Source organism: Halobellus captivus, from assembly GCF_003697845.1.
Lineage (GTDB): Archaea > Halobacteriota > Halobacteria > Halobacteriales > Haloferacaceae > Halorubrum > Halorubrum glutamatedens.
In genome coordinates this window covers 111939-167890 of the sequence record NZ_RDQE01000010.1, presented here as the reverse complement: position 1 = coordinate 167890, position 55952 = coordinate 111939, and the positions used below count along the sequence as shown (strand labels likewise).

The 55952-nt window shown below is 67.1% G+C and carries 51 protein-coding genes (2 of these 51 cut by a window edge); 22 read left to right on the top strand and 29 right to left on the bottom strand.

From position 1 onward, the window contains the following. On the bottom strand, positions 1-1156 hold the 5' portion of the coding sequence (locus EAO78_RS12895; RefSeq protein WP_122106240.1) for a pyridoxal-phosphate dependent enzyme. The gene continues 44 nt to the left of window position 1, outside the view; 1156 of the gene's 1200 nt are visible here — the first part of the coding sequence; it begins with the start codon at positions 1154-1156; the stop codon falls past the left edge of the window. A 529-nt stretch (positions 1157-1685) separates the two neighbouring features. Between EAO78_RS12895 and EAO78_RS12890 the strand changes: the two genes are divergently transcribed. Continuing rightward, positions 1686-3002, top strand: coding sequence for an NAD(P)/FAD-dependent oxidoreductase (locus tag EAO78_RS12890; protein WP_122106239.1), 1317 nt, complete (start codon positions 1686-1688; stop codon positions 3000-3002). Here the strand turns inward: EAO78_RS12890 and EAO78_RS12885 are convergent. The 6 genes from EAO78_RS12885 to EAO78_RS12860 form a co-directional block, all read right to left on the bottom strand. Beyond that, complete coding sequence (locus EAO78_RS12885) at positions 2999-4213, bottom strand: helix-turn-helix transcriptional regulator (RefSeq protein WP_122106238.1); 1215 nt, start codon at positions 4211-4213, stop codon at positions 2999-3001. The genes EAO78_RS12890 and EAO78_RS12885 overlap by 4 nt on opposite strands. Before the next feature lie 144 nt (positions 4214-4357). Beyond that, positions 4358-5557: a hypothetical protein gene (locus EAO78_RS12880; RefSeq protein ID WP_122106237.1), complete on the bottom strand. Its 1200-nt coding sequence runs from the start codon at positions 5555-5557 to the stop codon at positions 4358-4360. Positions 5558-5704: 147 nt separating this feature from the next. Next, on the bottom strand, positions 5705-7189 hold the full coding sequence (gene proS / locus EAO78_RS12875; RefSeq protein WP_122106236.1) for a proline--tRNA ligase: 1485 nt from the start codon (positions 7187-7189) through the stop codon (positions 5705-5707). Positions 7190-7304: 115 nt separating this feature from the next. After that, the gene (locus tag EAO78_RS12870; protein WP_162498075.1) at positions 7305-8009 is read right to left on the bottom strand and encodes an ABC transporter ATP-binding protein; all 705 of its coding nucleotides are present in this window, start codon (positions 8007-8009) and stop codon (positions 7305-7307) included. Positions 8010-8011: 2 nt separating this feature from the next. Beyond that, positions 8012-9085, bottom strand: a complete 1074-nt coding sequence (locus EAO78_RS12865; RefSeq protein WP_122106234.1) for an ABC transporter permease — start codon at positions 9083-9085, stop codon at positions 8012-8014. A gap of 26 nt (positions 9086-9111) precedes the next feature. Continuing rightward, a complete protein-coding gene (locus EAO78_RS12860; RefSeq protein ID WP_122106233.1) occupies positions 9112-10092 on the bottom strand; it encodes a hypothetical protein in 981 nt (326 codons plus the stop codon). 152 nt (positions 10093-10244) lie between these two features. Here EAO78_RS12860 and EAO78_RS12855 point away from each other — a divergent pair, with 152 nt between their 5' ends. From EAO78_RS12855 to EAO78_RS12840, 4 genes are all read left to right on the top strand, one after another. Further along, on the top strand, positions 10245-10844 hold the full coding sequence (locus tag EAO78_RS12855; RefSeq protein ID WP_122106232.1) for an NUDIX hydrolase: 600 nt from the start codon (positions 10245-10247) through the stop codon (positions 10842-10844). Between the two features lie 84 nt (positions 10845-10928). Continuing rightward, the gene (gene gatD / locus EAO78_RS12850) at positions 10929-12224 is read left to right on the top strand and encodes a Glu-tRNA(Gln) amidotransferase subunit GatD (protein ID WP_122106231.1); all 1296 of its coding nucleotides are present in this window, start codon (positions 10929-10931) and stop codon (positions 12222-12224) included. A 93-nt stretch (positions 12225-12317) separates the two neighbouring features. Then, entirely contained in the window at positions 12318-12551 is a 234-nt protein-coding gene (locus tag EAO78_RS12845) for a hypothetical protein (protein WP_238987694.1), read from the top strand. 81 nt (positions 12552-12632) lie between these two features. Beyond that, positions 12633-13658 (top strand): A24 family peptidase, encoded by a 1026-nt coding sequence (locus EAO78_RS12840; protein ID WP_122106230.1) that lies wholly within the window; start codon positions 12633-12635, stop codon positions 13656-13658. 49 nt (positions 13659-13707) lie between these two features. On the opposite strand, the gene dnaG is transcribed toward EAO78_RS12840, so the two are convergent. Then, positions 13708-15282: a DNA primase DnaG gene (gene dnaG / locus EAO78_RS12835; protein ID WP_122106259.1), complete on the bottom strand. Its 1575-nt coding sequence runs from the start codon at positions 15280-15282 to the stop codon at positions 13708-13710. A 220-nt stretch (positions 15283-15502) separates the two neighbouring features. On the opposite strand from dnaG, the gene EAO78_RS12830 reads away from it, so the two are divergent. After that, positions 15503-15808, top strand: a complete 306-nt coding sequence (locus EAO78_RS12830; protein WP_122106229.1) for a DUF3311 domain-containing protein — start codon at positions 15503-15505, stop codon at positions 15806-15808. Beyond that, a complete protein-coding gene (locus tag EAO78_RS12825; RefSeq protein WP_122106228.1) occupies positions 15805-17301 on the top strand; it encodes a sodium:solute symporter family protein in 1497 nt (498 codons plus the stop codon). The genes EAO78_RS12830 and EAO78_RS12825 overlap by 4 nt, the downstream gene beginning before the upstream one ends. A 6-nt stretch (positions 17302-17307) precedes the next feature. Here the strand turns inward: EAO78_RS12825 and EAO78_RS12820 are convergent, their stop codons facing one another. After that, a complete protein-coding gene (locus tag EAO78_RS12820; RefSeq protein ID WP_122106227.1) occupies positions 17308-17874 on the bottom strand; it encodes a sugar O-acetyltransferase in 567 nt (188 codons plus the stop codon). A gap of 499 nt (positions 17875-18373) precedes the next feature. Here EAO78_RS12820 and EAO78_RS17725 point away from each other — a divergent pair, with 499 nt between their 5' ends. After that, positions 18374-18592, top strand: a complete 219-nt coding sequence (locus EAO78_RS17725; RefSeq protein ID WP_136516508.1) for a hypothetical protein — start codon at positions 18374-18376, stop codon at positions 18590-18592. Positions 18593-19201: 609 nt separating this feature from the next. On the opposite strand, the gene EAO78_RS12815 is transcribed toward EAO78_RS17725, so the two are convergent. Then, positions 19202-19609: a VOC family protein gene (locus tag EAO78_RS12815; protein WP_122106226.1), complete on the bottom strand. Its 408-nt coding sequence runs from the start codon at positions 19607-19609 to the stop codon at positions 19202-19204. Between the two features lie 121 nt (positions 19610-19730). Here EAO78_RS12815 and EAO78_RS12810 point away from each other — a divergent pair, with 121 nt between their 5' ends. Further along, complete coding sequence (locus EAO78_RS12810) at positions 19731-20669, top strand: dihydrodipicolinate synthase family protein (protein WP_122106225.1); 939 nt, start codon at positions 19731-19733, stop codon at positions 20667-20669. A 344-nt stretch (positions 20670-21013) separates the two neighbouring features. On the opposite strand, the gene EAO78_RS12805 is transcribed toward EAO78_RS12810, so the two are convergent. The 3 genes from EAO78_RS12805 to EAO78_RS12795 form a co-directional block, all read right to left on the bottom strand. Further along, on the bottom strand, positions 21014-21784 hold the full coding sequence (locus EAO78_RS12805) for an IclR family transcriptional regulator (RefSeq protein WP_122106224.1): 771 nt from the start codon (positions 21782-21784) through the stop codon (positions 21014-21016). 185 nt (positions 21785-21969) lie between these two features. Continuing rightward, positions 21970-23139, bottom strand: coding sequence for a mandelate racemase family protein (locus tag EAO78_RS12800; RefSeq protein ID WP_122106258.1), 1170 nt, complete (start codon positions 23137-23139; stop codon positions 21970-21972). Positions 23140-23226: 87 nt separating this feature from the next. Beyond that, positions 23227-24867, bottom strand: coding sequence for a thiamine pyrophosphate-binding protein (locus EAO78_RS12795; RefSeq protein WP_122106223.1), 1641 nt, complete (start codon positions 24865-24867; stop codon positions 23227-23229). A gap of 138 nt (positions 24868-25005) precedes the next feature. Between EAO78_RS12795 and EAO78_RS12790 the strand changes: the two genes are divergently transcribed. Beyond that, complete coding sequence (locus tag EAO78_RS12790) at positions 25006-25941, top strand: 3-hydroxyacyl-CoA dehydrogenase family protein (protein ID WP_122106222.1); 936 nt, start codon at positions 25006-25008, stop codon at positions 25939-25941. A 57-nt stretch (positions 25942-25998) separates the two neighbouring features. Here EAO78_RS12790 and EAO78_RS12785 read toward each other — a convergent pair whose 3' ends face one another. Continuing rightward, the gene (locus EAO78_RS12785) at positions 25999-26997 is read right to left on the bottom strand and encodes a cyclase family protein (RefSeq protein WP_122106221.1); all 999 of its coding nucleotides are present in this window, start codon (positions 26995-26997) and stop codon (positions 25999-26001) included. Between the two features lie 128 nt (positions 26998-27125). Further along, a complete protein-coding gene (locus tag EAO78_RS12780; RefSeq protein ID WP_122106220.1) occupies positions 27126-27773 on the bottom strand; it encodes an RraA family protein in 648 nt (215 codons plus the stop codon). Positions 27774-27872: 99 nt separating this feature from the next. Between EAO78_RS12780 and EAO78_RS12775 the strand changes: the two genes are divergently transcribed. The 3 genes from EAO78_RS12775 to EAO78_RS12765 all read left to right on the top strand — a co-directional run bounded on the left by EAO78_RS12775 (position 27873) and on the right by EAO78_RS12765 (position 31046). Continuing rightward, positions 27873-29039: an enolase C-terminal domain-like protein gene (locus EAO78_RS12775; protein WP_122106219.1), complete on the top strand. Its 1167-nt coding sequence runs from the start codon at positions 27873-27875 to the stop codon at positions 29037-29039. Then, the gene (locus EAO78_RS12770) at positions 29036-29818 is read left to right on the top strand and encodes an enoyl-CoA hydratase/isomerase family protein (protein WP_122106218.1); all 783 of its coding nucleotides are present in this window, start codon (positions 29036-29038) and stop codon (positions 29816-29818) included. Before EAO78_RS12775 ends, EAO78_RS12770 begins: the two co-directional genes overlap by 4 nt. Positions 29819-29912: 94 nt before the next feature. Further along, a complete protein-coding gene (locus EAO78_RS12765) occupies positions 29913-31046 on the top strand; it encodes an acyl-CoA dehydrogenase family protein (protein ID WP_122106217.1) in 1134 nt (377 codons plus the stop codon). 62 nt (positions 31047-31108) lie between these two features. On the opposite strand, the gene EAO78_RS12760 is transcribed toward EAO78_RS12765, so the two are convergent. Then, positions 31109-32341, bottom strand: coding sequence for a mandelate racemase/muconate lactonizing enzyme family protein (locus EAO78_RS12760; protein ID WP_122106216.1), 1233 nt, complete (start codon positions 32339-32341; stop codon positions 31109-31111). A gap of 206 nt (positions 32342-32547) precedes the next feature. Between EAO78_RS12760 and EAO78_RS12755 the strand changes: the two genes are divergently transcribed. Both EAO78_RS12755 and EAO78_RS12750 read left to right on the top strand, forming a co-directional pair. Beyond that, positions 32548-33618, top strand: coding sequence for a mannonate dehydratase (locus EAO78_RS12755; protein WP_122106215.1), 1071 nt, complete (start codon positions 32548-32550; stop codon positions 33616-33618). Positions 33619-33675: 57 nt separating this feature from the next. Continuing rightward, positions 33676-33879: a hypothetical protein gene (locus EAO78_RS12750; RefSeq protein WP_122106214.1), complete on the top strand. Its 204-nt coding sequence runs from the start codon at positions 33676-33678 to the stop codon at positions 33877-33879. A 42-nt stretch (positions 33880-33921) separates the two neighbouring features. Here the strand turns inward: EAO78_RS12750 and EAO78_RS12745 are convergent, their stop codons facing one another. Further along, entirely contained in the window at positions 33922-35160 is a 1239-nt protein-coding gene (locus tag EAO78_RS12745) for a mandelate racemase/muconate lactonizing enzyme family protein (protein ID WP_122106213.1), read from the bottom strand. A gap of 148 nt (positions 35161-35308) precedes the next feature. On the opposite strand from EAO78_RS12745, the gene EAO78_RS12740 reads away from it, so the two are divergent. After that, positions 35309-36670, top strand: a complete 1362-nt coding sequence (locus EAO78_RS12740; protein ID WP_122106212.1) for a nickel pincer cofactor-dependent isomerase, group 22 — start codon at positions 35309-35311, stop codon at positions 36668-36670. An 18-nt stretch (positions 36671-36688) separates the two neighbouring features. On the opposite strand, the gene EAO78_RS12735 is transcribed toward EAO78_RS12740, so the two are convergent. Continuing rightward, entirely contained in the window at positions 36689-37636 is a 948-nt protein-coding gene (locus EAO78_RS12735) for a D-2-hydroxyacid dehydrogenase (protein ID WP_122106211.1), read from the bottom strand. 136 nt (positions 37637-37772) lie between these two features. On the opposite strand from EAO78_RS12735, the gene EAO78_RS12730 reads away from it, so the two are divergent. Then, the gene (locus EAO78_RS12730) at positions 37773-38552 is read left to right on the top strand and encodes an SDR family NAD(P)-dependent oxidoreductase (RefSeq protein ID WP_122106210.1); all 780 of its coding nucleotides are present in this window, start codon (positions 37773-37775) and stop codon (positions 38550-38552) included. Here EAO78_RS12730 and EAO78_RS12725 read toward each other — a convergent pair. Further along, positions 38549-39640, bottom strand: coding sequence for a 3-hydroxyacyl-CoA dehydrogenase family protein (locus EAO78_RS12725; protein ID WP_122106209.1), 1092 nt, complete (start codon positions 39638-39640; stop codon positions 38549-38551). The two genes, EAO78_RS12730 and EAO78_RS12725, sit on opposite strands and share 4 nt — an antisense overlap. 203 nt (positions 39641-39843) lie before the next feature. On the opposite strand from EAO78_RS12725, the gene EAO78_RS12720 reads away from it, so the two are divergent. After that, positions 39844-41841 (top strand): TRAP transporter permease, encoded by a 1998-nt coding sequence (locus tag EAO78_RS12720; protein WP_238987693.1) that lies wholly within the window; start codon positions 39844-39846, stop codon positions 41839-41841. A gap of 369 nt (positions 41842-42210) precedes the next feature. On the opposite strand, the gene EAO78_RS12715 is transcribed toward EAO78_RS12720, so the two are convergent. The 3 genes from EAO78_RS12715 to EAO78_RS12705 all read right to left on the bottom strand — a co-directional run bounded on the left by EAO78_RS12715 (position 42211) and on the right by EAO78_RS12705 (position 44635). Then, positions 42211-42831: an arsinothricin resistance N-acetyltransferase ArsN1 family B gene (locus tag EAO78_RS12715; protein WP_238987692.1), complete on the bottom strand. Its 621-nt coding sequence runs from the start codon at positions 42829-42831 to the stop codon at positions 42211-42213. A gap of 292 nt (positions 42832-43123) precedes the next feature. Then, positions 43124-44209 carry a TAXI family TRAP transporter solute-binding subunit gene (locus tag EAO78_RS12710; protein ID WP_122106207.1) on the bottom strand — a complete coding sequence of 362 codons (1086 nt, stop codon included), beginning with the start codon at positions 44207-44209 and terminating at the stop codon, positions 43124-43126. Positions 44210-44395: 186 nt separating this feature from the next. Continuing rightward, positions 44396-44635: a hypothetical protein gene (locus EAO78_RS12705; RefSeq protein ID WP_122106206.1), complete on the bottom strand. Its 240-nt coding sequence runs from the start codon at positions 44633-44635 to the stop codon at positions 44396-44398. A 308-nt stretch (positions 44636-44943) separates the two neighbouring features. Between EAO78_RS12705 and EAO78_RS12700 the strand changes: the two genes are divergently transcribed. Continuing rightward, complete coding sequence (locus tag EAO78_RS12700) at positions 44944-45732, top strand: HpcH/HpaI aldolase family protein (protein WP_122106205.1); 789 nt, start codon at positions 44944-44946, stop codon at positions 45730-45732. A 71-nt stretch (positions 45733-45803) separates the two neighbouring features. On the opposite strand, the gene EAO78_RS18740 is transcribed toward EAO78_RS12700, so the two are convergent. Further along, positions 45804-46634 carry a redoxin domain-containing protein gene (locus EAO78_RS18740; RefSeq protein WP_379748310.1) on the bottom strand — a complete coding sequence of 277 codons (831 nt, stop codon included), beginning with the start codon at positions 46632-46634 and terminating at the stop codon, positions 45804-45806. A gap of 130 nt (positions 46635-46764) precedes the next feature. Here EAO78_RS18740 and EAO78_RS12690 point away from each other — a divergent pair, with 130 nt between their 5' ends. Further along, the gene (locus EAO78_RS12690; protein ID WP_122106204.1) at positions 46765-47196 is read left to right on the top strand and encodes a universal stress protein; all 432 of its coding nucleotides are present in this window, start codon (positions 46765-46767) and stop codon (positions 47194-47196) included. Positions 47197-47292: 96 nt separating this feature from the next. Continuing rightward, a complete protein-coding gene (locus tag EAO78_RS12685; RefSeq protein ID WP_122106203.1) occupies positions 47293-48465 on the top strand; it encodes an MFS transporter in 1173 nt (390 codons plus the stop codon). Positions 48466-48513: 48 nt separating this feature from the next. Here the strand turns inward: EAO78_RS12685 and EAO78_RS12680 are convergent, their stop codons facing one another. From EAO78_RS12680 to EAO78_RS12670, 3 genes are all read right to left on the bottom strand, one after another. Continuing rightward, entirely contained in the window at positions 48514-49470 is a 957-nt protein-coding gene (locus EAO78_RS12680) for a malate dehydrogenase (protein ID WP_122106202.1), read from the bottom strand. Positions 49471-50147: 677 nt separating this feature from the next. Further along, positions 50148-51233: a mannonate dehydratase gene (locus tag EAO78_RS12675; protein ID WP_122106201.1), complete on the bottom strand. Its 1086-nt coding sequence runs from the start codon at positions 51231-51233 to the stop codon at positions 50148-50150. Positions 51234-51289: 56 nt separating this feature from the next. Continuing rightward, positions 51290-52147, bottom strand: a complete 858-nt coding sequence (locus EAO78_RS12670) for an MBL fold metallo-hydrolase (RefSeq protein ID WP_122106200.1) — start codon at positions 52145-52147, stop codon at positions 51290-51292. A 140-nt stretch (positions 52148-52287) separates the two neighbouring features. Here EAO78_RS12670 and EAO78_RS12665 point away from each other — a divergent pair, with 140 nt between their 5' ends. Further along, entirely contained in the window at positions 52288-53433 is a 1146-nt protein-coding gene (locus EAO78_RS12665; RefSeq protein WP_122106199.1) for a mandelate racemase/muconate lactonizing enzyme family protein, read from the top strand. A 42-nt stretch (positions 53434-53475) separates the two neighbouring features. Here EAO78_RS12665 and EAO78_RS12660 read toward each other — a convergent pair whose 3' ends face one another. The 3 genes in view from EAO78_RS12660 to EAO78_RS12650 are tightly spaced (at most 9 nt apart) and all read right to left on the bottom strand, a layout consistent with a single transcriptional unit that may run on beyond the window. Continuing rightward, positions 53476-54618, bottom strand: coding sequence for an ABC transporter ATP-binding protein (locus EAO78_RS12660; RefSeq protein WP_122106198.1), 1143 nt, complete (start codon positions 54616-54618; stop codon positions 53476-53478). 9 nt (positions 54619-54627) lie between these two features. Continuing rightward, the gene (locus EAO78_RS12655; RefSeq protein ID WP_122106197.1) at positions 54628-55572 is read right to left on the bottom strand and encodes a carbohydrate ABC transporter permease; all 945 of its coding nucleotides are present in this window, start codon (positions 55570-55572) and stop codon (positions 54628-54630) included. Further along, positions 55572-55952, bottom strand: the end of a protein-coding gene (locus tag EAO78_RS12650) for a carbohydrate ABC transporter permease (protein WP_122106196.1). 588 nt of this gene lie beyond the right edge of the window; only the last 381 of its 969 coding nucleotides appear in the window; the start codon falls outside the window, past its right edge; it ends in the stop codon at positions 55572-55574. The genes EAO78_RS12655 and EAO78_RS12650 overlap by 1 nt, the downstream gene beginning before the upstream one ends.

Below are 55952 nucleotides of genomic sequence, written 5' to 3'. Positions count from 1 at the left end.
TCTTGAGTCCGGCGTCGGCGTTGAGCAGGACGACCGTCTCGTCGCCCTCGAAGTAGTCCTCCTCGGCGAGTTCCCACGCACCCGCGGGTGCGGCCCCGCCGGCCACGCCCATCTCGATCACCTCGTTCCGGGCGACGGCGACCGCACTTTCGAGGACGTCCCCGTCGTCGGCCGTCACGGCGGTCCCGCCGCTCCGCTCGACCGCCTCGACCGCGGCTCGGCCGCCGGCCGGGTCGGGGATCTCCAACTCGCCGCAGATGGTGTCGGGCGTCGACCACGGCTCCGGCTCGTCGAGCCCGCGCTCGACCGCCGCCGCGATCGGGGCACAGCCGCTCGGCTGGGCCGCGACGAGCCGGGGAACCGAACCGATCGCGTCGATCCGCGCCAGCTCGGAGAACCCCTTGTACACGCCCGCGAGCACCTCGCCGGAACCCGTCGGGACGACGACGACGTCGGGAGCGCCGCCGAGGTCGGCGACCAGCTCGAACGCGACCGTCTTGACTCCCTCGTGGCGGTAGGGGGTCGCGAACTCGTCCAGGTCCGTGTACGCCGTCTCCAGCTGCTCGTCGACGGCGGCGGCCGCGTCGGGGAACCGCCCGCCGACCACGCGCATGTCGCCGCCGTGGACGTTGGTCATCGCCTTGTTCGAGAAGGCACACCGCGAGGGGACGAACGCGTACGACCGCAGGTCCGCGCGGCCCGCGTACGCCGCCATCGACTGCCCCGCGTTGCCGGGGCTCGCGCACGCGAGCGGCTCGACGTCGGCCCCGGCGGCGGCCCGCATCGCGACCGCGGTCAGCGCGACCGAGAGCCCGCGGTCGAGGACGGTGCCCGTCGGGTTTCGTCCCTCGTCCTTGACGTACACCGCGTCGACGCCGAGCTCGTCGGCGAGCCGCTCGGTCGGCACGAGCGGCGTCGATCCCTCGCTTGCCGAGATCCCAGCGGACGCGGGGAACGGGAGGAGCGCGTCGAAGCGCCAGTGGCCCGCCGGGATGCCGGTCGAAGCCGAGAACAGGTCGTCCGGATCGACCGCGTCGTACTCGTAGGTCGGCTCGACGCGCCCCGCCTCCTCGGGGAGTTCCGCCGGGTCCGCCGTCTCGTACACCCGCCCGGACGCGCGACTCTCCAGCCCGCGGAACGTCTCGGTCGTCTCCATACGCGACCTTGCGTCGGCCGGGACTAATCGCTTCCCACTCCGGTCGGCGCGACACGCGAGGCGAGCCCGAGTCGACGATCCATCGATTGAGCGGTGGCGCGCCCGGGAGCGGGCCGGAGGCCCGCGACCGGAACGCGAGGGAGTCGGTCGCCGTAGGCGGCCGACGAGGCTGGGGAGGTGTGAGGTGCGGGGCGGTCCCGCGAGTGAAACGAGCGGGCGTACGGAAGTCGCAGCCCGCGCAGCGAAGCGAGCAGGAACGTCCTCCGGTAGTGCGGTGTGGGCGGGACTCAAAGGGGCCGCCTCGTGGCTGGGGCTTTGACGGTGTTCTCCGCGGTCTAGTCACCGAATACGTACAGTCGAGCGACCGGGGCGTTGACGGTGTTCACTGGTGTCTCGTTGACGACACGGTAGTACCGGGCAGCTGAGACGTTAGAGACGGTCTCCACGGTCAGGACTCCTCCGTTCCACTGCCGACGGATCCCGTTCCGTCCCGCCGCCGCTTATAACCGACCAGTCCGAACCTCCACGCATGGACGCAGACGCCATCGTCGTCGGCGGCGGACTCTCCGGGTTGGTCTCGGCGGCCCGCCTCGCGGAGGCGGGCACGGACGTGACGCTGCTCGAACGACGGCCGACCGTCGGCGGTCGAGTCCGTTCCCGCGAGGTCGACGGCTTCACGCTGGACCGCGGGTTTCAGGTGCTGTTCACGAGCTACCCGGCCGTGGCTCGCGAACTCGACGTCGACGCGCTCGACCTCCGCGCGTTCTCGCCCGGCGCGACGATCTGTCGGCCCGGATCGCGAGCCGTCCTCTCCGACCCGCTCCGCGAGCCGACCGCCGTCGTCGAGTCCGCGCTGAACCACGAGATCCCCTTCTCCGATAAGCTCCGGACGCTCGCGCTCCGGTACGACCTCTCGAAACGCGCGGAGGACGAGTTCTTCGCGGGCTCCGGCTCCGACGCCTCGATCCGTGACTACCTCACGGATTGGGGCTTCTCGAGCGACTACGTCGCGAACTTCGTCGAACCCTTCTACGGCGGGATCACCCTCGATCGGTCGCTTTCGACCTCCAAGGCGGTCTTCGAGTACACCTTCCGCGCGATGAGCCGCGGGTCGATCGCGGTGCCCGCCGCGGGGATGGCGGCGATCCCCGAGCAGCTCGCCGAGCGCGCCGCAGATGCCGGCGTCGAGGTCCGCACTGGCGAGGACGTCGAGCGGATCGACGTCGGCTCGGGCGGCCGGTTCCGGCTCGGCTCCGGCGGCCCGGCGGACGGCGCGCGCGTCGAACTCGCGGACGGCGGGACCCTCGACGCGGAGGCCGTCGTCGTCGCGACCACGCCGCCGGAGGCCCGGACGCTGACCGGAGTCGAGTCGATCCCGGAGTCCGGGGTCCCCAACGTCACCGCGTGGTACGCGCTCCCCGAGCACTCGTCGTTCACGACCGGGCGGCGGATCCTGCTCAACGCGGCCGACGAGTCGCCGAACGCGGTGGTGCCGATCTCGGAGGTCGCCACCGAGTACGCGCCCCGGAACCGTCCCCTGCTCGCCGCGACGTTCCTCGGCGAGGCGGCGTTGGAGCGCGACGCGGACGACCTCCGTGAGGACACCCGCGAGGCGCTCTCGTCGTGGTTCCCGGAACGCGGGTTCGAGAGCCTCGAGACCGTCGCCGTCGACCGGATCCCCTTCGCACAGTTCGTCCAGCCGCCGGGGGTTCACGCGACCCTCCCCGACCCGGACGACCCCGAGGGGCCGGTGGTGCTCGCGGGCGAGTACACCGAGTGGTCCTCGATCCAGGGCGCGCTAGAGAGCGGTCGAAAGGCGGCGACGGCGGCGCACGAGTACCTCTAGGTAGCCGACGCGCCGCCGGTTCCGTCGTCGCTGTCGTCACGGGCGTCATCGTTTCCGTCGTTTCCGTCCTCGGCGCCGCCCTCGTCCGGCAGCGTGAGCACGTTCTCGCGGCCCAGCCGGAACCCCTCCAGGTCGCCCTCGTCGCGGAGCCCGGTCACCACCTGGCTCGTCTTCGCGGCCGTCCAGTCGAGCTCCTCCGCGACCCGCTTCTGTTTCATCCGCCCGCCTTCACGCTCGAGAAGCCGGAGCACCTGCTCCTCGTTGCTCAGAAGCTCCGCGTCGACCGGCGGAACCTCTCCGTCGTCGCCCGCGGAGTCGCCGTCCGATGACTCGTCGTCCGCGGGGCTATCGTCCGTCGAACCGTCGTCCGCGGCCGCTTCCGCGTCGGCTTCGGCGTCCGTGGCTGTTTCGTCCCGGCGTTCATCGCTCGCGCTCGACCCTGCCGTCGAGCCGTCCTCCGCGACCGGCGACCTCCGATCGCGTCGGACGTACGCCACGGCTCCGCCGAGGACGACGAGGAGACCGACGACGGCGAGGATCGGAAGCCCGCCGGGGAGCGAACTCACGGCGGACTCGGGGACGGCCGAGACCCGCGGTTCACCCCCGGCGAAGTCGACCGGGCCGATCCAGACGACCGATCCGTCCCGCGTTTCCGCTGGCGCGGGCGAGGCCACGTCCAGCTCGTGGGAGTCCGGCCACGAGAGGATGAGCGAGCTCTCCTCGTCGAGGAACATCCCGTCTATCGCGTCACCGGCGGCGATCCGGCCGTCCTCGACGGTCGCGAAGCCGCCCCAGCGGAACCGGTAGGTGACGACCCCGTACTCCTGGGGGATCTCCCGCCGCTCCGCGGTCACCGACACGTTCGAGACCGACATCTCCCGTCCCGTCGCGTTCGCCGCCGCCCCGACGGTCGTCTCCATCCGCCCACGGAAGCGGTCGGTGTACGCCGCGGGGTCCGCCTCGAGGTCCGTGCGGAACTCCTCGAAGGCCTGCTCCTCGTCGCTCGTCGAGAGCCGCACTCGATACTCGATCGTCCAGACCGCGTCGCCCTCGGCATCGACGTCGGCGGTGATCAGGACGTCGTCGGGGTCGATCTCCTCCTGTTGGGCGAAGGGATCGCCGGCGACCCCCGAGACGCCGGTGGACGCGCCGACGAGGAGAGCCACGACGAGACAGCAGACGACCACGAGGAGGGCGGTCGTTCGCTTCACGGACGGACGGACACGCGGGCGCGCTAAATCGCTTCCCATGTCCCCCGGTCGTGTTCGCTCCCGTCGCGATCGACGGCGTCGTGACCGGTCGTTCCGTGACCCTCCACGGTCGCCGGATGGTCGTCACTCTCCGACATGGTCACGCTACGGCCCGTTCCGGTCGTTTCCGCCCGTATCTCCGTTCGAACCCGGTGAGTCGGAGCCGTCCGCGTCTCCACCCGAATCCGGATCGGAACCTGACTCGTCCTCGTTTCCGGCGTTCCCGCTGCTCTCGGGTTCGCCGTCGCTCGTGGATTCGCCGTCGCTCGTGGATTCGTCGTCGCTCATGGGTTCGGCGTCACTTGCGGATTCGCCGTCGTCCGTGACGACGTCGTCACCGCCGGCGTCCGTCCCGCCTCCGGTCGCTCCGTTCCCGGACGCGTCCTCGCCGGAACCCGAGCCGCCAGTAGCATCCGATCCACCGGTGGCGTTCCCCCCGGCGTCGGATCCGTTCACGTTCGCTCCGTCACGCTCCGGGCCGTTCCCCGGCGTTCGGTTTTCCGCCTCCGAGGTGTTCCCGGTCGAATTCGGGCCACCGATCCCCGGGAGGTCACCCTCGGCCTCTCCGAGGCCGTTTCCGGCTCCCGGACGGTCGTCGCGATCGGGTCCCATCCCGCGATCGGATCCCATCGGGGCCCCGGTTCGGTTCCCACCGATCTCACGGGCGATCGCGGCCGTCTCCGGGCCGCTCAACTCGCTCGCCCGCTCCCTGAGCGTCCGGATCCGCTCGGCGTCAACGCCCTGCTCCGCGAGCACGTCCTCCGAGAGCCCCGACGCGAGTTCGGCGCTCCGCTCGGTCGTCCGGTTCACCGACGCCGCCTGCACGCCGATCTTCGCCTCCCGTGCGGCGTACGCGCCGTCGCTCACGTTTCCGCCGGAACGACGCTCGCGGAGTTCGCGCTGTCGATCACGGAGCTCCGCAAGCCGCTCCTCGTTGCGGTCGAGCTGATCCGCGATCACCGCCGCTCGCTCCCCGTCGGTCTCCGCCTCCGCGATCCGGATCCCGAACGACCGCGACTCGACCTCGCCCTCGACTTCCGCGCCCTGGACGTCGATGACTCCGGAGAGCCGCTCGCCGGGGCTGAGGTCGGCCCGCCCGTCCGTCCCGTCCGTCGACCCATCCGACTCGTTCGTCGCACCGCCCGCCACGGTCGCTCGGTCGTCCGCCGCGGTTCGATCGCCAGCCACGTCGTGGCCGGTCTCGTCGTGGCCGTGGTCGCCCGCAACCGCGGCCCCCAGCGGAGCCATGGCGATCACTCCCGTGACGACGATGAGGACGACGAGCGTCGAGATTCGCCGGTTCATGTCTCCCGATCGGCGGCCCCCCGATAAATACCTCCACACCCCTCGCCCCGAATTAAGCCGAATTAAGCCGGATGTCGACGCGCGAGCCGCGTTAGTGGCCGGTTTCGGACGCGATCCTTCGATGAGCGCCCCGGTAACGCGACCCGCTCAGTACGACTTCGCGAAGTACGCCGTTCGCTCGGCGGGGTCGCCGCAGATCGCGCACGTCTCGTCGTGGTCGTCGGCGTCGCCCTCGACGAGCGGGTCGTCGTCCTCGAAGGGGACCATGACGATCTCCGCGGCCATCGGCTCCTTGATCGGTTCCTCACAGGCTTCATCGCCGCACCACGGCGTCCTCACGTAGCCGCCGTGCTGGCCGAGCGTCCCGAGGATCCCCGCGCGGTCGTCCGCCTCCCGGACCTCGCCGTCCAGGGTGTCCTCGGCGGCCGCGTACAGCTTCGCGTACACCTCGTCGAGGTGGTCACGCACCGTTCCGGCGACGTCCTCGCGGTCCTCGACGCGTTCCTCGCCGTCGGGGCGATGGTTCAGCGTGAGTTCCCCGTCCTCAACCTCGTAGGGGCCGATCTCGATCCGCAGCGGGACCCCGTTCAGCTCGTGTTCGTTGAACTTGAATCCGGGGTTGCGCTCGTCGCGGTCGTCGAGCTCGACGCGAACGCCCGCCGACTCGAGGTCGTCGGCGACGCCCTCGGCGTACTCGAGGACCTCGTCCTTGGTGTCCTCCTGCCAGATGGGGACGACGACGACCTGCGTCGGCGCGACCGTCGGCGGCAACACCAGCCCCTGTTCGTCCGAGTGGGTCATGACCAGCGCGCCGAGCGCGCGCCATGAGAGTCCCCACGAGGTGGTGTGGGCCGTGCGGTCGTCCTCGTTCTCGTCGGAGAAGGTGATGTCGAACGCCTCCGCGAACGACTGCCCCAAGTGGTGGGAGGTCGCGCCCTGAACCGACTTGCCGTCCGGCATGAGCGCCTCGACGGTCGTGGTCGTGTCCGCGCCGGGGAACTTGTCGTGGTCGGGCTTCTGGCCCTTGAGCACGGGGATGGCCAGGAGGTCCTCGTAGACGGACTCGTACTGGTCGAGCCGCGTCATCGTCTCCTCCCAGGCGTCCTCGCTCGTCGCGTGGGCGGTGTGTCCCTCCTGCCAGAGGAACTCCTTCGTCCGGAAGAACGGCTTCGTCTCCGTCGCCTCCCAGCGCACGACCGAACACCACTGGTTCACCCGAAGCGGGAGGTCGCGGTGGCTCCGCACCCACTGGGAGATGTAGGGCGTGATGATCGACTCGGACGTCGGTCGGACCGCGAGCCGCTCCTCGAGCTCCTTGGTGCCCGCCTCCGTCACCCACGCCACTTCCGGGTCGAACCCCTCGACGATGTCCTTCTCGCGTTCGAGATAGGACTCGGGGATGAACATCGGGAAGTACGCGTTCTGTACTCCCGTCCGCTTGAACTTCGCGTCGAGGAACCCCTGGAGTCGCTCCCAGATCGCGTACGCTCGCGGCCGCGTGACGATGAACCCGCTCATCCCCTCGGGACCGTAGTCCGCGAGCCCCGCCTTCCGCACGACCTCGGCGTACCACTCGCCGGTGTTGTGTGATTTGGACTCGGTGATGCCGAGCTCCTGGTCGTCGTCGCTCATTGTTCCTCACAGGGCGGGTCGCGGGCTTAAAAGGTCCGAAGCCCCTTCGCCATCGGCCCGGCGGATCGGCTCTCGCTTCGACCCGTTAACGGATTACGGGACAGTGAAGCGGCGCTCACTCCGGCCCGCCGATCCGACCGTCGTACAGCGCCAGCGAGGAGTCGAGGATCGGGTCGACGCGCTCGCGGTCGTGTGAGGAGACGAGAACGGTCCCCCCGTCCTCGGCGTGTTCGACGATCAACTCGAGAACGCGTTCCCGGGAGAGCTGGTCGATCCCCGCAAGCGGCTCGTCGAGCACGAGCAGTTCCGGCCGGGAGACGAGCGCGATGGCGACGTCGAGCTTCTTTCTGAAGCCGCCCGAAAGGGCCGCGGCCCGCTGGTGGCGTACCCTGTCGAGTCGGAGGCGATCCGTCACGGAACGTCGCCATTCGGGGTCGACGTCGCCGTGGAGTCGCGCGAAGACCGAGAGGTTCTCGCCCGCCGTGAGGCCGGGATAGAACTGCGGCTCCTGAAAGGAGTACCCGATGTCCGCCGGCGACGGTGCGGTCACCGTCCCGGCCGTGGGGTGGCGGAGACGGAGGAGTATCTCGAAGAGCGTCGTCTTCCCCGAGCCGTTCGGCCCGACGACCCCGTGGATCTCCCCGCGATCGAACCGACAGTCGATCCCGTCGAGTGCGGTCACCGGACCGAATCGTTTCGAGACGTCCTGAAACCGGACGATCGGATCCGAAGGATCCGATGAGGGCTCCCGATACATCCCCCGCGAACCGATCCGGTCGAGGAGGGCGACGACCCGACCCGAAAGGAGGCGTGTCGCCATCCTCAACGCCTCCATTCGTAGGTTCGGATACAGCCCCAACAGAAGCCGAGGCAGCCGACGACGTAGATGGCGATGAACCGGTACCAGTCGGCGTACAGCCCGAACCCGTCGCCGCGGACGAGGTGTCCCCTGATCACGATCGCGAGATAGTGCGGGGGAAGACTCCGAGCGATCGCCATCCGCGTCGACGAGAAGAAGCCGACCGGATACAGCAGCCCCCCGAGTCCGACGATCCCGATCAGTACCCCGAGATTGACGAACAGCGCGGCACGCCCCAATCCGAGGAGAAACGCGATCCCGATGCCGATCGACGCCGTCGAGAGGAACAACAGCCCCACGGCGGTCGCGGTCTCGACGCGAAGCGGGGCGATCCGGTACTCCATCGGGACGTTCGCGACCGCGACGGCGGTGAGAACGACGCCCGTCATGAGGACGTAAAACAGGAGCTTCGCGGCCACGAACGCCTCCAATCGCGACTGGTGTCGGACGCGATCGAGGACCCGCCGATCGGTCATCACGTCGTAGGGGACGAAGAGCAACCCGACGACGAGCACGAACAGAGTCATCCCGGTCGGGATGAGGTACTCCGAGAGCGTCAATAACGTCCCGCGCTGCTCGTGGGTGACGTCGACCTCCCCGGGGAGAAACGACGAGAGCTCGACGCTCAAGACGGCCTCCAACAGCCCGATCGCCTCGACGAGCGGTACCGCGGATCCGTGCCAGATCATCCGGAACTCCGTCGTGGACTCGTCATCGAGCACGTCGGGCGGTACGAGCACGACGAGGTACACCTCCTCGCGGTCGAGCCCGCGGAGGGCGGTCTCCTCGGTCTCGTACCGGACGGGGGTGCCCAACAGCGCGACCCCGCCTCGCGTTACGGTCATGTCGTCCGCGGTCGTCTCCGCCTCCGCAGGCGCGATACCGACGGGGACGTCCTGTGGAAGCGTCTGATCGAACCCGACGGTGCCGACCACGAGGAGCCCCGGGAGGAGCGCGAAGCCGACGAAGAGAGCGGCGAGCCGTCGTCTGGCTGCATACGCCTCCGTCCAGAGAAACACGGCCGTATCGCGTATCATCGGGTGTCGAACGAGGGTGATCGAGACTAGTAGAGAACCGTCTCCATCGCGCTCGCGATGTCCTCGGCGTCGCCCTCGTAACTGACGACGACGATCGACTCGTCGTCACCGTCCAGTTCGGCCTCGATCTCGTCCAACTCGGCGTCGAGGTCCTCGTATCCGGTGTCGCCGGCGGCGACGAGCGCGCCGGCGATCACGTCGCGCAGGTCCTGAGCGTCGGACGCGGTCTCGGCGTGGAGTCGAAGCTCCGTGGACACCGTCTCGTCGTCGGTACGGTACCCGTAGGACGCGAGCGTCACCGATTCGAGCACCGAAGTGTCGACGCCGGCACCGACCGATTGCCCGGCGAGTTCCTCGCCCGGGAACTCCGTCGCGCCCGAAACCAGCGCGCCGTCGCTGGCGGTGTCGTACTCGTCTTTGAGATCGCCGCTCAACGCGTCCGCGTCGCCGGCAGCGGTGTCGACGACGGATTCGACCGACGCTCGGTCACCGACGACGATCTGGCCGTCCTCGTCGAGCACGGCGACCGCCGCCGTGTCCCCGGCCAGACTCTGGTCGGATCCCGTATACAACGTCCGGTCGTTGTACTCGACCTCCTCCAGATCGGTCGACTGCTCTCTGATGCCGTCGACTACGTCGGCCGGGTCGAACTCGCCGTGAACGATGAGCCCGACGGACTGCTCGCCGTACCCGCCCGCCGCCTCCACGTCTTCCGTAAACACGACCGCCTCGCTCACCTCGTCGGGAGCGACGTTGAACTCGTCCTCGAACTCGCTACCGACCTCTTCGGGGTCCTCCATCGACGGGTCCTCCTCCGAGAGGCTTTCGAGGATCGTCGTGGTCGCGGGATCGCCCTCCAGTCCGTCGGCGTCAACGTGGAACACCGCCTCCGCGCTGTCCGGCGTCTGGTCGATCGGCCCTGCGCCCCCGAGTCCGGGGACGGCACCCGTACAGCCCGCCGTCACGACGACGACGAGCAACGCGACGAGAATTCGTCGATGTCTCATGTTCGGTGATCGACTAACGATTCAAACGTCAGTGCTTAAACCTACGGGAATCGTCATGTCATTGGGAGTACGTTCTCGATCGCTGAAACGACGGTCCTCGATGTTCGATGATCGGAGAAAGGTTAACCGCCCCCGAGTTCCTACGCTCGGGCATGGACCTGTCGGGGCTTCGTCGTCACACGCCACGGTCGCTCGCGGGCCGCCGCGAGGCGGCCGTGCTGGCCCCGGTGATCGAACGCGACGGCGCGGCCCACCTGCTTTTCACGAAGCGCGCCGAACACCTCGGGGAGCACCCAGGACAGATGAGCTTCCCCGGCGGCGGCCGCGAGCCGATCGACCGAACGCTGACCGACACCGCGTTGCGGGAGGCCGACGAGGAGGTCGGGATGCGCCCGAACGAGGTCGACGTCGTCGGCCGCATCGACGACACCCGCACCTCGAGCAAGTACGCGGTTCGTCCGTTCGTCGGCGTCGCGCCCGACCGGGAGTACGTCCCCGACGAGTCGGAGGTCGCAGAGGTCGCCGTGCTCTCGATCGAGGACCTCGTTGACCCCGCGAACTACGAGTCCGAACGGCGGATCGGCCACCCGGAGTACGGCGACCACCGCGTCCACTACTTCCACGTCGACGGCTACACCGTCTGGGGCGTGACGGGACGGATGGTCGTCCAACTGCTCGAGCGTACGACCGGCTGGCGCGCGCCGGAGGAGGTCGACCGCGTCGTCGGCCCCGACGCGGACCTTCCGGTCTGAAACGATCGGATCGCTACGCCCGGTCCGTTCTCCGCCCGACCACGAACGGCTGGATTCAAGTCCGCCGACCGGGAACCGGGTGGTATGCAACCGGGAGATCGCGTCCGCGTCGACCGCGGGGACGTCACGAACGAGGGCGTCCTGTTGCCCTCGACGACGCGCGACCACCTCGTCGTCAAGCTCGACGGCGGGTACAACGTCGGCATCGACCGCGAGGCGGCCGACGTCGAGGTGCTCGAGTCGGGCGCGCGCGACGTCGACGAGACGGGCGACGCCGCGGGTGAGGTCAGCGAGATCACCTTCGACGAGGACCTGCCGACGGTGGCGCTCATCTCCACCGGCGGGACCATCGCGTCGACCGTCGACTACCGCACGGGCGCGGTCACCGCCCGGTTCGACGCGGAGGACGTGCTGCGGGCGGTCCCCGACCTCGCGGGACGGGCGAACTACCGCGGCCGCGTCGTCGCCAACATCCTCTCGGAGAACATGGAGCCGGGGATCTGGCAGGACCTCGGTCGGGCGGTCCGCGAGGAGGTCGAAGCCGGCGCGGACGGCGTCGTCGTGATGCACGGGACGGACACGATGCAGTACTCCGCGTCCGCGCTCGCGTTCACCCTCGACGTCCCCGTCCCCGTCGTGTTCACGGGGAGCCAGCGCTCGGCGGACCGGCCCTCCTCGGACAACGTGATGAACGCGGTGTGTGCGGTCGAGGCCGCCAAGGCCGACCACGCGGAGACGCTCGTGTGTATGCACGCCGGCCCCTCCGACGACGCCTGCGCGCTCCACCGGGGAACCAGGGTCCGGAAGAACCACACCTCCCGGCGCGACGCCTTCGAGACGGTGGGCGCGGAGCCGCTGGGGATCGTCGACTACGAGGTCGCGACCGAGTCGGGTGCCGACGGCGACGTGGCCGAGGACGCGATCGCGTGGAACCGTGAGCCCGCCCCTCGTGGCGGGGACGGGACCGGCGACGGTCCCGCGATCGCGGCCGACCTCGAGTCGGACGTCGAGCTCGCGAAGTTCACGCCCGGGATGGATCCCGCCGCGTGGGACTACCTCGAGGGGAAGGCGGGCGTCGTGATCGAGGGAACCGGACTCGGCCACGTCCACACCGACCTGATCCCCCGGATCGAGAACCTGGTCGAGGACGGGACCGTCGTCGTCATGACGAGTCAGTGCCTCGAGGGACGCGTGTGCGACCGCGTCTACGACACCGGCCGCGACCTGCTCGAGGCCGGCGTGATCGAGGCGGGCGACACCCTCCCGGGCACGGCGAAGGTGAAGCTCATGTGGGCGCTCGCGAACGCGGACGACCCCGCGGGAGTGATGCGTCGGGACCTCGCGGGCGAGCTCACCGAGGAGTCGCGACCCTGGCGGTGAGCGGGCCGGACGTAAGCGGGTCGGATCGGAGACCAAACCGTCAGTCGCGATCGCGACCGCTACGCTCTTTTCGCCCGGTCCCGCAGACCGGGTATGGACCCGGTCCCCCTCGCGACGACGATCCTCCAGTTCGCGACGCTCCGGTCGGTGCTCTACTACGGGGCGGTGTACGGGATCGTCCTCGCGGTCGCGGTCTGGATCTACCGCGACGCGAAGGCGCGGGGCAGCGACCGGGCGCTGGCGTGGTTCCTCGCAACGCTCGTGTTCACCATCCTGCCCGTGCTCGCGTACCTGTACCTCCATCGCGACGCGGGCCCGGCGCGGTGATCCGCCGGATCGGGTCCGTCGAGTATCATCGTCGATAGCCGAACCCGAACGCCTAATTCCTCCCGACCCGGCCGTGTCGACATGTTCGCGACCCTGCCGGACGCGCTCCGACTGATCGTCGTCCCCGTCTTCTGCTGGGCGGCGGTCCGAGACGTCCGGACCCGGCGGCTTCCCAACCGGATCTGGCCGCCGCTGTACGCGTTCGGCGCGCTGCTTCTCCTCTGGGATGCGGCCCTGCTCTGGCCCTTCGCGGGGCTCGACGGGCGATGGTTCCTCGTTCGAGTCGCCGTCAGCCTGCTGTTCGTCGCGCCGCTCGGCTACGCGTTCTGGTACCTCGGCGCGTTCGGCGGGGCCGACGCGAAGGCGCTCATCGCGCTCGCGATCGTCTTCCCGACGTTCCCGAGCTACGGGATCGCCGGGGTCTCGCTCCCGCTCGTCGAGACCGTCCTCGGCGTCTTCTCGCTCACGATCCTCACGAACACGGTGCTCCTCGGGTTGGCCTACCCGATCGGGCTCGCCGCCTTCAACCTCGGGACCGGCGAGCGGTCGTCGACGATGTTCCTCGCCCGCCCGGTGTCGACCGCCTCGCTCCCGGAGCGACACGGGCGGCTGTTCGAGGACGCGGAGGGAACGACCCGGAACGGGCTCGACCTGGACGCGCTCCGGATGTACCTCCGATGGCGCGGACTGACGCTCGCGGAGCTCCGGGACGCTCCGGACCGCCTCCGCGACCCCGAGAGCGTCACGGACACGTTCGACCCGACGGACGGCGGCACCCACGTCGGCCCCGCGACCGACGGAGGAGAGCTGGTCGGGACAGACGGGGGCGAGTCCGACGGCGGCAAGAACGAACCCGACGGCGACGAGGACGGGCCCGACTTCGACGACCCGTGGGCCGCCGAGCGGTTCCTCGCCGATATCGACCACGGGGCGTACGGGACCGACCCCGGGACGCTCCGGGAGGGCTTGGAGGTCGTCGTCGGTCGCGAGACGGTTCGCGTCTCGCCCGGGATGCCGTTCGTCGTGCCGATGGCGGCCGGGCTGGTCGTCTCCGTCACCTACGGCGACGCGCTGTTCGCGCTGCTCGGCACGCTCGGGCTGGCGTGAGCCGTCGGGCGAACCGTCCGCACCGCTCCGGTTCGCTCCGGTGACCCGCTCACGCCTCGATCGGGAGGTCGCCGACGGTCGAGACCCGCGTTCCGATCGGCCGTTTGACGAAGTCGCCGAGTTCGCGGCCGAACAGCCGGCTCACCCCGCGCTGGGCGGCGACGTCGAGCAGCCGTTGGTCGACCAGACCGTCGACGATCACCGCGTGAGGCGGGTCGGACGCGTCCTCGACCGCGTCAAACGCGTCCCCGGCCTGGACCTCCTCGAGGACCCCGAGGTCGTCGTCGAGCAACCTCGCGAGCCCGCTCTCGCGATCGACGACCTCCTGGACGTGCTCCTCGAGCGACCTGGGCTCGTCGTCGGCGGGAGTCGAGTCGGTAGGGGCGGCGGTATCGGGGTCCGCGTCGTTGTCGGCGGGGATCGTGTTGTCGGCAGAATCGGTGTTGTCGGCAGAATCGGTGTTGTCGGCGGCGGTATCGTCCTCGCCGTCGGTATCGTCGTCGGAACCGGCGCCATCCGTGTCGACGGTGGACGCTTCGGTGACGCCCCCGGAACCGAAATCGGAGCCGTCATCGGAACCGTCGTCGACGGTCGATGGGTCCGTATCCACGTCACGTTCGGGCTCCCGGGCCTCGCTCGCTCCGTTGACATCGGTCGGGTCGGAGGTCACGATCGACGCGTCGGACTCGGACGAACCGGCGGCGATATCGGGACCGGGGTCGGCGTCGGCGGCTCTCTTCCCGTCGTCGCCGTCGGTTCGTTCCTCTTCGTCCGCGTCGGGTCCCGGGTCGCTTCCGGCCGCCTCCCGGAGGTTCGGCGCGTCGGCGAGCGTCTCGTAGGGGACCTTCCCGCGGAGCGCCTCGAAGACGGCGCCGCGGTCGAGGTCCTCGACGGACTCGCCGGGCGGGGCGAACGCGACGTAGTCGACGTCGCCGACCTGTGCGAGCTCGCGGAGGATGAGTTCGCCGCCGCGGTCGCCGTCGAGGAACGCGGTGACCGTCCGTGACTGGGTCAGCTCCGCGACGGCGTCGGGGACGTTCGTCCCCTCGACGGCGACCGCGTTCTTGATCCCGCACTCCAGTAGCGTCGAGACGTCCGCGCGCCCCTCGACGATGATGACGGCGTCGGAGTCGCCGACCCGCGGGCCGGCGGGAAGCCCCTCGTAGTCGACGATCCCCTCCACGCGGGCGGCGTCGCGGACCTCCTCCAACACGTCGTCGCTGCCGAGACTCGTCTCCTCGAACCCGCTCGCGACGAGCTCCTTGGCGCGTTCGACGACCTCGCGGCGTTTGGCCGCGCGCACGTCCTCGATGCTCGTCACCTCCACGGCGGCCCCACAGGGACCGATCCGGTCTATCGTCTCCAGCGAGGCCGCGAGGATCGCGGTCTCGACCTTGTCGAGGCTCGAGGCGACGGTCACCTCGCCGAATGACTGGCCGTTCTCCGACCGTATCTCCACGTCGATCCGGCCGACCTTCGAGGACTCCTGGAGGTCGCGCAGGTCGAGCTCGTCGCCGAGGAGCCCCTCCGTCTGTCCGAACACCGCGCCGACGACGTCGCTCCGCTCGACGACGCCGTCGGCCGCGATGGTGGCGCGGATCAGGTATTTGGCTGTGTCGTTCATGTGATGAGTGATGGTGATGTGAACGGACGACGAGTCGTCGTCCCGTTTCGGATAGGATCGGTCCGGAAAAATACCTGTCGACCCGCGGACCCTCGGCGAGCGTCGTCGATCGCCGAACGATCTCGATCGCGGGGTTTCGCGGTCGTCGATCGGTCGTCGCGTGGTCGTCCCGGAGCCCAAGGAACAGCGTTTAGTCGGTTCGACCCCATGATATTCCCAAGTGGTGAGACGTTCGAGAGACCTCGTGTGGGTACCGACGTTCGCCGTTCTCGTCGCGTTCGCGGTCCCGTGGCCGCTGTGGGGTGTGGATCGCGTCGTCGCCGGGCTGCCGGTGTGGATCTGGTGGCACGTCGGCTGGCTCGGGCTCTCTGCGCTCGCGTTTCGGGCGTTCGTTCGAAGCGGCGCGTGGGAGCGCGGAATGGGGCTCGACGCCGAGAAACGAAACGCCGGGGAAGGGGACTGCGGACCCGACGCCGCGACCGACGGTGGACCCGACACCGTGATCGACGGGTGTGAGCGTCGATGACCGCAGGGATAGGGCTCGGCGTCGTCGTCGGCTATCTGATCGCGGCGCTCGCGATCGGCCTCGTCGCCTATCGAATCACCGAGTCGACCGCGGAGGACTACTACCTCGCGAACCGGTCGATCGGCACGCTGGTGTTGCTGTTCACGACGTTCGCCACGCTGCTTTCGGCGTTCACCTTCTTCGGCGGCCCGAACCTCGCGTACGCCGCCGGCCCGGAGTGGCTGGTCGTGATGGGGACGCTCGACGGGGTGTTGTTCGCGGTGTTGTGGTACGTCGTCGGCTACAAGCAGTGGCTGATCGGCGAGCGACACGGCTACGTCACGCTCGGCGAGATGCTCGGCGACCGGTTCGGCTCCCGGGGCCTCCGCGGACTCGTCGCCGGCGTCAGCCTCCTGTGGCTGTTCCCGTACGTCATGCTCCAGCAGATGGGCGCGGGAGAGGCACTGGTCGGCCTGACCGGCGGTGCGGTCCCCTACTGGGGCGGGGCGGCGCTCGTCACCGCGTTCATGATCGCGTACGTCACGCTCGCGGGGATGCGCGGCGTCGCGTGGACCGACACGATCCAGGGGCTGTTCATGCTCTCCATCGTCTGGATCGCCGCCGCCTGGGTGGTCTCGGCCGTGGGCGGCGTCGGCGCGGCGACGGGGTCGATGCTGACGGCCCGTCCCGAGTTCGGAAGCTTCGGCGGCGGGGTCTACACGCCCGGGTTCATCGTCTCGACGGCGATCACCATCGCGTTCGGCGTGACGATGTTCCCGCAGATCAACCAGCGCTTCTTCGTCGCGGACTCGAGCGCGGTGCTCAAGCGGTCGTTCGCGCTGTGGCCCGTCCTCGTGCTCCTCCTCTTTCTGCCCGCGTTCCTGCTCGGCGCGTGGGCGGCCGGGATGCCGATCGACGTGCCCGAGGGTGCGAACGTGCTGCCCGTCGTGTTGAACGCGTACACGCCGACGTGGTTCGCCGCGCTCGTGATCGCCGGCGCGATGGCCGCGATGATGTCCTCGTCGGACTCGATGCTGCTCTCGGGGTCGTCGTACTTCACCCGCGACCTCTACCGCCCGTTCGTCAACCCGGACGCCTCCGCGAGCCGGGAGGCGTGGACCGCCCGGCTCGGCGTCGTCGTCTTCGCCACCCTCGCGTTTCTCGCGAGCCTCCTCCGGCCCGGAACGCTGATCGAGGTGGGCGACACCGCGTTCTCCGGGTTCGCGCTGCTGTCGCTGCCCGTGATCTGTGCGCTCTACCGGGACCGGACCACCCGCGACGGGATGGCGGTCGGGATCGCGGTCCCGCAGGCCGTCTACCTCCTCGTGGTGTTGTCGTCCGTCCTCCCGCTCGTTCCGACGCTCCCGCGTACCGTCGCGGTTGCGGGTACCGGCGGATGGGACGTGGCGCTCGGGCTGATGCTCCTCTCGCTCGCGCTCACCGTCGTCGTCTCGCGGCTCACCGCGCCGACCGCCGACGGCGACGCCTCCCGGTTCGCGGTCGCGGGCGATTGAGCGCGATCACTCCTCGTCGTCGAGTTCTCGAACCACCGTCGCCGGGTTCCCACCCACGGCGACTCCGGCGGGAACGTCCTCGACGACGACGGCTCCGGCAGCGATCACGGAGCCGTCGCCGACCGACACGCCGGGGGTGAGCACCGCCCGCCCGCCGATCCACACGTCGTCGCCGATCGTCACCGGTTCGCCGGACTCGAGACCCTCGGAGCGCTCCGCCGCGTCGGTCGGATGCGTCGCGGTGTAGATATGCGTCCCCGGACCTATCAGGCAGTTCCGGCCGATCTCGATCCGGCGGACGTCGAGGAAGACGCAGTCGAAGTTGGCGTAGAAGTCGTCGCCGACGTGGACGTTATAGCCGTAATCGCAGCGAAACGGCGGCTCGACCGCGGCGTCCTCGCCGACCGATCCGAACAGCTCGGAGAGCAACTCCCGCCGCGTCTCGCCGTCGTCCGCGGCGGTTCGGTTGTATCGCGCCGTGAGATCCCGTGCGCGCTCTCGCTCGGCGGCGAGCTCGGAGTTCATGGCGTCGTATGGGTCCCCGTTCAGCATCTTCGCCTTCTCGCTCGTCATGTCCGAGAGGCAGCGGCCGCGCCGATAAGGGTTTCCGAGGAGAGTCGGCGACCACGTCACGGGAACGACTCCATGCGAGGCGACCTCGTGGTGGTAGCGACGGATCCGGACGCTCGCGCTCGTGAGATCCAGAAAATAAACGTATGAAGAATTATGATTAATGCTATTTACCAGTAAAGTAATATACTGATCCAGCGACTGATTCGATCCCAAGCGACCGTCCCGACCACGTCTTCGGTATCGTGGACTCGAGTCCTCGAGAGACGTTCGGAAGGATCATCTCTCCACACGTTCCGTGCCATGTTCGGGTAGGATTTCATGGCCGTATCTCTCTCGAGACCATCGCGTTAGCTCCGTTGTACTCCATTTTCAGACATAATATAGGATGAAACAGCTGGTAGATCGGGGGTGCGTATTACACTTTCTGTTTCAACACATCTGACCATTTTATGCCTGCTTGACGCCAAGTATTATATTGGCTCGTTGGATATTTCTAGACATGAATAAAGAACTCAGCGGGAATCAACTGACTGGTGGTATGGTCGGCCTCATTGTGGCAGGACTAATCATTTATCCACTTGTATCTGGCCAAATAGAGATGTGGTCAATATATGCGATCATCATCGGCGTATTATTGATTATAGTCTCGGCTGTTGTGTTCTTTTCTGACTCCACACCGCAAGAAGACCACTTCTACAATCGTGGTGGCGGAGTCTAATCACCAAGTACGTACGACCGATCATCGGTAGCGGCGATCTTTAAGTGAACAGCAATACCACATGGCCGATATGTGAATACCCTGTACTGAGCATCCGCGAACAGCGTGGCGCGACGCGCCACCGGCAGCCGGCGCGAAGTGCTGGCGACGAAGTGACGGTTCACCGACGGAGCCGTCGGAGACGGCGGAGTCGGCTTTTTCCCTCCAGGGTTTTCGAGGAGCGGTTCCCGAAGCGAACCCAGTGAGCGAGGGAATCCGACGAAAAAAAGGTGGCTGTACTGACCGGATCCGTATGTTCCACAGAGATCATGGTGTTGTCTCCCGGAGACCTGCGGATCGTCAGATCCGGGATCAGTTCGACTTCCTCGACGCGTGTCGGTCCTCTACCTTCGCCACGGAGATCGGTCGAGTGCTTTTCCGCGGATCCGTCTAGACGATGGATGACACTTGGCGAATCGGTGATCCTTCAGATCTGACTCGTTCGGCACAATTATCAGATATACTTGATATATTGAATATTGGAATATTGGGTCCGATAGCCGGTCAGGACTGTCGCTCAGCTGGCGGTCGCGTCCTGCGGATCGAGGGAGTCGAAAGCGCCGGGCGTCGCTACTCGATCTGCTCGATCAGTTCGACCGTGTATCCCTCGGGATCGGTGACGAACGCGATCCGGATGTCCTTGTCCTCCAGGTGCTTCGGACCCTTGAGGAGTTCGCTGTCGAACTCCTCGGTGAGCGTCGCGATCGATTCCTCGATGTCCTCGACTGCGACGGCGACGTGGTCGAAGCCGCTCGCCGGGCCGCCGTCGTCGCCGTTATCCTCGCCGTCACCGCCATCGGCGTCGTCGGCGTAGTACTTGAACTGGATCTCCGCGTCGCTCTTCCCGCCGACGAAGCGGTTCGTCGCTCCGTCGTCGCTTTCAAACTCGCGGGTTCGGTGGAGTCCGAGCCCCTCGGTGTAAAACGCTTCAGCCGATTCGACGTCTTCGACCCACATCGCCGCGTGGAGCACGTCCATACCCGACGGATGCACGTCGTCGCATAAATAAGTGGGTATGCGGCGAGGGTCGCCTCGATCGGGCGATCGAGCGATCACGAAACCCGGTGGGTTTATGAGCTACCGGCGTGCTTGAGAACGTGTGCCACTCACCAGCGACGAGGTCGCCGAGCGGCTTCGCGGAGTCGCCGCCGGACTCCTGACGCCGTTCGACGACGACCTCGACATCGAACACGACGAGCTCGCGGCGAACGCCGAATCGCTCTACGCGGAGGGTATTCGCACCTTCCTCGCGACCGCGAACATCAGCGAGTACCACTCGCTCTCCGCACGTGAGCGCGTCGCGTCCGCCGAGACCGCGGTCGAGACGCTCCCGGACGACGCGTGCGTGCTGGCCGGCGTCGGCGGGAGCACGGCGGACGCGAGGGCGCTCGCTCGGGAGTACGCGGACGTCGGCGTGGACGCGATGATGGTCATGCCGCCGGACCACACCTACGTCCACGAGCGAGGGTTGCTGACGTACTACCGAAAGCTCGGCGACGCGACCGACCGTCCCCTGGTTCCGTACGTCAAGGGGTTCGAGCCCTCCGTCGAGTACCTCGGCGACCTCACCCGCCTCGACTCCATCGTCGGGATCAAGTACGCGCTGGAGGACCCCGTCAAGCTCGGTGCCGGGATCGCCGCCGGGGACGACGACGTCGTCTGGGTCGACGGGCTCGCGGAACCGTTCGCGGTCGCGTTCTGGGCCGAGGGGGTCGAGGGCTTCTCCGCCGGCGTGAGCAACTTCCGCCCCGAGGTCGGACTCACCCTCTTCGACGCGCTGTCGGCGGGAGACTGGGAACGCGCCCGGGAGCTGCGGGACGTCTGTCTCCCCTACCAGAGCTTCCGCGGTCGGACCGGCGAGCGCAACCGGATCCCGGCCGCCATCAGCGTCCCGGCGGTGAAGAAGGGGCTCGACTGCGCCGGACTCCACGGCGGAACCGTCCGCGAACCGATCGAGCCGCTCTCGGCGGAGAACGAGCGTCGCGCCGAGGAACTCTACGAGCGGCTCGACGAGGAGATCGACCGACTCCTCGGGTAGGACACCGCCCGTTCGGCGAACCGACCGGCCGTCGCTCCTTCGACGGGATTCGGAGAGGTCGGCGATCGTGTTCCCCACATCGGAACAATCCCCGTCGCTGGAGCGAAAACGCGTGCCGGCGACCTTCAGCGAACGGGGGATCACCGACGCCCGCCTCGCACCGTCACGAGAAATTACACTACTACGATTGTAAAGAGAGGAGTGGCCGGAAACGGAGCGATCGAACCCGAAGGACCGAACGTTCGGTGATGGGCGACGATCGCGGCTTTCCGTACGGTTCACACGACGCGAACCGATCGAGCAATTCGTTCCCCTTTACGGAACGGAGATCGACCGTACGGGCGTTAGGTGTACTTGGCGTTGATCTCGATCACCCTGGCAGTGCTCCGGACGAGGTCCGGCATTCGATCCAGGAACGTCTGGTCGTCGAACCGCTTCGTCGGCCCTGAGACGCTGATGGCCCCGAGCACGTCCCCGTCGCGGATCACCGGTACGGCGACGCATCGGAGGCCTCGGATGCGTTCCTCGTCGTCGAAGGCGATGCCACGGTCACGTATCTCCCGAAGTTGGTCGTACAGTTCGTCCCGGTCGGTGATCGTGTGCTCCGTCCATTCGGGCATCCCGTGTCGATCGAGGATCCCCTCGACGCGGTCCTCCGGAAGGTGAGCGAGGATCGTCTTGCCGACGGCGGTGGCGTGGAGGTGGACACGGGTCCCGACGTGTGAATCCGTCCGGACCGCGTCGCCGCCGAGCGACTGGTACAGGTAGATCCCGCGCCCGTTGTTCTCGACGACGAACTGTGCGGACTCCCCCGTCTCCTCCGCGAGGTCCTCGATCTCGTCTTTCACTAGTTCGTGAAGTTCCCGTCGCTGTCTGGCGTATCCCCCGAGATTCAGGAAACGCAATCCGACGTGATACTCGTCTCCCTCCCGGGTGAGGTACTCGGCCCGGACCAGGGTCGTCAGGTGGTCGTGGACCGTGCTCTTCGAGAAGCCGAAGTGGTCGGCGAGTTCGGTCACACCGGCTCCGTCCCGACGGCGGATCTCCTCCACGATCGCCATCGCTCGTTCCACGGCCTGAACGGGCCCGTCGTACTCGGGTGGGGCGGTCGCCATGGAGGCCGATCGGTTCCCGGGGATTAAAACTGTTCCCCACAGCCAAACGCGCTCTCCGCGATGACTAACCACACCGGACGAGATCGAGCCGACCCGCTCGCCGTTCCCGCGGCGGTATCCACGTGTCGCGTGGTCACCGCCGGTTCGGCGTTCCGGGCTGCCGAACGTCGGGCGGGTGGCGTGCCCTATTCGTAGACGTGGACGCTCCCCGTGGCGTTCTCCTCGATGAAGTCCCAGTCGTACTCCACTCCGAGCCCGGGACCGTCGGGCACGGTCACCATGCCGTCGTCGTCGACGGTGTCGAGGAAGTCCGAGTAGTCGCCCTCGTACACCGGCGGTTGGGTGTTCCGACAGTCCGGGTGGACTAAGGCGATCTCGTAGTAGTTCGTGTTCCGGATCGCCGCGATACAGTGCCGGTGTGCGGGTCCGGGCGCGTGGAGTTCGACGTCGAGACCGAACCCCTCGGTCATCCTCGCGATCTTCATCGCGCCGGTGATCCCGCCGTCGTACTCGGGGTCGGCCCGGACGAAGTCGGTCGCGTCGTTCGCCACGAAGTCGGTGTGCGCCTCGAAGCCGCGGACGTGCTCCGTCTGGAGGAGCGGCGTGTCGAGGATCTCCCGGAGCTTCCGGTGGCCGTGCTGGGAGACGCCGCCGTCGCGGTAGGGGTCCTCGTACCAGAAGAAGTCGGCCTCGTCGCAGGCCTTCCCGATCCGTATCGCGTCCGCGAACGTCGGCGGCTCACAGGCAGGGTCCAACATCAGGTCCATCTCGTCGCCGACGCGCTCGCCGACCTCGAGGACGGTCTCGACCGTCTTGTCCGGGTCGGTCCAGTCGCCGCCCCAGTCGTGTATCTTGTACGCCCCGTATCCCAGATCGCGGCACTCCTCGGCGAAGTCGGCGAACGCCTCCGGCGAGTCGAGCCCGCCGTTCTCGTCGCCCTGATAGGTCGACGCGTACGCGGGGAACCGCTCCCGGTAGGTCCCGAGGAGCTCGTGGATCGGCGCGTCGTAGTACTTCCCGGCGAAGTCCCAGAGCGCGATGTCGATCGGGCCGATCCCCATCCGGTCGTACTTCCGGAGCGCTCGGTTGATCGTGCTCCAGTGTTTCTCGCGGTCGAACGGGTTCTTGCCGATCAGGTAGTCGGCGAACATGTTGATCTGGGCCGCGCCCGGCGAGTTCCCGCCGACGTACTCGCCGGTGATCCCGGCGTCGGTGTGGACCTTGATCGCGAACAGCTTCCGCGTGTTCGTCGCGCCCGGTTCGTAGACGACGCTGAAGCCGTTGGGGCTGTAGCCCACGTCCTCGATCTCGTAGGCGAACTCGGTCGACTCGATCTTGGTGATCTCTGGTGTCACGTCCGTACCCATCCCGACACCGAGTAAATAGGTTGTGGTGCGGGATCGCGTCCCGTGGGTGTCGTTGGCTCGGATGTCCCCCGTCCCTCACTGAGTCATGAACGTCCCCGCCTGTGGCTCGTAGGGGTCGGTGGGGATCTCGACGAGAGTCGGGCCGCTCTCCAGTGCGGTCTCCGTCGCGTCGACGATCTCCGCGGGGGTCTCCGCGCGAGCCGTGTCGAGGCCCATACCCTTCGCGATGTCCCGACAGTCGAGCGGGGACTCGGGCCACCCGTAGGCCCCCTCGCCGAGCCCGTAGGACCGCTCCGCCTCCTCGCTGATGATCGCGTAGTCGTCGTTGTTGAACACGAACACGGTGACGTCGAGCGACTCCGCGGCGATCGTGTGGAGCTCCTCGAGACACATCAGCAGTCCGCCCTCGCCGATGAAGGCGGCGACCGGCCGGTCGGGGTTGGCGACCGCCGCGCCGACCGCGGCCGGGATCGAGAGCCCCATCGAGGCCCAGGAGCCGGGATTGACGTAATCGCGCGGCGCGTACGTCGGGAACGACATCAGCGTCCAGATCCGTGACCCGCCGGCGTCGGCCGTGACGACGCTCTCCCGCGGCAGCGCGTCGCGGATCGCCGTCACTGCGCTCGCCGTCGTGAGGGGCGCCTCGGAGACGTCCCGCAGTTCCGCCAGCCGCTCGGCTTCGGCCTCGCGGACCTCGCGTGCCCGGACCTCGCCGTCGCCGCCCGTCACCGACAGGTCCGCGAGGTCCACGTCCACCGCCGCCAGCGTTCGCGCGGCGTCTGCGACGATCCCGACGCTCGGCTCGTAGCCCGTCCCGATATCGGAGGGGTCCATCGTGACGTGGACGAGCTCGTCGGGCATGTCGTACGACCAGTGTTTCGTCCACACCGCGTCGAAGTCGGTCCCGACCCCGAGAACGACGTCCGACTCCTCGAGGCACCGCTTCAGCGCCGCGCTCGTCCCGCCACAGAGCATGCCGGCGAACAGGGGGTGGTCCTCCGGGAACGTCGCCTTCCCCTTGTAGGTCGTCGCCACGGGGGCCTCGAGCGACTCGGCGACGGCGCGTAGCTCATCGCTGGCGTCGGCCGCTCGGACGCCGCCGCCGGCGACGATCATCGGCTCGTCGGCCGCGGCGAGGAGCTCGCTCGCCTCGCGGACCTCGGGTTCGGGCGCGTCCCACGGCTCGGGGACGGCGATGTCGCCCGCGGCGGCCGGCTCGATCTCCATCGGAACGAAGTTCTTCGGGATGCCGACGCGGACCGGTCCCTTCGGGGCCGTCTTCGCGATCGAGATGGCACGTTCCAGCTCGGCGACCGTGCTCTGTGGCGTCTCGACGGTGACGTTCTCCTTGACGACGTTGTCGTAGGTGTCCGGCGGCGTCTCGTGGATCCCGTCGCCGCCCCGGATATCGGGCTCCGTCTCGACGGCGATGTGGAGGAGCGGCGTACAGTCGTTTAGCGCGTTCTTCAGCCCGTTCATCGCGTTCATGTCGCCGGGGCCCGGGATCACGACCGTCGCCGCCATTCCCCCGCTCGACTCGGCGTATCCCCAGGCCTGGTGGGAGACGTTGGTCTCGTGTCGAGCCATGACGAACTGGATGTCGTCCCGCTCGCTGATGCTCTCGTTCAACGGCAGCGTCTGTTTGCCGGGGATCCCGAACACCGTGTCGATCCCGTTCGCGGTGAGGCAGTCGATGATCGCGTCGCTGTTTTTCATTAGCTGATAGGTAGATGGCGGAACCACAATAAAACGTTTTGGTAGCCGTGAGCGCGAGCCGCCGCCGTCGTATCGAACGACCTGACGGCCCGACCGTCCGCACCGAACTTATTTGTCGACCACCCGTCTGGGTGGCGTATGACACGGAACGTCACCGTCGTCGGCGCCGGGAACATGGGACAGGGGTTCGGCGTCCACTTCACGCTTCACGGCCAGGACGTCACGCTCGTCGACCACCGTGAGGAGAACCTCGAACAGGCGGCGGATCGGATGGGGAACGCGGTCGAGGAACTCCGTGAAGGGGGACTCACCGAGCGGTCGCCGGAGTCGGTCGTCGAGGCCGTCTCGACGACGACCGACCTCCCGGCGGGCGTCGCCGACGCCGACCTCGTGCTCGAGACGGTCCCCGAGGACCTGTCGATCAAGCGCGACGTGTTCTCCACTGTCGCGGAGGCGGCACCGTCGGACGCGGTCCTCGCGTCGAACACCTCCGGGATCCCGGTCACAGAGATCGCCGAAGCGGTGCCGGACGCCGCCGAGCGGGTCGTCGGCTGCCACTGGTGGTTCCCGCCGTACCTGTTGGAGCCGGTCGAGGTCGTCCGGGGCGAGTGGACCTCCGACCGGACGATGGACCGAACGCGTGCGTTCCTCGAGGACGTCGACCGCCGACCGATCACGGTCGAACGGGACGTTCCCGGGTTCGTCTGGAACCGGATCCAGAACGCAGTCGTCCGCGAGTCCGTCCACCTCCTGGAGGAGGACGTGGCCTCCGTCGAGGACATCAACGCCGCGGTCCGCGACGGCTACGCCCGGCGGACCGCGGTCATCGGCCCGTTCGAGACGATGGACATCGCCGGCGTCGACCAGTTCCGAACGGTCGCCGAACACCTCTACCCGCACCTGTGTAACGACGACACCGCCCAGGACACCTTCGACGAACTCCTCGAGTCGGGACGAACGGGGATCGAGTCGGGCCGCGGCTTCCTGGAGTACGACGAGTCCGACGACGAGGTCCTCCGACGACGGGACCGGCGGCTCGCCACGCTCGGTCGGGTGTTCGACTCGTTCGAGTAGTGACACGACGTGGGGGCGAGGGTGGACCGTTCGCTCCTCGTCGGACGCCGGCCGCGTTCACTTGACGACGATCGGGTTCATCGGGCCGCCGGTCCCGCCCACGACGTGTAACGGCGCGCCGACGTACAGGAACTCGTACCGCCCGTCCTCGGCACAGCCGGCGGCGAGGTCGCCGAGCCGGTTCATCTCGCTTATGAGCACGCCCAGGTCCCGGAGCAGCACCGGATGGAGCGGCAGGCGGGTCCCGGTCGTCTCGGAGATCGTCTGCTCGGCCGTCACGGTGTCCGTCGCGAGCATCGGGATCTCCCGCTCGTCGAACCACTCGACCAGCTCCTCCGTGTAGGTGATCCCCGCCTCGTCAAGCGCGGGCTCCCCGCCGTGGGTCGTCTCGAACTCCTCGTAGAACGCGTCGGCCCCCTCTCGGTAGAAGAGATCCATCGCCCCGGTGCGGATCAGGAGGACGTCGCCGCGGCGGACCTCCACGCCCTGTTCGGATGCGCACGCCAGCAGCTCCTCGAGCGTGATCCGTTCGCCCGCGTCGAGATACTCGACGTCCCGGTGGCGAGCGACGTCGAGCAGCACTCCCCGACCGACGATCCCCCGATCGGCGACGTGTTCGATCCCGCAGCGTTCGATCCCGCCCTTCGTCGTGGCCGCGTCGAACCCGTTGTACAGTTCGTCGCCGTACCAGACGTGTGCGAGCCCGTCGACGTGGGTCGTGCCGTGGTTGTACAGGTACACCAGGTCGTCGGAGTTCTCCCAGCCGCCGTACGGTTCCCTGGTGACCTTCCCCGCCTCGAAGTGCCCCTTGTCCCGGAGCATGTGGTGGTCGGCGTCGTCCCGGGTCGGCCACATCGGGTCCCCGTCCGGGTGGCCGATCGGCGTGCCGAGCGTGAACGTCTCCCCGGAGGAGACGGCCCCGACGCCGCGCAGTACGGCGTCGGGATCGAGGTGGTTCAGGGCGCCCAGCTCGTCGTCATCGCCCCAGACGCCCCAGTTGTCGGGGGTCCCCGAGACGATCTCCGCGTACGGCTCCGCGTCGGCGTTCTCGTCCATGAGCGGTGCTATCGCGGCACCCGCATAAGCTTTCGTCCGGGATCGCGGGTTCCGGCGGGTCCGTTCGGGTTCCGGCGGGTCCGTTCGGGTTCCGGCGGGTCCGTTCGGGTCCCGACAGATACCCCCGATCAGAACCCGTCGTACTCCGCCACGAGCGTCTCCACGTCCGCGCCGTTCTCGACCCGACGGTCCAACACGAGCTCTTTGCCCAGGATCTCCCTCGCGGTCTCGGCGACCGCCGGCGCCGCGTCCTCGGGGACGACCGCGATCCCGGTCGCGTCGGCGACGACGACGTCGTTCCGCGCGATCTCGACGCCGCCGACCGTCACCGGCTCGCCGATCGACGCGATCCGGACGCGAGGTTGCCCGGACCGCGGCGTCGTCCCCGCGCCGAACACCGGGTACTCGCCGTCCCGGATCCCGTTGTAGTCCCGGTACCCGCCGTCGATCACGGTTCCCCGAACCCCGGCTGTTCCCGCGAGGCGGGACGCGAGCTCGCCCCAGTGGGACGTCTCCGCGGAGATCCCGTCGAGGACGAGCACGTCGTCGGCCGCGAACTCGGCGAACAGGTCGAACGGGAAGTTCGTTCGGTCGACGTCCTCGGGAGCGGGCTCGAACTCGACCGGTCGGGCCCGCCCGACGGCCGTGTGGTCGGGGTGTGCGGGGTCGAGTCCCGTGATCACCCCGTCCATCCCGTGTTCGTCGAGCGCGTCCGAGACGACCGTCGCGGTGAAGTTACCGTACAGCTGAACGAGCCGGTCTGGCGTGTGGGACATCGTCTCTCCCCTTCGGAGCGGCGTCTTATAACTCTCGACCCGGCGGATCGGGGTGACCGGACCATAACTATAACTCGTCTCCCGTGTTCGGTTCTCGGAATGCGGATCAACGAGATCGAGCTCACCGAGTTCACGTACGAGCTGGAGTCGGTCGGGACCGCGGGAGCCAACCAGGTCCACCAGGTGTACGACCCGGAGAACACGCTCGAACCGACGGGGCTGATCCTCACCGTGCGAACCGCGGACGGGACGGAGGGCCACTACCGGAGCATCACCTACGGCGAGCTGATGCGCACGCACGTCGAGATCGCCGCCGAGAATCTGCTCCTCGGCCGAGACCCGCTCGAACGCGAGTCGATCTGGCAGGACGTCTGGCGGACCTTCCGTCACACGGACCACTTCGGTCTCGGGCCGATCGACGTCGCGCTGTGGGACCTGGCGGGACGACACTACGGCGAGAGCGTCTCGAAGCTGCTCGGCGGGTGGCGGACGGAGCTGCCCGCGTACGCCTCGACGTTCTTCATGGACTCCGCGCCGGACGGGCTGAACTCGCCCGAGGCGTACGCCGACTTCGCCGAGGACTGTCTCGCCCGCGGCTACCCCGGGTTCAAGATCCACGGCTACCCGGAGGGTGACGTCGAGACCGACGTCGCCATCTGTCGCGCGGTCGCGGACCGCGTCGGCGACGAGATGGACCTCATGCTCGACCCGGCGAGCGGCTATCGGACCTATCGCGAGGCGCTGCGGGTCGGCGAGGTGCTCGACGAGCTCGGCTTCTACTGGTACGAGGACCCGATGGCGGACACCGGACAGAGCATCAACGCGAGCAAGAACCTGACGCGGAAGCTCGACACCCCAATGCTCGGGCTCGAACACGTCCGAACGGGGCCGTTCGGGCGGGCTGACCACATGGCGGCCGAGGCGGTCGAGCTGGTCAGAGCGGACGTCCACCAGGACGGCGGGATCACCGGCGCGATGAAGATCGCCAACGTCGCGGAGGCGTTCGGACTCGACGTCGAACTCCACATCGGTGGCCCGGCGACCCTCCACTGTATGAGCGCGATCCGCAACTCGAACTACTTCGAGCACTCCCTCGTTCACCCGCAGGGCGTCGACTGGATGAACCAGCAGGGGTTCGTCGAGTCGCCCGAGCGGTTGACCTCGGAGGGAACGATAACGGTCCCGGACGGCCCGGGGCTCGGCGTGGAGATCGACTGGGACTTCGTGAACGACCGCCTCGTCGACCGGACCGTCATCGGCCGATGACGGGCGAGGACGTCCGCTACGACGTCGACGGCGGGATCGCCACCGTGACGATCGACCGGCCGGCGGTCCGGAACGCCTTCCGGGGGGCCACCGTTGCCGAACTGAACGAGGCCCTCGCTCGCGCGGACGACGACGGAGACGTGTACGCGATCGTCCTGACGGGTTCGGAAGGCGGGTTCTGTGCCGGGGCCGATGTCACCGAGATGCCCGACTGGTCCGCGATGGGGGAGGCGGCCTACGGCGAGTTCCTCTCGTCGGTCCAGGCGGTCGTCGGGAAGCTGCGGACGAACCCGACGCCGACGGTCGCCGCGGTCGGCGGGCCGGCGGTCGGCGCCGGCTGCGACTTCGCGCTCGCCTGCGACGTCCGAACGGCCGGTCCGGACGCCCTGTTCAGCGAGGCGTTCGTGAACGTGGGCCTCGTCCCCGGCGACGGCGGCGCGTGGCTCCTGCCGCGGCTGATCGGCGAGGGCCCCGCCCGGGAGCTCCTCCTGACCGGCCGCGACGTCGACGCCGAGCGCGCCGCCGAACTCGGGCTCGTCTCCGAAGTGGTCGAGGATCCGCTCGCGGAGGCGTACTCGATCGCCGAGGGGATCCGGGACAACCCGCGGCTGGCCGTCGGGCGGACGAAGGCGCTCCTGTCCGAGCAGGGGTCGTTCGCGGACCACTGCGAGTCGGCGATCGCGTACCAGTGGGAGTGCGTCAACGACCCCGAACACGAGGAGGCCGTCGCGGCGTTCCGCGAGCGACGCGACCCCGACTACGACCGGTCGATCGAGTGAGCGGTGTGCCGGTCGAGCGAGCGGGCCGAACCTCGACCCGATCCGCGTCTCCCCCCTCCAGCAGTTATTTCACGCCGGGGCGACCACGTCGGCCATGCTCGCACTCTCTGCGGAACAGCGCATGATCGTCGACTCCCTCTCGGAGCTGGCGGAGACGGAGTTCGCGGACGACGCCTTCGAGTGGGACGGCGAGACGCCCTGGCGGAACGTCGAACTGTTGGCCGACCGCGGCTTCCTCGGGATCAACATCGACGAGGAGTACGGCGGGGGCGGGCTCTCGGAGCTGGAGGCGATCCTCTCCATCGAGGTCGTCGGCGCGGTGTGCCCGGACACGGCACAGTTCCTCTACGAGCAACAGATGGTCGGTCCACGGGCGATCGAGATGTTCGGGACCGAGACGGTCAAGGAGCGATACCTCGAACCCGTGACCGCCGGCGAGAGCGCGGTCGCGATCGGGATCTCCGAACCCGAGGCCGGCTCCGACGTGAAATCGATGAACACGACCGTCCGCGAGGAGGGCGGCGAACTGGTCATGAACGGGGAGAAGACGTGGGTCTCCCGGGTCCGGGAGTCGGACGCGGCCGTCGTCTGGACGCACTTCGACGAGGGGCTCGGCACCGTCGTCCTCGACCTCGACGCGGACGGCGTCGAGGTACAACAGCACTTCACCAACATGGCGGGCCACGAGCAGACGCACTTCTACATCGAGGACGTCGTCGTCCCGGAGGAGAACGTGCTCACCCGTGGGTCCGACGGGTTCAAACGGCAGCTGAAAGCGCTCAACTGGGAACGTCTCGGGAGCGCGGCACTGGCGAACGCGTTCGCGCGCAACGCCCTCGAGAAGGCGTTGGAGTACTCCGAGGACCGCGTCCAGTTCGACCAAGCGATCGGCGAGTTCCAGGGGATCGAGTGGAAGCTGGCGGACGCGACGAAGCGGTTACAGGCCTCACGGGCGCTCACCTACTCGGCCGGCCGGTCGGCGGTCGAAGCCGGGCGGACACCCGACCGACTCGGGACGGCCGTCGCGAAACTGTACGCCAGCGAGACCGTCGAGTCGGTCGTCAGCGAGTCGCTCCAGGTCCACGGCGCGAACGGCTACCAGCAGGGTCACCCGCTGGAGTATCTCTATCGGCTCGCACGCGGCCGCCGCATCGCGGCGGGAACGGACGAGATACAGAAGAACCAGATCGCCGCCGCACTCCGACGGGACGGGGTTCCGGAGGTCTGAGCGGACGCGCGACCGGCGGTGAGCGACCGAGAGGGGAGACGGGGGCGAGCCCGCGTCCGGGGTCAGTGCTTGCGGTGCTCCTCGACGACGTCCCAGTCGAGCTCGATGCCCAGACCGGGCGAATCGGGCACGCGGATCCGTCCGTCCTGGATCAGCGGCTCGGATCGCTCGACCATGTCCTCCCACCACGGGACGTCGCGGGCGTGGAACTCCAGCGCGAGGAAGTTCGGGACGGTCGCGCCGACGTGGACGCCCGCCATCGTCGCGACGGGACTCCCGATGTTGTGCGGGGCGAGCGCGCAGTAGTAGGTGTCCGCGAGGTCGCCGATCTTCTTCGTCTCCGCGATCCCGCCCGTCTTCGGGGTGTCCGGGGCGACGAAGTCGACCGCGCCCGTCTCGAGGAGGTCACGGAAGCCGTGACGGCCGTATCGGTTCTCGCCGGTCAGGACCGGCACGTCGACCTTCGCCGCGAAGTTCGCCATCGCCTCCGTGTTTTCCGGCGGCAGCGGGTCCTCGATCCAGACGGGGTCGTACTCCTCGACCGCGTCACAGACCCGTTTGGCCGACTCGCGGTTGAAGTTCCAGTGGAGGTCGAACGCGAACTCGGCCTCGTCGCCGACCTCCTCCGCGACGGCCGCCACCAGCCGCCGCTTGTGTTCGACCTCGGGGCCGGTGAGGTGGCGGGACTTCGTCCCGATCTCGTGTCCGGACGGGACGTCGAGGTCGAACTTGATGAGGTCGAACCCCTCGTCGACCGCGTCCCGGGCCTCCTCGGCGTACGCCTCCGGCCGGTACGTCTCCCGACGTTGCCCCTCGATCGCGGCGTCGATCATGGACTCACCGGCGTGACAGTCCGCGTAGATCCGCACCTCGTCGCGCATCTTCCCGCCGAGCAGCTGGTAGACGGGCTGGTCGAGCGCCTTTCCCGCGGTGTCCCACAGCGCGAGCTCGACGCCGCTTATCGCGATCGTCGCGACCCCCTGCTGGGACCCGCGGCCGGAGAGGCTCTCGCGCATCAGGTGGTAGAGCCGCTCGACGTCGAGCGGGTTCTCGCCCACCAGGACCGGTCGGAGGTAGTCGGTGATGATCTCGTGGACGCCGGGCGAGGGGTACGCCTCGCCGATCCCCGTCACGCCCGCGTCGGTCTCGATCGTCACGATCGTCCACGGGAAGTTCCCGTCGACGACGACCGTGTCGACGTCGGTTATCTCGGGGCTCTCCGTGTCGCGTTCGGGGGTCCGGTCGTAATCGCCCCACATCGTCGTCGCCAGCTTGGTGGCAAAGTCCTCGTACATGGTCGGGTGGCTCGTGTTGACGCGTTTCAACCGGACGGATTAAAGCTGTCGTCTCCGCCCCCGCGGATCGACGCCACCGTCGCGGATCGACACCACTGCCGCGGATCGACGCGGTCAGTCCCGCGTGAGCGGGCGGGATCCGCGACCAACGGCCAGTATCCGTACCCACCGAAACGCCTATACCCGTCCTTTCGACACGGTGACGTATGGATCAGTCAGATAGCAGAGACCGGACACCCCCGGGGCCGCGCGTCGGCTTCCGGACGAACACGCTCTCGGACGAACGCCTCCAGTACGTCCGCCAGTTGGGCGTGAGCGACGTCTTCGTCAACCCGACCGAGCCCGGTGGCGGGACCGGCGGCGACATCTTCGCCGACGAGAGCGACCGCACGGAGACGGACCGGCGGCTCCCGCTCGGGCCCGACGACGTCCCTTCGGTCGAGTACTTGGAGTCGCTCGTGGCAGCGTGTGCCGCCCACGACGTTCGACTCGCCGGGATCCACACGCTCGGGTACAACTGTTACGGCGACATCAAGTTCGGCCGGCCGGGCGCGGAGAAACAGCTCGAATCGATCAAGACGCTCCTCAGGAACATGGGTGAGGCCGGCCTGCCGGTTCTCGGCTACCAGTGGAACCCCCGAGGCGTGGTGCCGATGCGGACCGGAACCGTCCCGCTGCGCGGCGACGCCGAGGGAACGAGCTTCGAGCTGTCCGACGTCGAGGACGCGGGCGACCCCGCGCTCGACCGCGAGTACACCGAAGCGGAGCTGTGGGAGAACTACGAGGGGTTCCTCCGCGAGGTCCTGCCGGTCGCCGAGGAGGCCGGCGTCACCCTCGCGCTCCATCCCATCGACCCCCCGAACATCGAGTCGATCGGCGGCATTCCGCGGCTGTTCAGGAACGTGGAGAGCTTCCGCCGGGCGATGGACGCGGTGCCGAGCGACAATCACGGACTGAAGCTCTGTCTCGGCTGTTTCTCCGAGATGGGAGTCAGCGTGGTCGACGTCGTCCGCGAGTTCGGCGAGCGCGGCGACGTCGTGTTCGTCCACTTCCGGGACGTGGAGGGGACGGCCGAGTCGTTCAACGAGACGTTCGTCGACTGCGGGAACTACGACGAGTTCGAGGTGATGCGGACCCTGATCGACACCGGATTCGACGGGATCGTCATCCCGGACCACGTCCCCGAGATGCGCGACGACACCGACTGGGGCCACCGGGCCCGAGGGTTCACCGCGGGCTACCTCCGCGGACTCCTCAAGGGCGCGATCGCGGAATAACGGTCGGGAACCCGGTCCTGCCGACACCGTTTTGCTTCGGGGCGTTCGAGTCCACCCATGGACCGAGGCAACTTCCCGTACCTCCTGTTACACTACCTGGTGATGATCGGGGCGATCCTCGTCGTCGTCGACGGGATCGAACGGGCCGGATACGATCTCCCGCTCTACGTCGGCGTCGCCGTCGCGGTCGCAGTCGGCGTCGCGTACCCGCGGATCGTGGCGTTCGCCGGCGTCGCGCCCGAACGCTGGGAGTCGTCCTGAAGCGTTCGAGGCGTTCGGAATCGAAGCGATGAGGCTCGGGGACTAGTCGTAGATGAACTCGGTCCACGCGCCCTCGGTCGGCGGGTACTCCTCGATCACGTCGAGGTCGACGGTCACCCCGAGGCCGGGACCGTCCGGAACGCTCAGCTTCCCGTCGTCGACGTCGACGGTCTCCTCGATGACGTCGAACGCCAGGTCGAAGGGGTACATCCCGGGATCCTCCTCGGAATCGAGTGCGGGGTCGTCCTCGAAGACCGGGTACTCCAGGAGGTCGACCTCCGGTGCCGCGGCGACCAGGTGGGCGTTCGCGATCAGCCCGAGCCACGTGCCGAAGTTGTGGGGGACGAACTCGACGCCCCGTCCCCGACAGAACTCGATCGCCTCCGCGCAGCCGGTGTAGCCGCGGTGGTGGCGCACGTCGCCCTGGAGGAAGTCGACCGCGCCGGTGCGTCCGAGCTCGAGGAGCCCCGCCGGGGACTCCTCGCTCTCGCCGCCCGCCAGCGGAACGCCGAGTTCGCTCAGCTCGACGTACCCGTCGTAGTCGTCGGGTGCCACGGGCTCCTCGACCCAATAGGCCCCCTTCTCGCCCGCGTACTCCACGATGTCGGCGGTCGTCTCGGGGCCGTACGCCCCTCCCTCGAGCTTCCACCACGTGTGGGAGTCGAGCATGATCTCCGTCCGGTCGACCGCGTCGACGAGCCGGTCGATCGTCTCGAGGTCCCCCTCGGGACCGATCCCGGGTCGATACTTGTACCCGAAGAAGCCGAGCTCGTCGATGATCCGCGCCTGCTCGGCGTACCCCTCCGGATCCATGTACATCCCCGCGCTGGCGTACATCGGCAACCGCGTGTCGGGCTCGGTGCCGTACTCCTCGCACAACAGCTCGTAGATCGGCGCGCCCGCCCGCTTGCCCCGGAGATCGTACAGCGCGACGTCGATCGCGGACGCCGCCTCGTGGCGGGCTCGCTCGGGGAGGTCGGTCGCGTCGATCAGGTCGTGGGCGTCCGTCACCGCGTCGACCGTCTCCCCCTCCAAGGCGTCGGCGATCGGTCCCTCCACGAGGTCGGCGAACGTGGCCTGCGAGTCGCCCTCGAAGTACTCGCGCATCGCGGAGCTGCTCGCTCCGGCGGGCGCGAATCCGACCTCGCCGTCGGCCGTCTCGACGACGACGAGCACGACGTCCCGTTTCAGCAGTCGGCGCTTCCCGCCGTGGAAATCGCGAGTCTGCGGCGGTTCGATCGGTGAGGACAGTGCATGGCCTCGTACGTCAGTTATCCGCATACCGAAACCGTTCCCGGAGACTCACATAAAACCGGTGGTACTGGCGGGTCCCCCTCGGTGAGTTTCCGGTTTCGTTCCCGCCCGCGAGGAACGAGGTGACGGCCGAGACCGGGAGAGAGTTTAATATCCGGCTGCGACAGGATCGGACATGGACCAGAACGCGGCGGTCGATCCCGTCGACGATCGGCGGGTCGTCCCGGAGGAAACGATACGGAACGTCTGTGGGGACCGGAGTCTTCCGCCGCTCGGCGTGATAGAGCAGGTGTGGGAGACCGACCCGATCCCGGCGGACGAGATCGAGTCCCGCGCGGCCGCGGCCGTTGACGACCTCCCGTTCGAGGACGTTCCGGACGGCGGCGAGGTCGCCGTCGGCGCCGGCAGTCGGGGGATCGCGAACCTGGAGGCGCTCGTCCGCGGGACCGTGGAGGGGGTCAAAGCGCGCGGCTACGACCCGTTCGTCTTCCCCGCGATGGGGAGCCACGGCGGCGCGACCGCCGAGGGACAACGCGAGGTGCTGGCCTCCTACGGGGTCACGGAGTCGAACGTCGGCTGTGAGATCCGGGCGACGATGGAGGTGGAGGTCGTCGGACGCACCGCCGACCGCGACGTCCCCGTGTACGCCGACGCGAACGCGGTCGCGGCGGACGCCATCCTGCCGGTCAACCGGATCAAACCCCACACGATGTTCGCGGGCGACGTCGAGAGCGGGCTCTCGAAGATGCTCGTCATCGGGATGGGGAAACAGCGGGGCGCGAAGACCGCCCACGAGTGGGCGCTCGACTGGAGCTTCCGGAACATGATCCCCGAGATCACCGAGATACTCCTCGACGCGCTTCCCGTCGTGGGGGGCGTAGCGGTCGTGGAGGACCAGCGCGACGACACGACCGTCATCGAGGGGGTGCCCGCGTCCGGCTTCCTCGACCGCGAGGCCGAGCTGCTGGAGGTCGCCTACGAGCGGCTCCCCCAGCTCCCCTTCGACGACCTCGACGTGGTGGTGTTCGATCGCATGGGCAAGGACGTCAGCGGCTCCGGCATGGACACGAACGTCACCGGGCGGATCCTCCCCTTCAACGAGCCCTCGCCGGAAACGCCGTTCGTTCGTCGGATCTACACCCGGTCGCTGACGCCGGCCTCACACGGCAACGGCACCGGCGTCGGGCAGGCGGACTTCGTCCACCGCGACCTGCTCGCGGACCTGGACGTCGAGGACACGGTGATCAATACCGTGACCGCCGGGAGCGTCGAGAACGCCCGGATCCCGGCGACGGTCGAGACCGACTGGGCGGGGATCGTCGCCTGCCTGTCGACGGTGGGCGTCCGGGAGCCGGGTGAGGTCCGACTGCTCCGCGCGACCGACACGATGAACGTCGAGCGGCTGTACGCCTCGGAGGCGCTGATCGAGGACGCCCGCGACCGGGACGACCTGCGGGTCGTCTCCGAGCCCGAGCCCGTCGAGCTCGACGACGGGGACCTCGCGGCACCGTCGCCGTCCTCGGCGGAATCGGACTGAGTTCGTCGAGTCGGCCGATCAGGCGATCCGGTTTCTCAGTTCGCCGTCGCCGTCCCGACGCCGGTCGAAGTTGTGGAGGAAGAGGTCGACGAACCGGTCGACGAAGTCCCGCGACCGGCCGCCCACGTGCGGCGTGATGATCGCGTTGTCGAGGTCCCAGAGCGGCGACGACTCCGGCAGCGGTTCGGGGTCGAAGACGTCGAGCCCCGCGCCGGCGATCCGTCCGGTCTCCAGCGCCTCGATCAGCGCCTCCTGGTCGACGACCGGCCCGCGCGCGACGTTGATCAGGAACGCGGTGTCCGGGAGCGTCTCGAACGTCGAGCGGTCCACGAGGTGTCGGGTCTCCTCGGTGAGCGGGACGGTGAGCGCGAGGACCTCCGTCTCGCCGATCGCCCGATCGAGCGCGGACGGCTCGAGGACGCGGTCGGCGGGGAGCACGCCGTCGTACTCGTCGGGCGTCCGCTTCGTGCCGTACACGTCCATGCCGAACCCCAGCCCGCGGCGGGCGACCGACTCGCCGATGTCGCCCATCCCGACCACGGTCAGCGTCCGGCCGTCGAGGTCGATCAGCTCGCCCCCCTTCGTCCGGTCCCAGTTCCGCTCGCGCTGCTCGTCGAGGAACGTCGGGAGCCCCCTCGCGAGACCTAACGCGAGCGCGAACACGTGGTCGGCGACGGGCGATCCGTAGTTGCCGGTCGCGTTCGTGAACGTGATCCCCCGCTCGCGGAACGCCTCGACGGGGAACGCGGCGTAGCCGGTGCTCGTCGCCTGGACCCAGTCGCCCTCGTCGAGGGCGTCGAGGAGGGCGTCGTCCCAGCTCGCCGGGTTGATCACCAGCGCGTCGGCGTCGACCAACCGCGCTTTGGTCTCCTCCGTGTCGCGTGCGGTCCGGACCGTGAGTCCGTCACGCGTTCCCTCGAGCGTCTCGTGGATCGGCAGGTCGTGTCGAACGACGACGGTCGTCATGTGCTATCCCTCCTCGTCCGAGTAGTTAAAGCGTTGCCTTGCCGAGCCTACCGTCGGTCGTCGCGATCGTCGCCCTCGATCGCCACGCGTCCGAGGACCCTACAACTATACCGAGTGGCGCCGTACCCGTCGCCGCATGGAGATCATCGGAGACACCGCGTTGGTGACGGGCGGCGGGCGAGGGATCGGGCGCGCGATCTGTACGGAACTCGCGTCGCAGGGACTCGACGTCGTCGTCGCCGACATCGACGCCGACGGCATGGCTGAGACGGTGGCCGAACTCGAGGAGTACGGCGTGCGGGCGCTGGCGGTGGACGCCGACGTGAGCGACGAGACGAGCGTGCGGGACGCCGTCGAGACCGCCGAAGAGGCGTTCGGCGCGATAGACGTGCTGGTAAACAACGCCGGCATCGCGGGCCCGACGAAGGACGTCGAGGACGTGACCGCGGAGGAGTGGGACGCCACGCTCGGGGTCAACCTCCGCGGGGCGTTCCTCATGTCGCGGGAGCTGGTCGGCGGGATGAAGTCCCGCGGCTACGGCCGGATCGTCAACATCTCCTCTGCGTCGGGGAAACGCCCTGTCCCGCAGCGCAGCCCGTACACCGCCTCCAAGAGCGGCCTCTTGGGGCTCACGCGGACGCTCGCCGTCGAGGGCGGGCCACACGACGTCAACGCGAACGCGGTCTGTCCGGGCTCCGTCGCCGGTCCCCGGATCGATCGCGTGATCGAACGCGAGGCGGACGCGAGGGGAGTGTCCGCCGAGACGGTCGCGGACGAGAAACGGGCGAAGAGCCCGCGGAACGAGTTCGTCCAGCCGGAGGACGTCGCCCGAACGGTCGCGTACCTCTGTTCGACGGCCGCGGACCGAGTCATCGGCCAGAGCGTGAACGTCAGCGGTGGAAAGGTGACTTACTAGCGGTCGTCGGACGTTTCCCCGTCCGGATCGTCGGGACCCGTCGGGTCGTCCGCCGGGTCATCCGCCGATCCGGTCCTCGGTGCCGGGCGCTCGCGTTCCTCGTACACCGAGAGCAACGAGAGCAGTTGCCGGTCGCGGTCCTCGGTCGCCGCCGGAACGTCCACGTCCGACCAGTCGTAGACCCCCTGCCCGGTCTTGACGCCGTATCGTCCGTCATCGACCAGGTCCGTCAGCGCGGCCGACGGCGACGTATCGCGGTTTATCTCCCCGAGCAGCTCGTCGAGGACCTTCGCGTGGACGTCGAGTCCGGAGTGGTCCCCCTTCTCGAAGACGCCGAGGGCGGGGAGCCGGAACCCGAACGTTCCCTTGACGGCCTTGTCGATGTCCTCCGCGCTCGCGACGCCCTCCTCGAGCAGCGCCCACGCCTCGCGTGCCATCGCGGACTGTATGCGGTTGCCGATGAACCCCGGAACGTCCTTCTCGACGACGACCGGGGTCTTGCCCGCGTCCTCGAGCAGCGTCTCGACGGCCCGGACCGGCCCGTCGGCGGTCGCCTCCCCGCGGACGATCTCGACGACCGGGACGATGTGCGGCGGGTGGAACCAGTGGGTCCCGAGGAACCGCTCGGGGCGTTCCAACGCGTCGGCGAGCCGCGTGATCGAGAACGACGACGTGTTGGTCGCGATGACCGCATGCGGCGGGGCCGCGCGTTCGATCCGTCCGAGGACGTCCCGCTTTATCGACTCGTCCTCCGGGACGGCCTCGATCACGAGGTCGGCGTCGGCGACCGTGGTCGAAAGCGTCGAGTCGTACGCGATCGACCCCAGCACCCGATCGGCGTCCTCGAGGTCGTGTCCCTCGTGGTCGACGAGCGTCGCGACCGCGTCCTCGATCGCCACGCGCGCCGCGTCCAGCGCGTCCTCGTCGACGTCGTACACCGTCACGAACCGGCCGTCGCCGGCCAGCGCCGCCGCGATCCCGTGGCCCATCGTTCCCGCGCCGACGACCGCGATCCGTTCGATCCGCCCGGGTTCGATCGCTCCGCCGTCGGCGGAGTCGGTCTCGTCCGTCGGGATGTCGTCCGACATGGTCGGCCGTTGGAGGACCGTGCGGATAACCGTTGTCACGGATGAGGCGAAGCCGTCACGGGCGGTACCGGAGGCGTGACGGGCGGCGGCGAGTGCGCGCGCGCGGCGAGGGACGACCGATCGGTCACCGCGTCCGCCGGTAGCGTGTGTTAGGTACTACCACCAGACACAACGTTTATCATGGACGATATGGATGTTCCCTCATGGCCGAAAACAGGTCCGCTTCCTCCTTCATGCCGACGGTCGCCGTGGAAAAGCTCCTCACGGTGCTCTCGCTCGTGCTATGGGGACTGGCGATCTACTACGCCTTCACGCAACGGATGCCCCGGGCGCTCTACACTGTCGGGCTGTTCGGGCTCGCCTTCGGGATGTACGTCATCGAGCAGTCGATCGACTCGATCGAGGACCGCGACTACCTCGACCTCTACCTCCTGGGGATCGTCCTCCTGTCGACCTCCACGACGACGGTGTATCTGATACTCAACTTCGAGGAACTCCTGTTCCAGCGGACCGGGACGGCGTTCCACCACGAGTACGTGTTGGCGCTTCTGTTCACGTTCTCGATGTTCTACCTCATCTACCGCGCGTTCGGGATGGCGTTCCTGGCGGTCATCGGCGGTGGCGCGCTCTACGCCTGGCTCGGTGCCTCGCTCCCCGGGATCATCAGCCACGGCGGGCTCTCTCTCACCCGCATCCTGGTCGTGTTCGTGACGGACTTCAACGGCTTCTTCGGGTCGATAAGCGGGATCGTCGCCGCGTGGGTGGCGCTGTTCCTCCTGTACGCCGGACTGTTGAACGGCTACGGAGCCTTCGACTACGTGATGCGCATCGCGTTCCGGGTCTCGGAGTACGTCCGCTCCGGGATCGCGCAGTCGGCGGTCGTGGCGAGCCTCGCGATCGGGTCGATCAACGGCGCGCAGGTCGCTAACGCGGCGATGACCGGCTCCGTGACGATCCCCCTGATGAAGAAGGCGGGACTGAAACCGTCCACCGCGGGCGGGATCGAGGCGGTCGCCTCCTCCGGCGGGCAGATCATGCCGCCCGTGATGGGTGCGGCGGCGTTCATCATGGCGTCGATCCTCGGGATCACGTACATCGAGGTCGTCGTCGCCGGCATCGTTCCGGCGCTCGTGTTCTACATCTCCGTCGCGATCGCGGTCCACTACACGGCGCTCAACCAGAACATCAGTAGCGGGGTCGACACGAGCAGCGCGGACGCCGGCATCGATGAGCGGAAGTCGGCCCCCGCGTTCGCGCTCGAGACCGTCAAACTCCTGATCCCGTTCGGCGTCCTCATCTACCTGCTCGGGATCGCACAGTGGACCGTGATGACCGCAGCGCTTTACACCTCCATCGCGATGGTGTGTACCGGCATCACCTTCCCGGTCTTCGAACGTCTGCTCGGGTTCAGCGACGAGTCGTACCTCGTCGGTATCCCACAGACGCTCGAGGGGATGCGCTACGGCGCGCTGATGTTCGCGCCGATCGCGGTCATCGTTTCGGCGATCAACGGGATCGTCGACATCCTGGTGACGACCGGCGTCCCCGGGAAGCTCGCGCTGGCGCTGATCGAGCTGTCCGGCGGCGTGCTCATCCTCGCGCTGCTCCTGGCGATGCTGATCTGCATCATCCTCGGGATGGGGATGCCGACCGTCGCCGCCTACACCATCGTCGCGCTGCTCGTCGCGCCGGCGCTCATCGAAGGGTTCGGGATCGCCCGGCTCCCGGTTCACTTCTTCGTGTTCTACGCGGCGATCCTGTCGGGGATCACTCCGCCGATCGCCATCGCCGTGGTGGTGACGACCGGGATCGCACAGTCGAACTTCTGGCGGACCGCGATCGAGTCGGTCAAGATCGCCGCGCCGCTTTTCATCCTCCCCTTCACCTTCATCTACAACCCGGAGATAATCACCGGCGGGTTCTCGTTCGCGAAGATCACCTCGTCGATCCTGCTCCTGTTCGGCGCGACGGCGATGGTACACGGACTGAACTACCACCGGAAGGCGCTCTCCAACCGGGCGGCCAACTACGGGATCAGGCTCGTGTTCGTCGTCCTCGGGGTCGTGATCATGTCGGCCCCGAACGAGTACCTCCGGTTCGGGAGCTTCGTCGTCGCGGCGGTGCTCTTCACCTGGCAGGTCATGGCGGTCAGGGGGATGGCACTCTCGACTCTCCCGTCCGTCGTCGCTCGGCGGCTCTGACCGCCTCCGGTCACGCGGCGTTCCTTCGGCGAGGACGCCAGTTCCTCACGCGGACGCACGACGGTCGCTCGAGAACCGACGGAGCCGCATCGCTTTCGTTCGACGTTCCTCGCGGACGCCATGGAACGGTTACACGCTACTCCTTCGAGTACCCTGGGGACAAAGAGCCGGCTCCGTCGTCTCCGACGGCTCCGTCGGTGAACCGCTCTCTTCGTCGCCGACGCTTCGCGCCGGCTGCCAGTGGCGCGTCGCGCCACGCTGTTCGCGGATGCTCAAGACGGAAAACTCACGGATCGTTCACTACAGGTGACTTACCCTACGTTCAAAAGAAACGATCAGTACCCCATTCGAGCAATCTGATAAACAGGATCACAAGCGGACTGATGGTTCACCTGCGCCGAGTGCATCGGTGTGATTATCAGTGTTCTGGAGTTCACTGAGTGGGGTCGGTGGCGATGGATTTTCTGGAAGCGATCGAAGAGATAATTCCCAATGTCCAACATCGCGCCACTCGCCGTTCTTGTATCCGACGTTGCGATACACACCGATCTTCTCGAATCCATGTGATTCATGAAACGCGATGCTCTGAGGATTCGGCAACGCGATTACAGCATACGCATTGCTCAGTCCCTGTAAATCCAAAAGCGCAAAGAGCGATTGATACAGACCGCTCGCAGTCCCCTTCCGTCGCCACGCCTCGTCGACATACACAGAGACGTCGACCGCCCATTGGTATGCTGGGCGCTCTTTATGTGGACTCGCATACGCGTAACCCACCATTTGGCCGTCGTATTCGCAAACCAACCACGGAAGTCGTTCCACGGTGGTTCGGATGCGTTGAGCCATCTCTCCGACAGTCGGCGGAGCCGTTTCAAATGAGATGTGCGTTTGTTTGACGATCGGTGCATAAATTTCGGTAACGGATTCTGCATCCTCCTCCGTTGCCAGTCGAATTGTTGGTTCCATATCTGATAGTGATGGATCATCCATCAAAAATACTGGTCACTAAGTTAATGTATACCCGGGCGTATTGTACAGTTCTCCATCTTTGTATCACCCAGTATCTATCTGAACACCGCGATTAATCTGCACTCCCGATCTACCAGCTGATTCAGATAGAACAGGGTGAAAACAACACCCTGTGAACCGGTCAATGACGGCCTCGTCTCTCGAGTACCCGTCCGTTCGCGATGACCGTCTACCGGGTCTACGCGATGACGACGTCGCTAGCGTCGAGTGGCGTCGTCAAAAACGGTCGCAAAAAACGTTCCGTGTGTCCGCGCTATTCGCCTCGAGTCCAGCTGTCGTCCCAGAGGTCGTTGTCCTCGTAGAAGTCCGCCGCACCGGGGTGGACCGGAGTGAAGTCGGATTCGATGGCGGTGACGAAGTGGTCGGGGTTCTCGCCGTACGGGAAGAACGCCGGCTGTCCCTCCTGAACGCTCTCGTAGTGGTCGTGAGCGACCTGGAGCACGTCGTACACCGCGTCGGCCGGGAGATCGGGGTCGAAGAAGTACTGGAAGAGGAGCTGCCATCCCTGGAGGGGCCCCTCGACGTCCTGTTCGAAGCCGTACGGGTCCTTCTCGAAGTAGGGCGCGAGCGGCGAGGACTCGAAGACCTCGCGGAACTGATCGGACATCTCGACCAGGTGGACGTCGGAACGCGCGTCGACCTCGGCGAACCAGGACGGCAGGTTCACCTCGTTGGCACCGTACCCGATACCGCACGTGATGTTGCCCTCCTCGACGGCGCCGGCCACGTCGCCCACGTCGACGTTGACGACGTTCTCATTCAGCTGCTCGAGTAAGTCCTCGCCGCCGCCGGTCCGCATGATCTCCTCGAACATCGCACGGGTCCCCCAGCCGGGCTGGAGCATGTGGAACGGCTCCCCGAGCATGTCGTCGGTCGTCTCGATGCCGGAGCCGTCGACCGCGTAGAAGAAGTCGTCGCGGACGAAGTAGGTGAACCCCTGATAGGGTGCCTCGAGGTCCTCCCCCTCGAACGGACCCTCGGAGTTCATCGCCTGCTTCTGGGTGAAGTTGGTGAGCCCGTACGCGTCCAGCCCGCCGTCGTTGTAGATGCGGATGCTGGCGGGGTCACCGCCGCTCGCCTGCGTGTCCCAGCGCACGATATCCGACTCACTTCGGAGCACACGCTGGACCGCCTGTGACGTCTGGAAGACCGTCGAACCCTGCGTGGAGGACCCGACGCGCATGTTGACGACGTCGTCGCCCCCTCCACCGTCACCGCTCCCGTCGTCGCCGGAGCCGTCGTCGCCGCCGGAACCGTCGCCGGAGCCGTCGCCGGAGCCGTCGTCGCCGGAGCCGTCGTCACCGCCACCGCCGCCGGAACAGCCCGCCAATCCGACCATACCTACTCCTGCTGTACCTTGAAGGAACCGTCTTCTGGATGGAAATTCGTCTGGCATCCCGATTCATCATTATCGTTCGGGGTATAATAAATGTGTGGGAAACGTTCTTATGCTATCGAGTCACACTCCGCTCAGTCGGGCGATTTTCGGAACCCTCCCCCATAGCCGTCGTCGGTCGGGACCGACTCAGAACTCGAACCAGACGACGTCGAACTGGTACGCGAGGATCCAGTAGATGAACATCACGGTGAGGAGCACGCTGAGGAGGAACTTCACGACCCGTTCGATTCGGTCCGGATCCTCGGGTTTCACCGTCTCGATCCAGCCCTGAATCGTCTCGCTGGTTCGGGCCAAGGCACCCGCGATCCCCCCCAACTCCTCGTCGGAGGGGGCGCTAGCCGAATCACCGTTTGCGTCCGTTTCCATGCCCCGAATTATTCTCTTCCATGTCATAAACGTTCGTGTCGGTATCGCGGGAACCGGCCCCTCACCGATATCGCCTGGACCCGTCGCCCGGAGCGACCACAAAGATATATATGCGTTTCGTCGGATCCTGAAGCGATGCACGAACAGCCAGCGATCTCACGATCCGACGCCGGACCGGTTTCACCGTGGAGGCGGCTCGGGAGGAACGTCCGGAGAACCGGCCGAGGAAACCGCGAGCAGTGGGGGACCGTCGATCCGGAGGGAACACCTCGGGGAGAACCGAACGGCGACCGCTTCGTGGTGGACAGATGAGCGAGAACCTGAAGACGGCGTTCGAGGAGCAGCGCTTCCTCTCCGCGACGTGGGTCTCTATCGGGAGCCCGACGGTCGCGGAGGTGAGCGCGGCGAACCCCTTCGACTTCGTCCTGGTCGACACCGAACACACGACGACGACGCTCGAGACCGTCGAGGACATGCACCGAGCCATCGAGGCGGCTCCCGGCGAGAGCGGCACCGTGATCCGCGTCCCCTGGAACGATCCGGTGTACCTCAAGCGCGTGCTCGACGTCGGGGTCTCCGGGGTGATGGTCCCGATGATCGACACCGCCGAGCAGGCCGAGTCGCTGGTGGAGTCGCTGCGGTATCCGCCTCGCGGCAGACGCGGGATCGCGTCCGGGCGCGCGTCCGACTACGGGGCCGACTTCCGGTCGTACGTCGAGAACGCGGAGGAGACGTTCGTGACGATCGCGCAGATCGAGACGGTGGAGGGTCTCGAGAACGTCGAGGAGATAGCCGACGTGGACGGGATAGACGCCCTGTTCGCCGGCCCGGCCGACCTCTCCGGCGCACTGGACGTGTTCGGACAGTGGGAGCACGAACGGTTCCTCGACGCGATGGACCGCATCGTCGAGGCGGCACACGCGGCCGGAATTCCCGTGGGAACGCTTACCGTCCGTCCGGACGACGCGCCGGAACGGGTCGATCAGGGGTTCGACTTCCAGATCCTGGGGAAGGACACCGCGTACCTGCTGGAGCGGAACGAGCGCGCCCTCTCGATATACGACGAGGCGGTCGAGGCGTCGACGACCGACGAGTGAATCCGTGTTCGACGAGAGAGCACCCGTCGGAGCCCGGCGAGCCGTCCGATCGGACGCCGGCGAACCGCGTGCTACTCGGACGATCCGGTCGGAAGCGCCGACTCGATCTCGTCGTACGGCGGGGTTTCGGGCCACTCGTCGGCGACCCAGACGTGCTCGACCGTCCGGTCCGCGCCGACCAGGAACGTCGCCGGCCGCGGCTCCGCGATCCCCTCCATCCCGTCGAGTTCGTGGACGACGTCGTACGCCTCGGCGACGCCGTTACCCGGATCGGAGTAGAGCGGGTACGGGAGCTCCCGACCTTCGATGAACCGCTGGTGGTCGAACGGCTGTCCGATCCCGACCCCGACCACCGACAGATCGTCGCCGCCCCATCCACGCCGCTGAATCTCCTTCCACCAGAACATCGACTTCCCGCCCCAGTTCAGAGGGTAGAAGACCAGAAGCACCGATCCTGCGTCGTCAACGAGCTCCGACAGGGCGACGTTCGACCACGACTCGTCGGTGACGAGCGGCCGGGTGAACGCCGGTGCCGTCTCCCCGACCGTCGGGTGATCCGAGTCGCCGAACTCCGTGACCGTGAGCTCGTCGAACGCCGCGGTGTCCCCCTCCTCGCCGTACGTCCGAACGAGGTACTCGAGGATGTTCCCGCTTTCCGGCATCGTGACCCCGGTCGCGGGATCGATGAGCAACGGAACCGCCCGCGTTCCGGACACGCGAGCGACCTCGTCGCGACGGCTGTGCTCGCCCGCCACGAAGACGGATCGGTACTCGATCCCGTGTCCCTCGAGCCATCGAACGATCCGCTCGCAGTACGGGCAGCCGTGGAGTCGGTACAGCGTCATCGGTTTCGGGGTCTCCCCCTCGGCTCGTCCGCCGTCGGGTGTCGGTGGCGTTGGCATCGCTCAACCGTTGGGGCGGCGGGGACAAAAACCCGCCAGGTGACGGCGACGCGTGTTTCGCAGTGGGAGGACACGCGTTTCGGCGACGGCGACACACAGATTAAAGTAGCCGTACGGTGGAACCACGCACATGTATCGCGTCCTGGTCGCTATCGATACGGAGATGGAAGCGCCGGAACGGATCGCGGAGGCGGTGACGTCCCTTCCGGCCGCCGGTTCGAACGTCGAGGTGACGCTGCTCAACGTCTTCGAGGAGTTCAGCGTGACCGGCCCGGAGAGCGGCACGGTCGACTCGGACGAGGTGTACGACCCCGACGACCTCCCCGAGGCCGTTAACACCGCGCGTCGACGCCTCGCGGACGCGGGCGTGTCCGTGACCACGGTCAGACGACACGGCGACACCACGGACGAGATCCTCGCGGAGGCCGACGAGATCGACGCCGACCTCGTCGTCATCGGCGGGCGGAAGCGGAGCCCGGTCGGCAAGGCGGTGTTCGGAAGCGTCGCGCAGTCGGTGCTGTTGGGAACCGATCGCGCCGTGATGCACGTCAAAACCGCCTGATTCACCCGGCGATGCGGTCACATCCCGTCCCCGTCGGTCCGGCAGCGACGGCCGGCCGGACGGGCCCGGCGTATCCGCGGAAGCCCCCCACATAGCATGGGCTGGCGCTACAGACACACCGTCCTGACGCTTTGCACCTTCGCGTTCTTCGCGACGATGGTCGGGCGGCTGGCGATCAGTCCCGTGGTCCCGCAGATCACCGAGAGCTTCGCCATCTCGAACACCGTCATCGGTCTCGCGCTCACCGGCATGTGGACGTCGTACGCGCTGTCGCAGTTTCCCAGCGGGATCCTCGGCGACCGGTTCGGCGAACGACGGATCATCCTCCTCGCCATCGGCGGCACGGGCGTGATGAGCTTCCTCGTCGCGGTCTCGCCGGTGTACGCCGTCTTCGTCGTCAGCGTGGTCGTTCTCGGCGCGTTCGCGGGACTCCACTACAGCACCGCGACGACGCTCCTGTCTCGGACGTACGACAACATCGGCACCGCGATCGGGATCCACACGATCGGTGCGCCCGCCGGAGGGCTGATCGCGCCGATCGCCGCGGCGTGGATCGGGACGCGATACGGCTGGCGGCCCGCCGTCGCGATCGGGACGGCGGTCACCCTTCCCGTCTTCGTGCTGTTCGCGTGGCGGGTGAAGCCGACCGAACCCCAGCGTCCGGACGAGCCGATGCGCGACCGGGTCCGGATCGGTCCCGTGATCGAACTGCTCTCCCGCCCGCCGATCGTGTTCACGGCCGTCATCGCGTCGGCCGGGGCGTTCGTCTGGCAGGGGACGGCCTCGTTCCTGCCGACGTTCCTCATCGACTACCGCGGGATGTCCTCCACGGCCGCCGGCCTCGTCTTCTCGTCGTACTTCGTCGTCCAGGCGGCCGCGAAACCCGGACTCGGCGCGATCTCCGACCGGTACCCCCGAGACGTCGGCGTCGCCGTCAGCCTCGCCACGAGCGTCGCCGGCATGGCGCTTTTCGTCGTCGGTCCCGGCCTCCCCGGTATCGTGGCCGCCCTCGTCCTCATCGGCGTCGGCCTGGGCATGGCCGTGACCGTCGAGCCGCGGTTCATGGACGAGCTGTCCGAGCGCGAACAGGGGGTCGGTTTCGGTCTCGTTCGGACCGTCTATCTGGTGGTCAGCGCGCTGGGGTCGGTGATCACCGGATTCCTCGCCGATACGTTCGGGTGGGCGGCCGCGTTCCTAGTTCTCGCGTCGTTGTTGGCGGCCGTCCTGCTCGCGGTGATCGTGAACTACGCGCTGGATCTGGGGTACTGATCCGTCGGCTCTCCGACGCCCGAACGATCGTCCGTCACTCGGGGTCGATCACTCGGGATCGGCCGCGACCGACTCGGCCGCCGCCCGGAGCCCCTCGAGCTCCTCCTCGGGGAGGTCCCACTCGATGACGCGTCGAACGCCCGTGCGACCCACCTCGACCGGGACGCTCACGCACGCGTCCTCGATCCCGTACTCGCCGTCGAGCGGGACCGAGGCGGCTATCGGATGGTCGGGGTCGTCGAGCCCGTCGTCGAGGACGGCACACACCAGACGGACGACGCCCTGTCCGGTCACCCAGCGCGAGGTCTCCTCGGCCCCGCGGAGCTCGATGACGTCGTACGGGACGTCGCGGACGTAGTCGCGCACGTCGCGTTTCTCCGCCTCGGTCAGCGTCGTCGGCTCGCCGTCGACGGTCAGCCGCGAGAAGAAGGGCACCACGTTCTCGCCGTGTTCGCCCCCGACCGGACAGTAGACGTCCTCCGCGGGCACGTCGCGGATGCTCGCGATCCGGTCGGCCGTTCGGCCGGTCTCCGAGAGCGAGTACCCCAGGAACCGATCGCGGTCCCAGCCCGTCTCGCGCCAGATCCGCTGGGTGATGCGGTCCATGGGGTTGCTGACGACGATCACGGGGAGCGGCTCGCGCTCGCGCAGCGTCCCCGCGATCGACTCCGCGAGCTCGAGGTTCCGGTCGAGGAACTCGAGGCGGCCGCCGCGCTTCGCCGACGATCCGGGTCGCGGCACGCTCGCGGTCACGACGGCGACGTCCGCGGTCGCGAGCCCCGCCGCCGATGACGGCTTCGCCGACACGCTACCGAGGTCGTTCGCGTCGCCGAACTGCGGGAGCGACCCGAGCGTCCGCGCGTGACGGATCCCGATGCCGTGTCCCTCCGCGGCGTCCTCCTCGACGTCGACGAGCGTGACGTCGACGGACGGCCGTTCGACCGCGAGCGTGTACGCGGCGGTCGCACCGACGGTTCCCGCGCCTCCGATGAAAGCGACTTCCATGTGGATCCGGGATGGACGGTCGATCCCTTAAACCAACGGTCCGGCGATCGGGCGGAAGCATTCGTCGAAGGGCGGATGGGTTCGTGAAGGATCGATATGAGACCGCACTGGCGTCGGTTCGTAGAGAGACCTGAACCGATCCCACGAGTGAATCCATTTCGAAATTACCTTTTAAATATACTATATTTTTATTTTATATATTTGGATCTATAGTTTGGGGGAGTCTCAAGATCAGTCCGAGAGGAAGTGCTACAACGGTGTTCGGCGAGAGATCGCATCATTCCTCGATATCAGAGGATTCGGAGCTGATTCCGTCGATGAGTACGATACCGATCGATAGGGATCGACCGCGAACGTGATCTCTTCTCCGATTTTGTCAAATATCTCCTTATTACGAAAATACTACCGAGAGACTCGTAGAACGTCGAATTTATCGCAGATTTTTCCGGTGATCGTGTGGTCTAATTCCGATCTACTTGCTCTGGTGAGGGATCCAGAGCCATTACGAGAAACCGTCCAGAATATATATGAAACTAGGTACTACACAATATATATTAGAAATAATATATAAATTAAGTCTGGTCACATGTGAGCTAGTCACGCTTCATCTGCTGGTCTATCCGAGACGGCACGACTGGCTCAAGTCCTTTGGGCCTTGAGCCTCAAGCGCCTCCCGGTTACGTCTCGCGGAGGGTTCCGGAACGGGCTCTGAGAGTGCTGTTGATCACTCCCTTGAGGTAGCCAGCGGTAAACGCGTTTGCGCGGTGTCTCCACTGGGAGTCCCCCTCGATCTTCGGGACGTGGTCGGGGAGCACGGAGCCGGAGAATCCGATGTCGACCAGCGCTTCCATCGCCTCGAACTCGTCGAAGTTACCCTCGTCAACGAACGTCTCGTGAAACGACGGGACGGTTCCCTCCACATCACGGAAGTGGACGAACACGATCTGGTCGCGCTCGCCGAACCGGCGGATCAGTGCCGGGATGTCCTCGCCGAGCTGGGAGAAGCAACCCAGACAGAGCTTGAGTCCGTGGTGGTAGCTCGGGACGATGTCCATCGCGCGCTCGAAGTTCTCGACGTTACGGAAGAGTCGGGGGATCCCGCCCAGTTGCTCGATCCCCGGCGGATCGACGGGATGGAGGGCGAGCCGGACGTCGGCCTCCTCGGCGACCGGAACGACGGCTTCGACGAACCGCTCGTAGTTCTCCCAGAACTCCGCTTCGGAATACTCTCGGTCGACCGTCTCGGCCACCTCGAAGGGATCCTCAAGGTCGGTCAGGTCGAACTCGGTCGCCTCCGCTCCCCCGCGGATCGGCCTGTCGGGTCGGGTTCGCATCGGGACCAGTCCCCGTGGGTTCCATTGGTAACCCAGGATCGGGATCCCGGCCTCGCCGATGTTTCGGATCAGCTGTGCGATCAGTTCGATCCGTTCGTCCGCGCGCTCCGTCCCGAGCATTATCGGCCCGTAGATCGAGTGAGGGAGGGAGTGAACGCCCGCGAGTCGAAGGCCGTGCGCTTCGACCCGCTCTTTGGCCTCGATCAGCTCCTCGGCGGAGGGGATCACGTCTTCGTCGATCACCAGCGTGTCGTTCTCACCGGTGTTATCGATGAACTCGTCCGGCTCCTCGTCGAGGGATGAGTGATCGAGATAGACGTCGGTCGCGCCGACCTGTCGGATGAATCGAAGGCGTTCGTCCGAGATGGAGCGCGTTCGGAAGCCGACGGTGATCTGGGGACTGGTCTCTGTCGATGTTCGTGAACTCATGTGCACCGTTCCCATTCGAAAGGAAAAAAAACCGATCGTTCACCGGACGGCCGACGCTACTCTGCGAATACGGGCGGACGTACACCCGGCCGTTCGAGTTCGAATCGATCCCCCGTTCTCCCGACCTCAACGACGTGCGGGTAGCGAAACGAGCTCGCGTGGTCATGGAGAGGCGACGGATCGGCCTCCGCCCCCTTCCACATGTTCCAGTGGGTCGGCAACAGCCGGTCGAGCCGCAACTGGTTTGCGGCCTCCACGATCTCGTTCTCGTCCATGTACCAGCGTGTGCGCTCCGAGGTCGCGGTTTCGCCGTCGTAGACCAGGCCCGCCGAACCGAACGCGAGCGCACCTAGGTCGACGTCGAATTCCGTGCCGACGGCGGAGAACTCCTCGCACGGTCCGCTATCACCACCATGAAAGAAGACGTTGTCCCCGTACTCGATCACGTACGAAACCGGATCCACTGCGTCCGGGTCGTCGGCTCCACGAACGGACACCCGGAGGTCACCGATCTCGAACTCCATCCCGACGGAGACGGGTTGACACTGTCCAGAGGGTATTCGCAGATCGTTCCCGTAGCTGGGGTCTTCCAGTGCGCCACTCGGAGCGTAGAGATCCGCACCCAGATCGAGGAGAGGTCGATACGACGGAGGATGAAGGTGGTCGACGTGTCCGTGCGTGACCAGAACCGCATCGCACCGTGTCGCGTCCACGGGATCCATCGGTACCGGGCACATCCGGACTGCGTACCGACGATGTCCGCCCGTACCGAAGTACGGGTCGACGTACACCGTCGCCTCGTCCGTCCGTAGAACGAACCCGTTACACCCGAGATACCATATCGAGAGTCCGTCCGGATCGGTTGCTTCGACCTCGTCCCGGACGAACCAGTCGGTCCACGTCGACGTGACCATGACGGATCGCTTCGACCCTCGCGCACTAAAATCGCTCGCCGACATCGACGGGACATACTCTAGGATCGGTGCCTTCCTCCTATGTCGCTCCGGAGAAACGGCTCCAAAAAGTATTTGCAACGCGCGTCCGTCTCCCGTGTATGCGAGTCGTCTCAGTCGAGCCGATCCCACTCGAACATCCGCTCGGGTCGGGACGAGCCTTCGGCGGAACGCGAGGAGTGACGGACACGCGCACGGCGACGTTGGTGAAGGTCACCGCCGACGACGGGACCGTTGGTTGGGGAGAGGCGTTCGCGCCCCCACGAACGGTCGCGACGTTGATCGAGGAGTTTTTCGCCGACGCGGTCGTCGGACTCGACCCATGGGACGCCGAGACACTCGCCGACGCCGTCTACACCGGCGAGATCGGGGGATACCACTTCGGCAGACAGGCGTTCACGCAGGCGGCGTTGACCGGCGTCGAGGTGGCGCTCTGGGACCTCCGTGGGAAGGCGCTCGGTAAGCCGGTCCGTGAACTGCTCTCGGGTCAGTCGCACGACGCGGTGACGCCGTACGCGTCGACCATGTACATCACCGAGTGGGGACAGGACCCCGCGGAACCGATGGAACGGGCCGTCGAGGAGGGATTCACCGCGGCCAAGATCAAGATCGGCCGGTCAGTCGAGGACGACGTCCACCGGGTTCGAACGGCCCGGGAGATCCTCGGCGACGACGCCCGGTTGATGGTCGACTACAACGGGAACTACACGGCGACGGACGCGCTCGAGTCGATTCGGGCGATAGAGGAGTTCGACCTGACGTGGATCGAAGAGCCCGTCCCCCCCGAGGACGTTGACGGCTATCGCCGCCTCCGGGACGCCATCGACGTCCCGTTGGCCGCCGGCGAGGCTCACCACGGGCGGTTCGAGTTCACCGACCTAGTTCGGGAGAACGTGGTGGACGTCGTCCAACCGAACCTCGGTCGGTGCGGCGGTTTCGCCGAAGCCCGGTATCTCGCGCGGCTCGCCACGACGAACAACGTCCGAATTCGGCCGCACGTGTGGAACAGCGCCGTCGGTCTGGCCGCCGCGATCCAGTTCGCCGCCACCGTTCCCTCGTACCCGATGCGCTCCGACCGGTCGACCCGGCCGATCCTGTTCGAGTTCGACCGAAGCGAGAACCCGCTTCGCAACGAGCTGCTCGCGGAGCCGTTCGACCCCACCGGAGGAGAGCTCTCCGTGCCGGACGCCCCGGGACTCGGCATCGAGATCGACGAGACGGCCGTCGAACGCTTCCGGGTGGACTGACCGCAGTTCGGATCGGGTCGGAAAACGGGGAGTCGGTCCCTGCTACTCCGCGACCGGAGTGATCTCCTCAGCCTCGACCGTCGGGTGTCGAATGGCGGTTCCGTCGCTCCGATCGAACAGGTAGAGGTGTTCCTCGGGGAGCCGCATGCCGACCCGCTCGCCCTCGTTGACGCTCTTGCGTCCTCCCACCGTCGCGATGATCGTGTCGTCCGTGTCGCTCCCCTCCGGTTTGAGATACAGGTTGTTCTCCTTTCCGAACGGCTCGACGACGTCAACCTCCACCGCGACGTCGTTCGTCTGCGTCGCCTCGGGAACGACCTCAACGTCCTCCGGCCTAACGCCAAGCGTGATCTCGGTCGTGGACCCGATCGACTCCACCGTCGACTGGGAGAGTTCGTAGCTGAAGTCCTCCATTCGGAGAACGCCACCGTCGGACGTACCCCGGAGGAAGTTCATTGACGGCTCCCCGATGAAGCCGGCGACGAACTCGTTTGCCGGCTCGTAGTAACACTCCATGGGGGTCCCGATCTGCTGTAACTCGCCGTGATCCAGGATGGCGATGCGGTCACCCATGGTCATCGCCTCCGTCTGGTCGTGGGTGACGTAGATCGTGGTCGTCTCGAACTCCTCTTGTAACCGCTGGAGTTCGGTCCGCATCTCGGCGCGGAGCTTCGCGTCGAGGTTGCTGAGGGGTTCGTCCATCAGGAACGCGTCCGGATCCCTGACGATCGCCCGTCCGAGCGCGACGCGCTGTTGTTGTCCGCCGGAGAGTTCGCTCGGCTTTCTGTTCAGGAGCTCCTTGATGTCCAGCATTTCGCTCGTTTCGGTGACGAGGTCGTCGATCTCGTCCTCCGAGAGGTCGGTCGATTCACGGAGGCCGAAGGCCATGTTGTCGAACACCGTCATGTGGGGATACAGCGCGTAGGACTGGAACACCATCGCGATGTTGCGGTCCTGTGGGCTCATCCCTCGGATCGACCGTCCGTCGAGTTCGATCTGTCCCTCCGTTATCGTCTCCAGTCCGGCGACCATCCGTAACGTCGTGGTCTTCCCGCAGCCGCTGGGACCGACGACGACGAGAAACTCGCCGTCCCGTACTTCCATGTTCAGATCGTCGACCGCGACGATCTCGTTGTTCCCCTCCTGAAACGTCTTCCGTACGTCGTCGAACGTTAATTGTGCCATATGTGTCTCTCAGTATTTGACTCCCTTCGCGAACTGTTCTCCGAACAGGACGTACACGATCAGCGTCGGGACCGCAGTGATGAACGCCCCCGCCATCTGGTTGTTCCAGTTCTGTGAGAACCCACTGTTGAGCTCGGCGAGCGCGAGCGTGATCGGCGCACCCGCGCTGGGGTCGCTTCCGCCGACCAGAATGAGCGCGTAGAGGAATTCGTTGTATATCTGCGTGAACTGGAAGATGAAGACCACCATGAACATCGGATACGACAGCGGGAGGATGATGTTCCGATAGATGCTGAAGACGCCCGCCCCGTCTATCCGTGCCGCCTCAACGAGGTCGTGGTCGATGGTCAGGTAATACCCTCTGAACAGGAGCGTACAGATACCGATCCCGTACGCGGTGTGCGTGATGATCAGGATCAGCAGCGTCGTGTGGCTCTGGTGGGCGAACGGGAGCGAGAAGTACCCCAGACTGCTCAGTATCCCCTGGAGGTCGACCGCGTTCCAGAAGCGCGAGAGCGGCAGGAGGATCCCCTGTTTCGGCAGGAAGATCGCGACGATGAACGTCGCCATCACCGCCACCTGTCCGCGCCAGTCGACCATGGTCAGCCCGTACGCCGCGAGGCTCCCGAGCACCCCCGAGAACACCATCGCGGGGAGGGTGAAGATGAGGCTGTTACCCAGTGACGGGCTCAGAGTTTCCCACGCCCGTAGCCAGGGTTGTATCGTGACCTCTCCGGCGGGGGGCGGCGACAACGGGATCGTGTTGATGAACGCGCTCTGCGTCTTGAACGCGGTCGAGATACCCCCCCACAGCGGGGAGACCCAGAAGAGTCCCAGCAGGACCGCGAGGATCGCCGCGACGGTGTACTTCCTGTTCGCGCGGGTGAGCGACTCCCGTACCGAGGTCAGTAGGTCCCCCGTCGTCGCCTGAGCCGAGGCGATGAGCCCGATCATCACAGCTCACCCCGCTTGTACTGGTAGCGCAGGTACGGGGCGAGGATAACCACGGTCGTCACGAACAACACGGTCCCGAGGGCGGCCCCGTAGGCCCACTGGTTCGCGGCGAACGCCTCCCTGTACATCATCACGCCGAGGATGTCGGCGGCCGGTCCGGGGTTGCTCCCGAACACGACGTAGAGCCAACTGAACGCCTTCAGCGAGAACACCATCAACACGACGGCGATACTCACGGACGCCGAGCTCAGCTGCGGAATGATCACCTTCCAGTACATCTTGAAGAAGCCCGCTCCGTCGACCTTCGCGGCCTCGTAGTGCTCCTGGGGGATCGTCCGGAGGCTGGCCAGATAGATTATCATCGCGTACCCGCCGAACTG

What these genes read in the sequence shown, in the direction of transcription:
- EAO78_RS12890 (WP_122106239.1), top strand. Translation starts at nt 1,686, where the DNA reads ATGGACGCAGACGCCATCGTCGTCGGCGGCGGACTCTCCGGGTTGGTC.
- EAO78_RS12880 (WP_122106237.1), bottom strand. Translation starts at nt 5,557, where the DNA reads ATGAACCGGCGAATCTCGACGCTCGTCGTCCTCATCGTCGTCACGGGA.
- proS (WP_122106236.1), bottom strand. Translation starts at nt 7,189, where the DNA reads ATGAGCGACGACGACCAGGAGCTCGGCATCACCGAGTCCAAATCACAC.
- EAO78_RS12870 (WP_162498075.1), bottom strand. Translation starts at nt 8,009, where the DNA reads ATGGCGACACGCCTCCTTTCGGGTCGGGTCGTCGCCCTCCTCGACCGG.
- EAO78_RS12865 (WP_122106234.1), bottom strand. Translation starts at nt 9,085, where the DNA reads ATGATACGCGATACGGCCGTGTTTCTCTGGACGGAGGCGTATGCAGCC.
- EAO78_RS12860 (WP_122106233.1), bottom strand. Translation starts at nt 10,092, where the DNA reads ATGAGACATCGACGAATTCTCGTCGCGTTGCTCGTCGTCGTCGTGACG.
- EAO78_RS12855 (WP_122106232.1), top strand. Translation starts at nt 10,245, where the DNA reads ATGGACCTGTCGGGGCTTCGTCGTCACACGCCACGGTCGCTCGCGGGC.
- gatD (WP_122106231.1), top strand. Translation starts at nt 10,929, where the DNA reads ATGCAACCGGGAGATCGCGTCCGCGTCGACCGCGGGGACGTCACGAAC.
- EAO78_RS12845 (WP_238987694.1), top strand. Translation starts at nt 12,318, where the DNA reads ATGGACCCGGTCCCCCTCGCGACGACGATCCTCCAGTTCGCGACGCTC.
- EAO78_RS12840 (WP_122106230.1), top strand. Translation starts at nt 12,633, where the DNA reads ATGTTCGCGACCCTGCCGGACGCGCTCCGACTGATCGTCGTCCCCGTC.
- dnaG (WP_122106259.1), bottom strand. Translation starts at nt 15,282, where the DNA reads ATGAACGACACAGCCAAATACCTGATCCGCGCCACCATCGCGGCCGAC.
- EAO78_RS12825 (WP_122106228.1), top strand. Translation starts at nt 15,805, where the DNA reads ATGACCGCAGGGATAGGGCTCGGCGTCGTCGTCGGCTATCTGATCGCG.
- EAO78_RS12820 (WP_122106227.1), bottom strand. Translation starts at nt 17,874, where the DNA reads ATGACGAGCGAGAAGGCGAAGATGCTGAACGGGGACCCATACGACGCC.
- EAO78_RS17725 (WP_136516508.1), top strand. Translation starts at nt 18,374, where the DNA reads ATGAATAAAGAACTCAGCGGGAATCAACTGACTGGTGGTATGGTCGGC.
- EAO78_RS12815 (WP_122106226.1), bottom strand. Translation starts at nt 19,609, where the DNA reads ATGGACGTGCTCCACGCGGCGATGTGGGTCGAAGACGTCGAATCGGCT.
- EAO78_RS12805 (WP_122106224.1), bottom strand. Translation starts at nt 21,784, where the DNA reads ATGGCGACCGCCCCACCCGAGTACGACGGGCCCGTTCAGGCCGTGGAA.
- EAO78_RS12795 (WP_122106223.1), bottom strand. Translation starts at nt 24,867, where the DNA reads ATGAAAAACAGCGACGCGATCATCGACTGCCTCACCGCGAACGGGATC.
- EAO78_RS12790 (WP_122106222.1), top strand. Translation starts at nt 25,006, where the DNA reads ATGACACGGAACGTCACCGTCGTCGGCGCCGGGAACATGGGACAGGGG.
- EAO78_RS12785 (WP_122106221.1), bottom strand. Translation starts at nt 26,997, where the DNA reads ATGGACGAGAACGCCGACGCGGAGCCGTACGCGGAGATCGTCTCGGGG.
- EAO78_RS12780 (WP_122106220.1), bottom strand. Translation starts at nt 27,773, where the DNA reads ATGTCCCACACGCCAGACCGGCTCGTTCAGCTGTACGGTAACTTCACC.
- EAO78_RS12775 (WP_122106219.1), top strand. Translation starts at nt 27,873, where the DNA reads ATGCGGATCAACGAGATCGAGCTCACCGAGTTCACGTACGAGCTGGAG.
- EAO78_RS12770 (WP_122106218.1), top strand. Translation starts at nt 29,036, where the DNA reads ATGACGGGCGAGGACGTCCGCTACGACGTCGACGGCGGGATCGCCACC.
- EAO78_RS12765 (WP_122106217.1), top strand. Translation starts at nt 29,913, where the DNA reads ATGCTCGCACTCTCTGCGGAACAGCGCATGATCGTCGACTCCCTCTCG.
- EAO78_RS12760 (WP_122106216.1), bottom strand. Translation starts at nt 32,341, where the DNA reads ATGTACGAGGACTTTGCCACCAAGCTGGCGACGACGATGTGGGGCGAT.
- EAO78_RS12755 (WP_122106215.1), top strand. Translation starts at nt 32,548, where the DNA reads ATGGATCAGTCAGATAGCAGAGACCGGACACCCCCGGGGCCGCGCGTC.
- EAO78_RS12750 (WP_122106214.1), top strand. Translation starts at nt 33,676, where the DNA reads ATGGACCGAGGCAACTTCCCGTACCTCCTGTTACACTACCTGGTGATG.
- EAO78_RS12745 (WP_122106213.1), bottom strand. Translation starts at nt 35,160, where the DNA reads ATGCGGATAACTGACGTACGAGGCCATGCACTGTCCTCACCGATCGAA.
- EAO78_RS12740 (WP_122106212.1), top strand. Translation starts at nt 35,309, where the DNA reads ATGGACCAGAACGCGGCGGTCGATCCCGTCGACGATCGGCGGGTCGTC.
- EAO78_RS12735 (WP_122106211.1), bottom strand. Translation starts at nt 37,636, where the DNA reads ATGACGACCGTCGTCGTTCGACACGACCTGCCGATCCACGAGACGCTC.
- EAO78_RS12730 (WP_122106210.1), top strand. Translation starts at nt 37,773, where the DNA reads ATGGAGATCATCGGAGACACCGCGTTGGTGACGGGCGGCGGGCGAGGG.
- EAO78_RS12725 (WP_122106209.1), bottom strand. Translation starts at nt 39,640, where the DNA reads ATGTCGGACGACATCCCGACGGACGAGACCGACTCCGCCGACGGCGGA.
- EAO78_RS12720 (WP_238987693.1), top strand. Translation starts at nt 39,844, where the DNA reads ATGGCCGAAAACAGGTCCGCTTCCTCCTTCATGCCGACGGTCGCCGTG.
- EAO78_RS12715 (WP_238987692.1), bottom strand. Translation starts at nt 42,831, where the DNA reads ATGGATGATCCATCACTATCAGATATGGAACCAACAATTCGACTGGCA.
- EAO78_RS12710 (WP_122106207.1), bottom strand. Translation starts at nt 44,209, where the DNA reads ATGGTCGGATTGGCGGGCTGTTCCGGCGGCGGTGGCGGTGACGACGGC.
- EAO78_RS12705 (WP_122106206.1), bottom strand. Translation starts at nt 44,635, where the DNA reads ATGGAAACGGACGCAAACGGTGATTCGGCTAGCGCCCCCTCCGACGAG.
- EAO78_RS12700 (WP_122106205.1), top strand. Translation starts at nt 44,944, where the DNA reads ATGAGCGAGAACCTGAAGACGGCGTTCGAGGAGCAGCGCTTCCTCTCC.
- EAO78_RS18740 (WP_379748310.1), bottom strand. Translation starts at nt 46,634, where the DNA reads ATGCCAACGCCACCGACACCCGACGGCGGACGAGCCGAGGGGGAGACC.
- EAO78_RS12690 (WP_122106204.1), top strand. Translation starts at nt 46,765, where the DNA reads ATGTATCGCGTCCTGGTCGCTATCGATACGGAGATGGAAGCGCCGGAA.
- EAO78_RS12685 (WP_122106203.1), top strand. Translation starts at nt 47,293, where the DNA reads ATGGGCTGGCGCTACAGACACACCGTCCTGACGCTTTGCACCTTCGCG.
- EAO78_RS12680 (WP_122106202.1), bottom strand. Translation starts at nt 49,470, where the DNA reads ATGGAAGTCGCTTTCATCGGAGGCGCGGGAACCGTCGGTGCGACCGCC.
- EAO78_RS12675 (WP_122106201.1), bottom strand. Translation starts at nt 51,233, where the DNA reads ATGAGTTCACGAACATCGACAGAGACCAGTCCCCAGATCACCGTCGGC.
- EAO78_RS12670 (WP_122106200.1), bottom strand. Translation starts at nt 52,147, where the DNA reads ATGGTCACGTCGACGTGGACCGACTGGTTCGTCCGGGACGAGGTCGAA.
- EAO78_RS12665 (WP_122106199.1), top strand. Translation starts at nt 52,288, where the DNA reads ATGCGAGTCGTCTCAGTCGAGCCGATCCCACTCGAACATCCGCTCGGG.
- EAO78_RS12660 (WP_122106198.1), bottom strand. Translation starts at nt 54,618, where the DNA reads ATGGCACAATTAACGTTCGACGACGTACGGAAGACGTTTCAGGAGGGG.
- EAO78_RS12655 (WP_122106197.1), bottom strand. Translation starts at nt 55,572, where the DNA reads ATGATCGGGCTCATCGCCTCGGCTCAGGCGACGACGGGGGACCTACTG.